This window comes from Ruminococcus sp. (assembly GCF_016287535.1).
Lineage (GTDB): Bacteria > Bacillota > Clostridia > Oscillospirales > Ruminococcaceae > Ruminococcus.
Genome location: NZ_JAEFAJ010000003.1, coordinates 1 through 57671 on the forward strand (window position 1 = coordinate 1; position 57671 = coordinate 57671).

The following is a 57671-nucleotide window of genomic DNA, read 5'->3' on the forward strand; positions in this document are numbered from 1 at the left end:
ATTGACATTAATTCTCTTTAAAACGCTGAGTATTAAAAATACTTGATTGACACACAACACGATTTGATATGCTTTCAGCGCTGAATTTACTATTCTACCGGTAAATCTTTTAATGTAGGCTCGTGATGACCCTCACTAACCTATCTGAGCATATCACCACAGAGCAGGCGTACTGTTATGTGTTGATGACAGGAGATGTATATTTGGTTTATCGTAAAAAGACCAGCTCCCTTGCGGGAGCTGATTACTTCTATACCGTTGTATCAACATTAATGGTTATTTTGTTCTTTCATTCACCTGAAGCTGTTGATCCATGCGAACATAAATAACAGCAATAACACTCACTGTTTTGTTTTCATCATCAGTTACATAGTAAACATAATGATTTTTTACTTTAACTTTTCTAACACCTAACGCGCCCCATGGCTGTTCGTCAACAACCTTATACCTTGAGGGCATTGTCTCAAGCGATGTGATTTCCTTACGGAATTCATTCTGTAAAGCTATTGCGGCCTGAGGGTTAGCAAGTTCGTGGGCAATATACATTACACTATTACGAATATCATCCTGAGCTTCAGGAGTGATAATAACTTTAAACTTTTCAGACATAGGTTACAGGAGTTCCTCCTTTAAGGAATCAAAGAACTCATTAGCTTCAACGCCTTCACCGTTTTTAGCCTGAGCCAAACCTCTTGCAAGCTTAGCGTCAAATTCTTCCTTTGTCATTTCATCTAATGATTTTAGCGTTGTCGGAGGAATAGAAGGCCTGAACGGCAGACCGTTCCACAGGATTATCTGCCTATAGAACATATTGATCCCGTTTGAAGCAGATATTCCAAGACTTGAGAGGATAGCTTCAGCCTTTTCCTTGATCTCGGGCTCTACTCGTGCCGCAACATTTGAACTTTTGATTGCCATATCAGCACCACCTTTCTGATTCTATTATATCACTTTGTATGTCGGATTGCAATACCTTTTATACTTTTTTATCTTGTAAAGTGAATTTGTATGAAAGGATGGTGCGACATGTGAATTAGAAATAAAGCCAGCTCTCATCACAAGAACTGGCTTATTTTGTATCGTTATACTGTCTTTCGTTGTGTGCATTTCATGTGCATAATACTTGTTTTACCTATTAGACTAGAGGGGGCAGATTAGAAAGAAGCGCCGGACAACCGGCGCTTCTTTCATATATGATTCTTCTATTTGTGACAAAGTCACAGAACATTTCTTTCTGATAGTGTATAATACAATCGGAGGCGATAATATGAAACGAAAAGCAAAAGTAAATATCGATATATGCGTTGCCTGCGGCTGTTGCGTAAAAGTATGTCCGCGAGCTGCGATAAGCGTTCCGAAAGGCGTAAACGCAGTAATAGACGAAACACTCTGTATAGGCTGCGGAAAGTGTGCTACAGAATGTCCTGCAAGTATTATCACACTGGAGGAGATAAGCCATGAAAGCTAAAAAGAAATGGTATGACTACCTGTGGATATTTTCCCTGACTTACCTCATACTCGGATTTGTGAACATACTCTTTGCATGGCTGGGACTTATATGCTTTGCGCTCCCCCTTATAATATCAATAGGATGTGGCAATAAAGCATACTGCAACAAGTTCTGCGGACGCGGACAGCTTTTCTCTATGCTTGGCGGTCATTTCGGACTCTCACGCAAAAAGGATATGCCGAAATGGATGAAGTCGAAATATTTCCGCTACGGATTTCTCATATTCTTCTTTGCTATGTTTTTCCTGATGCTCTGGAATACTTATCTTGTATTTGCAGGTGAACGTCCACTTGGACAGAAGGTGAAGCTGCTGTGGACCTTCAAGGTTACGTGGCACTGGGCATATCACGGAACAATATTCTCTGACGGAGTCGCACAGTTCGCGTTCGGATTCTACAGCGTAATGCTTACATCCACTATACTCGGCTTTGTTAGAATAATACTCTTCAAGCCACGATCATGGTGCGTATACTGTCCCATGGGAACAACGACACAGCTTATATGCAAAGCGAAAAACGTGACAAAGTCACAGAACTCTGAAGAATAATAGTGTATAATAAAGGAACAATAAACAGAAAGGAAGTATTGATATGGCAGTTTTAAAGGTAACTAAAGATAATTTTGCAGAGGTAAGTTCAAGTAAGAAGCCCGTTCTTCTGGACTTCTACGCAGACTGGTGTGGTCCGTGCAGGATGGTCTCCCCCCTCGTGGACGAGATAGCCGAGGAGCACAGCGAGTACATTGTCGGCAAGATAAACGTAGACCGGCAAACGGAGCTTGCCGAAGCATTCGGAGTTTCAAGCATCCCTATGCTGGTCGTAATGAAAAACGGACAAGTCACTGCACACGCTATCGGCGCACGTCCGAAATCGGCTATACTTGATATGTTAAAGGGTTAATTCCCTCAGACGCTTTCTGTCAAGTATCCTTACGCCCCCACGCGAGACCTCAACTATACCCTCGTTAGCGAAGTACTTCAGCATCCTGGAAACTACCTCCCTTGCCGAGCCGATGTACTTCGCTATCTGCTCCTGTGAGAGCCGGATATTGTCAGACTCTATGCGAACAGCTTCATCATTAAGAAAAATAGCAAGCCGCTTGTCCATGCTCATGAAAAGTATCTGCTGCATTACCCACATAACGTCCGAAAAGCGAGAAACAGCCGTTTCAAGAGAGAATATCCTTATCTCGGGATTGCGCTCCGAGACCTGCTTGAATGCAGGTCCGCTTATGATACAGCACTCGCTTTCCTCCTCTGCGTCAATGATGACTTCAAAGGTTATGGACTTAAGTACACACGACGCCGAAAGCATACACATATCGCCGTTATGAAGGCGATAGAGAGTAGTATCCTTTCCGTCCTCGGACATTATATATACACGGAGACTTCCTCTGCGGACAAATATCACTCCGGAGCATTCATTTCCGTTATGGAGATTTGTCCCCTTCTCAAAGGTTCGGATACCGGAGTTTTCGCAAATATACTCACGATCGGCAGCTGATATTTTGTCCCAGAACGGAAATAAACCACTATATATTTCTTCAAACATAAATCTTTCCTTTCGGAGGTAATTCTTATGAAAACTTTGATTATAGGCGGTGTGGCAGGCGGAGCTTCCGCTGCTGCAAGACTTCGCCGCCTTAACGAAAACGATGAAATCATAATACTTGAACGCGGAGACTACGTCTCCTTTGCAAACTGCGGTCTGCCGTACTTTATAGGCGGTGACATAACCGACAGGAATATGCTGACATTACAGACTCCTGAGAGCTTCCGCAAACGCTTCAATATAGAGGTGCGTGTACGCAATGAAGCTTTAAGGATATCTCCCGATACTCATATAGTTACTGTTCGCAGACTTGATACAGGAGAAGAATACACCGAGACTTATGACAAGTTGATACTCTCCCCCGGTGCTGAACCAATTTGTCCTGATATAAAAGGAATAGACAGTTCTCACGTGTTCACACTGAGGAATATCCCCGATACCATGAAGATAAAGGGTTATATAGAGAAATCCAAGCCAAAGAAGGCAGTAGTTGTGGGAGGCGGATACATCGGCGTAGAAATGGCTGAAAACCTTGCAAAGACAGGACTTGAAGTTTCAATAGTCGAACTTGCAGATCATCTTATAGCACCTCTTGATGCCGATATGGCTGCCGATGTTCACAGATATATAAGAAGTCGCGGTATAAAGCTGTATCTCGGCAACGGAGTTACGGAAATAGCCGATAATAAGGTCATTCTGCAAAATGGAGCAATAGAAGCCGATATGGTAATAATGTCAGTAGGTGTACGTCCCGAAACTTCACTTGCAAAAGACTGCGGTATCACTCTTAACTGTCGCGGAAGCATCATTGTGAACAGCCATATGCAGACCAATTTACCCGATATTTACGCAGTCGGCGATGCTGTTGAAGTAAAAGATTACATTACAGGCTCACCCGCATTCATACCGCTTGCCGGTCCTGCCAACAAGCAGGGACGTATAGCCGCAGACAATATAGCGAGTATACCGTCAGAGTACAAAGGTACTCAGGGCTCAGCCGTACTGAAGCTGTTTGATATGACAGTTGCTACAACAGGACTAAGCGAAAAGCGTGCAGCAGCCGAAGGTATAGACTACGACAAAACATATACCTATTCTGCTTCCCATGCTTCATATTATCCTGACGCGACTAATATGTCTGTAAAGGTGCTGTGGGACAAGCAGACTTACAAGCTCATCGGCGCTCAGATAGTCGGCTTTGACGGCGTGGACAAGCGCATGGACGTACTTGCAGCGGCAATTCGCTTCGGCGCAAAAGTCACTGACCTGAAAGAGCTGGAGCTCTGCTATGCTCCGCCATTCGCAAGCGCAAAAGATCCTGTCAATATGGTCGGATTTGTAGCCGAAAATACAATAAACAGCACAGTTAAGCAGTTTTTCTGGCACGACGTTGAAAAACTCCCGCGTGACGGAAGTGTTACTCTCCTTGACGTAAGAACAAAAACAGAGATATCAAGAGGAATAATAGACGGATTTATCAATATCCCTCTTGATACTCTCCGCGATAACCTTGATAAACTGCCCAGGGACAAGCCCGTATATGTGCACTGTCACAGCGGTCTGCGCAGTTATATCGCCTGTCGTATCCTGACAGGAAACGGTTACGATTGCTATAACCTTGCAGGCGGCTGGAGGTTATATGAGACCGTTATAAATGACCGTACTGTACCTGAATATATCTGTACCGAATGTAAATAATTGATATGTCACAGTTTGTCCCTTAATGGGGCAGGCTGTGATTTTTTGTGGTAAAACAAATCTTCTTTTGTAAATGTGCTAATTCAGAATTATTCATGCAGAAAGAAAGCAACGATTCTGTTTACAACACGACTTACTATTCTTTCTTCAAAATAAGCCAATCCTATAACAGCTGCGATGGAGAGTACATTTGAAAGAATCCAACGTGATATAAAATAAACTATCAACGTAATAGCGATCGCACACAGTATGATCCATGTAAACATGTTCGCCGCTACATATACATTTGCTTTATTATCAGGCTTCATTTCAATCACCTCGGGCACTACGTTACTACTTGATTCAGAAAACGCACGCCCTTTTCCTCTATACAGAATTATAACATATATAGGTACAACAGTCAATAAAAGCCTCCAGAGGGAGGCTGTAACTATCATTCTGTCGTCAAATCTATAAATGTAGGTTCATGCTTAGCTTCACGAACATATCTGAGCATATCATCTCGAAGCAATCGTACTGTTGATGTGTTGATACCGGGATGTCCGCAAATATACTCATCCTTCATCAGCTCATTATCTATGACAAGCTGAATGTTGTTATCAGTGTCGAATATAAGCTCCAACGCTGATACAGAACCAGGGATAGTATGAAGATACTCCTGCATCTTGTCAGCTTCTGCAAACGAAAGACGAGCACAATTCAGCTGCGATGTAAGGAACTTAGTCTTGAAAGGCTTATCTCCCGGCATAAGCAGCATATAAAAACTGGTCTTCTGACGGTTGCAAAGAAACAGGTTCTTGCATATCTTAGCACTGAGTACCTTCTCAATAGCCAGACAATCTTCCATAGTATCGGCGTGGTCATGGTCAGCACGCTTATATTCTATGCCGAGAGCATCAAGCTTATCGTATATAGCCATTTCTATGTCAGAACGCTGCTCGGTTGGTCTTCCTGTATAAAGTGTGTTATCAATATTCATTTAAAAGCTCCTTTACTAGTTGTCACGCATAAGTAAAACTGTGATAATAATAATTACTATTTTACTAATTTCATTATAACATACGCTCATAATTTGGTCAATAGTTTAAACAAAAAGGCAGCCGCAAGGCTGCCAAATAATCACCATTCATATATTCTTATCCTTATCTGATCCTTCAATCAGCCTGTTAAAGTAGTCGTCTATCTTTTTATCGACCTGCTTACGCTCCTCCGAGAACGTATGCTGATATACAGATTTAAGCGTAGAATTCGTCGACCACCCTCCCCTCTCCATCGCATACTTGTCAGGAATGTTAAGCATAAGCATAACACTCGCTGACAAGTGTCTGAACCCTCCGTTTGCACACTACTCAGAGATTATCTCACATTTTTCCACAGTTACGCCACAACAAATCTGCCCAGAAATAAAAACATAGGATTACTGCAGCTATTATAATTCCTGCAACAACTAGTTTTTCAACTGTATTCTCATCATTAACCAGTCTTTTCCTTTTTTTCATTTTTTTACATCCTTTTTAGTTTTTTTCTGATTATGTTAATGCAATACATCGATGTCAGGTATCAAATATCGAAAAGTATTAATTAAACTGAGAGCTGTTCAAGAAAGATGATGTTGTCACGCTTGGCTATGTTGTTTTCTGCGAGTACAGCCACTTTTGCGGCTGTACTGCCGAATGACTTTTCTACAAGAGCATTAAGCGCCTTAAATGACTCACCTGTACTGACTATATCATCTACTATCAGGACACGTTTGTCTCTGATGAGATTTGTATCATCAGCGTCAAGATAGAATTCCTTCGCCATTTCACGCACGGAAGCAGTCTGATTTACTGACTTTCGTGCAACTATATATACTTTTCCGCTCTGTCTTGACATTTCATAAGCCAAAGGAATACCTTTTGATTCTGCTGTCAGAATAATATCGAAATCCGGAGACTTTTCAAGAAGCCGTTTTGAATTCTCCACAGTAATATCCACGCTTCCGAACATAATACTGTCTGCGATACTGATTTTATCGCTGCTTGGACATTTCTTCAGCTTTCTATTAAGTTCTTCTACCTTCCTATCATATTTTTCAGATGTTTCAGCAGCTTTCATAGCAAAATATCTGTTTCTAACAGCTCTTGTTTCCTGCATCGGCTCAGGTTCCTGTACAAGAAAGGTATATCCGTTTTCCTCTACTATCCTTTTTATGTCATATTCCATTTTGACAGGAATATCGAGTTCAATACACTTGTCGATAATATCCTTTATCCAGGCAAATTCCAGTGGTACAGCGTTCTCGCCTATTTCACTTCCGATTACTACCCAACTATTCCCCTTGCCGAAAGCCTTCACAAATTCCTCAAGGTGAACGGGCTCGATATATTCAAGCACAGGTTGATATACGACGCATGCTGTAACACGGCGGCTTTTTATCTTTCCGATAAGCTCAGAAATACGGTCGGTAACACTGTTTTTATCCACTGTACATGATATGACCACGTTTCTGATATCTGTATCTTCAGGTACAGAGCTAAGATCGATGCCCTTGGGACATTTCGTTACAAGCTGAAAGGTATCAGGGCACTTCCCTTTCCTGCGTTTCATCTCATTCGCAGCAATTATCTGTTCAAGTACATTTTCCTGCCATTCAGGAGCCCAGCAGCCGAAGTCTGACATATAAGTCAGGAACCAGTCTATAGGTGTTTCACTCTCAATATTGAAAAGCTCGGGAATATCATTTCCATCAGCGTCCTTGAAAAGCTTATAAGGGCCGCGGAACTCGGGCTTTCTTAATCTGTCAGTGACTCCGAAATGGTCGAAGACCTTTTTGCTGAAGCAATAACGACAGTTTATACTACATCCTACAACAGGGCTGTATACCTTTGTGTTAAGATGTGTGTCATGATTAATATCATTAAGGATACGTTTCAGAGCCAACTGTTGATCATCATAGTAAACACGAACCCTGCGTATCTGATCAAGCAGAGTAGGACTCAAGTTTTTGTATTCTTCAAGTTCTTCTCTAACGCTATAAACTTCGATTTTCATACGGTTATAGTCATATCCTTTGAAATTCATGTAGAATATGTTCATAAGCCTGTTTACAATCTCAGGTTTGTCAAGAAACGTAGTTATACCCGCGGACGGGGCATTTGTATAGTAGTCTTCAATTCTCAGCATTTAACATCGTGCCTTTCATAATTATATTTCTGTCTTTTTCATTATATGTCTAAAGACGGCTTATGAAATACAAGTTTTTCTAATTGCAGCAATGTCATTTATTGTTGAAAATTGCACTTTAAGCCCCCCAATTATTTTATTTTTGGTTTCTCAACTCCTTCTTGTACTTGTAATAAGTATTATTTGACAATCCGATAAGTTTCATGCACTCCTTATCGGAAAGCGTACCCTCAAAATCCTTGCAATAGCGGATAATAAGAGGTTTGACGGTTTTGCTTTTCTTAGTTTCGTGAACAGAACCCTTAACAGTACCTATCTGCTTGCCGTTGCTGCGAGCAGCCTCCATACCCTCACGAGTACGGCGGCTCATGTACATTATTGTTTTTTCGGACTGTTCAAATGCTTTGTAAATGTCCTGCTCGATCTTATTCATAATGAAGTGATCTATAGCTAACATAACGTCTTTTGAAGGTTTGTTAGCTGTTTGTTCTTCTGACAGGAACGAAAGCGGAATAACGCCATTAAGAGCTTCCCAGTATGCTTCGGTATCTATATGTCTTTCTCTGAGAAAGATTATCTTGATATTCCTGTAAACAAGTTCTTTATAAAGAGAAAAAGCCTCCGCAGCATTTCTGCTCATTCTGCTAACACTGTCAAAGATAATAACGTCTTTTTTTCCGAGTTTACTGAACAGCTTATTCCATTCACTATAGGCAGATAACGATTCCGTATTATCTTCGCTGACGATTACAGCATCTGGGAAAGATTCCTTCATATTTTTTATCTGTCGTTCCATCGACTGTTTTCTTGTGTTAATACTACAGTAACCATATATCATATTTCTCACCTTTCTTTAATTCGTGAGATCTGCAATTTTTCACGAACTTCTTAAGTATTCAGAATTGTTTAAAGTAATTTATCATTAATAAGTATCCCATATATTGGTGACGGATACAAAAGTAACATTGGTATTATGCTCACGTTATATCAAATATAACGTATCTTATAATTGATATTGACATTATATCATACGCTTTTTTGATTGTCAATGATTTTTGATAGAAAAAAAGAAAAACGTTATTTTTAATAGAATCGAATGATTATTTAACTCTGATTTCTACTCATTTGCTTAGTTATTCACATATTATTTAAATCAAGTGAAAAATAGATAATTATGATAACATGAATAAAATAAAAATACCAATCACCAAGTAGATACATAACTTCTTGTCTGGTAAATGAGATCATATTCTCTATTCATTTCCGATGATAATTGTTCAAGTCGGCGAAAGCTCAGAATCCGAACGCGAAGTGGGGTGGCGTCTTCGATGTGTTCATCCCGAAGGACGATGGCACAGAGTACGACGGCTATACCAAGCAGGCATTCAAGAGGTTCATCACCAGCGTTGAGCGCTCGAATCAGGGTTATCAGTGGGACTGGAACGAGAACTCCCTCAACGGCAAGACCTTCGGCGGAGTCTTCGGCAAGGAACAGTTCGAGACGAAGGACGGCTCCCTCAAGTTCACAGTGAAGTGCCGCTTCCCGAGAAGCGTTGAATCAATCCGTTCCGGTAATTACTCGATACCGGAAGACAAGCTCTACAACAAGCCGGTAACGGCGTCGACAGCTGACATGGGTTCAGCATACAACGACCTGAGCGGCTTCGAGACGATAAGTACTGACGGTCTTGTTCCCTTCTAAGAAGGGGGCAGGCTCCAGTGAATATATCATTATACTCAGACGAATTAATTCGATATCAGAACTTCATCTCGAAGTTCAAGATAATCAAGGAATCACGCGAGGAGCTCTTATAACTTTGCCTAAACCGCAAGGGCTTGTTATATGGGGTGCATCTTCTTCACTTTGGGGAACACAAACGCCTTATAAATCTTGGGAAATATCTGATACTAATAATATGACCGCTATACAGTTGCCAACTTCAACACAACCAAGATGTTTAACAGCTCTTGACCAAAGCAATAATGCAAGTGAAACATTTAGATATTCGCCTGATATGTCAGGAGATGCTGGTCTTGCCGCCGCTTCACTTACAATAACAGGAATTGATAATTTCTGGTATTATGATAATCCGTGAATAGTTAAAATGAGAGTTTTATCGTTCAGAAGAAAGGAGCTGAGAGTATATGCAGTATGTTATTATGCTGGTCATAGTCGCATGGCTCGCCATTGCTGACTTCATCACCGGTATGATCAAGGCTTACGTCACAGGAACGCTGAGCTCCTCCAAGATGCGGAAGGGCGGCGTCAACAAGGTCGGCGAGTTGGTGGTCATGACTACCGGCTGCGGACTGGAAGCAGGTATCAAGGCTCTCGGCAAGTATTACGACACATCAACACAACTCGCTTCATTCGCAGGAACAGCCATAGCCTTACTTGTCTTCAGCTACATACTTGTTATGGAGGTTATCTCTATTCTTGAGAACTACGCAGAGATCAATCCGGACGCTGCCGGGTGGATCACCAAGCTGCTGAAAAAGCTCAAGAGAAATACCGACAAGGAGGACTAAGTATGAATTCACCTTATGAAGGTCGCTTCAAGATCACTCAGACGTTCAAGCAGGCTGCGCATGACGGTCTCGATCTGGTAGGACTTGACTCGAAGGAGATCCACGCCACAGCAGCCGGAAAGATAGTGTTCGCAGGTTGGGAAAATGCTCAGAATCATAATCAGGGCTTCGGTCAGTACGTTGTTATTCTTGCAGGTGGTTGGTACTATCATTATGGTCACCTGTCTGAGATCAGGTGCAAGGTCGGACAGGAAGTGAAGGTCACTGACGTCATCGGCATCGAGGGCTACACAGGCTACGTTATACCATCAGGACCGGGTGGAAGTCACTGCCACTACTGCATCAGGAAGTCAATGTCCCCGGGCACGTTCCTTGATGTGTGCTCTATCAGTGGCATACCGAACGTCGAGAACGGTGTCTATGACGACGGCTGGCGCTCAGGTCAGAAGCCGACAGAGAAGAAGAAGTCCGTCAAGGTCACGGTCGAGTATGACGATCATACCTTCAGCGGATTACTCGAAGAAATCTAGATACGCAATAGCTATCCTTTCATAACGGAAAAGCCCTTCCATCAGGAAGGGTTTTTTCGGTCAAGTGTCGCACAAGTGTCGTCAGAAGTGTCGCAGTCGTCATTATGTAGCAAAAAAGCCGCCTGTGAGGAAGTCTCACAAGCGGCTATTTTAAGCGGACAGAGAGGGATTCGAACCCTCGTAACGCTATTAACGTTAACACGAGTTCCAGTCGTGCGCCTTAGACCAGCTCAGCCATCTGTCCATCATGGTGCGAGTAATGGGACTTGAACCCATACGTCTGTCGACACACGCCCCTCAAACGTGCCTGTCTGCCAATTCCAGCACACTCGCAAAGTACTATAATATTATACAACAAACCGAACTAAAAGTCAAGCAAAAAATAATAAAAAAGTATTTTTACTATAATACAACTAAAATATAACAAAATCTTCTTTTAGCAACTATAGCATACAGTAAACAGTAAATAATTACATTAAATCCTTATTTTCGACAATTTACGCTAAAACACCCCCTTGAAAAGCAATAATTACTGATGTAAAATATAAAGCGTAGAATACATGAAAGGAGAATCCAATATGGAAAACGAATCTATCAAAGTGCTGATTGGAGACAATTCAGCAGCAAACGGAGTAAAAGCAGCAGCAAAATTAAGAGAGAACGGCATGATCGCCTACACACGCAAAATGGATGGTCAGGTAATTTTCGACTCAATACTGAAAGAAAGACCTGATGTCGTAATTACAGCTCTCACAATGCAGGACACAGATGCAATTGCACTGATGAACCGTGTAAAGGAGAAGCTTGTAAATGCGCCGGCTTTCATTGTAGCATCAGATATCATAAACAGCTTCATTGAAAGACAAGTTATGGAAAGCGGTGCGTCATATTTTCTCTCTGCACCTTTTGATCTTGATGCACTTCCGGCTGTCATCAAATCAGTCTGTAAAAAACCGGTCACAAACGGATGTACTGATACGGAAATAATAGTGACTGATGTAATACAGAAACTCGGAGTTCCGGCGCATATAAAGGGCTATCATTACCTCAGGACAGCAATAATAAGCGCAATCGACAACTGCAAGCTTATGGAAAGTGTAACAAAGCAGTTATATCCATGTGTTGCGCAGAAATATGCAACTACCTCATCACGGGTGGAAAGGGCGATACGTCACGCGATAGAAATAGCGTGGGACCGAGGCAATACAGAGGTAATAAACAGTTTTTTCGGCTACTCTGTGGACAGTTACCGCGGAAGGCCGACCAATTCTGAATTTATCGCTCTCGTTACAGACAAGATCCGGCTTAAACTGAAGATTTCCCGAACTTGAATATTTAGAATAAAAGTGATATTTTATACTGATATAATTTCAAAGTGCCGTCAGCGGCACTTTTCTTTTTTTGGAAGAAACAACTAATGAATTACTGACATTTGCTTTTTACGGCTCCATATGCTATAATAATCCTGACAGAAAAATACTGTATGATCAGTGGATACTCAATAACCGCCATAAGGAGTAATTACAATGTCTGAACTTATCTCAAACAAGTTTAAGGAATGGGAAAAAATCTGCAATGAACGCTTTGAAAAGCTAAGGGAAAACGAAGAGAAGCTGAACTGTTTCTTTATTGATCTTTACGGAATAGGCAATGAGATATCTCCGGAGGTGGACGACCGTGACATTACAGTGCGCAGGGCAGAGCTTCAGCGCGAGATAAAAAGTCTGATAAGCTATGCTGTTGGCTGTTTTTTCGGACGTTATTCACTTGATACTGAAGGTCTGTGTTTTGCAGGCGGCGATTGGGACGCTTCTTTATACTCAACCATTATCCCCTGCTCTGACAATATCCTTGAGATAAACAGCGCAGAAAGCGGTCTTGCAGCCGAACTGACACGCTTCATCGGCACTGTATACGGAGACGACACGCTGGAAGAGAATCTGAGCTTCATCTCAGAAGCTCTTGGCGGCAGCGGAGATCCGAGAAGCACTGTTTTCCGCTATCTGCAGAAGGGCTTCTTCGCCGATCATACAAGAATATACAAGAAGCGGCCTATATACTGGCAGTTCAGCTCCGGCAGCAAAGGCGCATTCAGGGCACTGATGTATATACACCGCTATGACAGCGATCAGCTCACAAGACTTGAAAATGATCATGCTCTGCCGCATTATGAGCAGTTAAAAAATGAGCTCCGCACACTCAATGAAAGCTACCGTAACGCCTCCGGAACAGAACGTGCCTCCCTGCGCCGCAGCATAAGCCGTATGCAGGCTGTAATAACGGAAATGGACGGTTTTCTTTACAGACTTCATGAACTTGCCGGACAGAATATATCCCTTGACCTTGATGACGGAGTAAAAGCAAATTATGAAAAACTGAGAGATATACTCGAATAAAGACAAAAGCTGTATTCGCCTATGAATACAGCTTTTTCTGATTTGTCCCTTTTCTGCAAAGGAAAAACCTCGGTACAGCAAATGTACAGACGCCGACCTCGGTCCCGCTCAAATAATAACCCAATTATTTTCGCATTTACATTATATCATTTACAGTCACTCTTGTCAATAAGAATGAGCAGTATTTATACAACCCATACAAATACAACAGTGTATTTTTTAACAGCCGTTTTTTTCCTTTAAAAGCTTGTCGGTTTTAACTACTATAATATCGTTTTTCTTGATCTTTAAAGTCTCATTCGGAACTATCGTCAGCTCACCGCGAAGCAGCACGAGGATACGTATATTGTATTTTAAATTTGCTTCGGCGACAGACAGTCCCCTGAAAGGACTCTTTTCATCCACAAGCAACTCTCCCACGTCGCTTATATCACTGAATCTGACGTCGGAATACTGCTTTTTAGTGTACTGCTCAACAAATCCGGCGCTTATGATACCGGTAGGTATAGCAACTACTCCTACGCCGAGAAAGGCTATAAGTATCGCCATGATCTTTCCTATGACAGTTATCGGATAGATATCGCCGTAGCCAACCGTAAGAAGCGTAGAAACGCTCCACCATATCCCTGAAAAGGCATTGCTGAAGGCTTCAGGCTGAGCTTCATGCTCTGCACTGTAAATACCGAGTGAAGAAGCCAGCATCAGCACGATAATAATGAACACAGACGAAAATATCTGATTCTTTTTTTCAACAAGTACCGATGTGATAACATGAAAGGAATCATAATGTACATTTACCCTGAAAAGATGCAGTATCCTTATAACTCTAAGCATTCTGAAAACTATAAAGCCGTCAAGGAAAAAGAATGGCAGTATCGTAAGCAGGTCTACTACTCCGTCAAAGGAATGCAGGAACCTGAGCTGTGCGCGTATCCCTTTTTTCGCGGGATAGAGCATATCCGCAGTCCATATTCTCAGAATATACTCAACGCAGAACACAGCCACCGTAACGGCTTCAATAAACCTGAACAGCGCCTTGAAGCGTGTGAGCTCGTCGAAGGTGTCAAGGAAGACTGTAAGTATATTCAGGATAATGATCGTTACAATAAACCAGTCGAAGGACCGGCTGATAAAATCGTCCTTGTTGCCGATCTGGATTATATCGAATATTCGCCTTTTCAGTGTTTTTTTCTTAACCTCAGCCAATTCCGTTCAACTCCGTATAAAGTTTTTTCGCATAGCCGTCAGTCATGCCGCAGATAAAATCAGTAACGAGCATAAGCCTCAGATAGAGCTTTTCAGCATCGCTCCTGCCCTCTGAACTTATTCTGTAAGCCCTTATATAGTTTTCCGACACAAGCCGCATAACACGCTGATCTATCGCTGAACTTCCGCTTTCCGTATCAAATTTCACAGCTGCATTTGTGAGCTTGCCGAGCAGGAATTCATATATCTCTCCCGCCGCAATTTCAAGAGTGTATATCTCCTTTGAGCAGAATACGAAACGACAGGACATATCACTGAGTGCGGAAGCTAAAACACGGCTCTCCGAAGCAGCAAGCAGCTCCTCAGGGAATACCCCCTCCATAATATCGTTGTAATTCTCAATGAACGCTGAAGCCGCACATCTCAGCAGAACACCCTGCACATAGATTATCCAGCGCTGCACCGCGTTCTGTTCAGGCGACGACAAGCCCTTTTCCAAGGCCTGTCTGTAATAGTATTCCAGTCTGCTCACCGCTTTTTCAAGAACGGCACGTTCCGTATCGTCCCTGCATTTTTCAGTATATGTGCCTTTCAGTTCGGAAACGAGCATATTGAAGCTTATGAAGCCCTTTTTCACAGCGTCCTCGATATCAGCGGTCTTATAAGCTATATCGTCGGCGGATTCAAGTATGAAGGCCAGCGGATGGCGGCAGTTCACCGCACCTGTACTGCTGACGATATCCTCGAATATCTCCCTGTCAGCGTAATAGTAGCCCATTTTCTTGTCCTTTATGTTTCCGCTTTTTTTATTTATGGCAGTTGAAGGGACCGGATACTTGATTATTGTATTCAGCAGAGCATATGTAAGGTTCATGCCGTTCTCATCAACGAGGAAATGCAGCTTTGTAAGCAGACGCAGCGCCTGGGCGTTGCCCTCGAAGTGATACAGATCCTCCCTCATCTGCGGACTGAGGATATCCGACAGCTTTTTTCCGTTCAGCTCCATAACAGGAAGATTGCGCCTGAACCAGTCACGGACGTAATTCTCGCCGAAGTGACCAAAGGGCGGATTGCCGATATCATGTATAAGTCCCGCACATTCAAGGATACTGCATATCTTTTCAATATCCTGCCACTCAAGCTCACTGTCCGCGCCAGAAGCCGCTATCTTCCGGAAGATCATCTGTCCGAGAGACTTGGCAAATGAAGATACCTCCAGCGAATGAGTAAGGCGAGTACGAACAAAGTCGCCCCTGTCAAGAGGGAATACCTGAGTTTTGTCCTGAAGCCGCCTGAAAGAAGCACTGCCGATTATACGGTGATAATCACGCTGAAACTCATTTCTCGGATCGTCACTGACAGAAGTTGTGGAATAACCTCTGCGTCTTTTTTCACATAATAATTTTTTCCAGTTCATTATATTGCTCCGTATTGATTTTGATAGGTCTGTCCAAAGCTATACTGTCGGGAGCAACTGCACAGTCATACGCCAGCAGTCTTACTCCCTCTGCCTCCGCTCTCCTGAGAGCGTCTCCGAAAGCCTTATGGGTAATGTCATTCGGTCTGAACTCATATATGTCCTTCATTTGTATAACAAAGAGTATGTAAGCCCCGAAGCCCTCATTTCTGGCTTTTATGAGCTCGTTTATATGCTTCAGTCCACGCTCGGTAGGCGCGTCCGGGAACAGCGCGATACCGTCATATTCAAGAGTGACCCCCTTGACCTCAAGGAATGAGGCCGTGCCCTTATCCTCTATGCAGAAATCAAATCTTGAAGAGCCGTAGGTATACTCACGCTTAATCACTGCATCTGCGGAAAAAAGCTCTCCCTGTCTCAGCCATTCCTCTGCTGCGGCATTGGGTATCTGCGAATCCATATTCACAAGAAGAGGCGCTTTTCCGCTGCGTACCTTTTCCACAGCCACAAGGTCATATCCTGTCCTGCGTGCAGGATTATCCGATTTTTCAAGGTATACAGTACATCCACAGGTAAGGAGCTCCCTGCACCTTCCTGTGTTCTTGACATGGACCTCCTCTGTCCTGCCGTCAATGCGAACTCTCGCTATAAACCTGTTCGGACGCTCTATAAACTCAGCTTTCCTTATATGATGGTATAACATAGTCTTTTCCGTAAAGCTCCCTGTAGGTATCCTGTGTACAGTATACCCATACGTCACACATTTCTTCTTTATCTTTGAAAATGCGGCCTGCCTTGCCGTAGTACGCTTCGGCAATGTATTTTTCATCAAATCCGCCGATCCTGCATATCTCTATGGTCTCTCTCGGCGTATCGCATATGATAAAGTCAGGCGGTCCGCCGGCTCTTATCATATCCTCATATTCTCCGATCTCCTGCTTGTCCGGAACGATATGGGATATATAGCTCTTGCCGTTATAGACATTATAGTAGATGTTTTTGTCAAAATAAGCCTCGGAAGCAACAGCAGAAGCCGAGTACATATGGGTGTCAGTCAGCACCCATGTCGTCATTATCTTTCTGTCTTCAAGACCGTTATCCTTTATCCATTCGGCAAGTCCCACAGAAGCGTCATAGTCACCTTTTATCTCATGATAGTAGCTGCAGCCGTCCCAGTAAAGATTTATACCGACAAAAGCAGCCGCTACTATAACGGCTGTCTTTTTTGCAAGCTTTTCCGAAATACCTGCATTTACCAGCGGTCCGGTGAACTCGCTCAGCCTTATCGGCTCGATATCTGACGCGGTCCAGAGAATGAACAGCAGATACATTATAAATATACCGAAATGATGCGGATACGAATAAGAAGTCAGCAGCAGCGAAATGAACAGGTACGGTATCAGCATTTCCGGTATCATTCTGCGCCTGAAGCATATCCTCAGAAGCAAAGCCCATATGATTACCGAAACGACAGCGGCTCCGAAAACATCCTGAAATGGGTTCACCTCCACCTGCATACTCATCACCGGTGATGAAAAAGACGTAATAAGTGCCTCTGACGGCAGATAGAACCAGCTAAGCAGGAATATGACAGCTACATTGTGATTTCTTGTCCTTACTACCGAAGAACCAAAGGTATCCGAATATGGCATTATATCGGCGATCACAAGAAGAGCTCCTGCGAGGAGAGCGATATAGCATATAAGCAGTTTCCTGTTTTTCAGTACGTCAAGGACACTTTTTACCGCACTCCTCTGCCTTACGGCTTCACCGACAAGATCAGCAACAACGATACCGCCTGCCATAGCGATACCGTATGAATGGCAAAGGCACATCCCCATCAGGGCAATAACATAGCGTACAGGCTTTGTTTTGCGTTCCTTGTAGAACATAGCTGTAACGAGTACCGCAAATGCCAGCATTATATAAGGTCTTGATATTACCGCATACTGATAAATGAGGAAAAAGCTCGCCGGTATGACTGCTTTGAAGAGCCTGCTGAAAGGCGAAAAGAATTCGATCATTACAAGAAATGCTTCAAAGAATATGAACTGCACCAATTTCAGCGCAAACGGGAACGGTATCCCGACAGTTACAGCTCCTTTAAGAATAAGGTGCCATAAAGGCGGATGTCCCTCATAATGCGTCAGATAAAACATTATATCATGCAGCGAAGCGTCTCTTGCGATAAGGTAAGCCTGTACCTCGTCATACCATGTTTCATGGGAAATAAGCCCTATGACAACGATAACGGAAACCGCTGCCGTAATGATACAGCTTACCGCAAAGTCCTTCTTCCGTGTTTCTGTATTCATTTCTGCCCCTTTCTTCTGTTTTCCTTTTCATCGAGCACCCTTAGGTAATACTGCTCCCTGTATTTTTTCGGTGTCATTCCCTTTTCCTTTCTGAAAACGCTTATAAAAGCGCTCTGAGACGAAAAACCCAGCGCAAGAGAGATATCAAGGCAGGAAAACTCGGAATCCGTAAGCAGGTTTTCAGCGGTCGAAATCTTCGCCCTGATAATGAACGATTTCACGCTCATTCCCGTTTCTCTTGAAAACAGCTTCGACAGGTAAGACGAATTAAGCCCCGTCTGCTCCGAAAGCACCTTCAGTGTAAGCTCCTCGTGAAGATGCTCATATATATAGTCTATACATTTTCTGACATGAAGGGAAATGACATTTTCCTTTTTGAGCGTTTTCATGCGCTCCGCAAAATCGAGCTGCATCTCAAGAAACAGGTCTACTATCTTTTCCACGTCGTTCAGCTTGTCCGCACGCTGAATGTAGATATCGCTGAGAGTGTAAGCCGTATCGTGACCGAGCCCGCCCTCCACGCAGAAACGGGAGACCAGAGCAACTGATGTAACGAAATGGTACATTATGTTCCTGACAGGGTCGTCGGAAAGAGTACCCTTTCCTACAAAGAAAGTCGGTCTCAGTCTTTCAAACTGTGCCCTTACAGCATCAGAGTCTCCTGATCTTATAAGCCTGTAAACATTCAGTTCACGCTCAAACGGACTTCTTGTGAACCCGTCGTTGCGCTGTATATAGAGCCTGTAATTCAGATCGCGGTCAGTTTTCATGCTATCCCCCCAGTTTTACGTAATTTACCAAAAATTGTGGTATTTTTATTATATCTCATTTTTGATACAAATGCAATATTTATGATATATTTTCTTCATGCCTTTGATTATAATAATCACAGTGAAAAACACAAAGTTAACAGGCACTTTCTTGGAGGCGATTAGATGGCAAAGGCAAATGATCTTACAAACGGAAGTGTCACATCACTTATACTCAGATTCTACTTCCCTATGCTGCTGACAAATATGCTCCAGCAGATGTACAATATCGCGGATACGGCAATTGTAGGCAAGGGTATCGGAGATACCGCACTTGCTGCTGTTGGAAATATAGGTCCTCTTACATTTCTTGTATTCGGTTTCTCAATGGGACTTGCCAATGGTTTCTCAGTCATCACGGCTCAGAGCTTCGGTGCAAGAAACTATTCAAGGCTCCGCCGCTCAGTGGCTTCTTCGTTTTTGCTGTGCATTATAATAGCGGCAGTCCTTACGGCGCTGAGCATATCATTCCTCAGACCTGTCCTTCACCTTATGCGTACTGATGCTGCTATAATCCATGACAGTCTTGTCTACGGGTACTGTATATTCGGAGGACTTATTGCGACCATAACCTATAACCTCTGTTCCTGCATACTCAGAGCCCTCGGCGACAGCAAAACGCCGTTCATAGCTATAATAATATCCACAGTAGTAAATATAATCCTTGATACCTTCTGTATCTTTGTACTCAGAACAGGTGTTGAGGGCGCTGCGGCTGCAACTATAATCTCGCAGCTTGTATCCTCATTCATATGCTGGCAGAAAATACGCAGGATCGATGTCCTTGATATAAGCAGAGACGATTTTCGAGGAAACGGCAGGTTATATATTGAGCTTTTCAAAAACGGTCTGCCTATGGCGCTGATGAATTCCATAACAGCAGTAGGCTGTATGGTGATACAATACTTCGTCAACGGTCTCGGAGTCGCCTACACTACAGCGTATTCAGCCTGCAGCAAGTTCATAAATCTTTTCATGCAGCCGTCTTGTACAGCCGGCTTTGCGATGTCAGCCTTCACAAGCCAGAATTACGGTGCAGGAAAGTATAAGCGTATCCGTGACGGCCTGCGTGTATGTCTTGCGATCGCAACTATTTCCTATGTTACCCTCGGTTCTCTGATGGTATTCTTCCCCACCAAGCTCGCCGGAATAATGGTGAGCGGCTCTGAACCGATAAGTATAGCCAAAACTTATCTGCCGATATGCGGAATATGCCTCATAGGGGTTGATTATCTCTTTGTATTCCGCAACGGCTGTCAGGGCTTTGGCAAACCTCTTGTCCCAATGATATCAGGAGTTCTTGAAATGGCTCTCAGAGTGGGAGTTATCGCTGCATTCATCCCGGTAATAGGCTTCAGGGCAACTGCCTACGCAGAGGCTTCAGCCTGGATAGGAGCAATGGTGCTCAACATGACGGCTTTTGAGTATTACCTCAGAAAAAGCCTTGGCCGTCATGCTGTAAAGCACGAAAAAATCAGCTCCGCAGCCTGATACACGACTGATTCGCAGTCGGTTCACATATCACTCCTCACCTCCGCTGTCTGCTTTCTCTCGCAGGCAGCATTTTTTTGCCTTTTGCATTATAAATACTGCCCTTTTTTCCACACATTTCACTGATAAAGGATTTGCAGTTCACAGATATTCATATCCGGCTCACATTGCCGGCACTGTTAACTGCGGTTAACGATCTTACTGAATATGTTTTTCTGTTATTTATGAAATTATATGATATAACTGCAGTAATCGCAGCTTTGTCCCCTGAACATTTCCTCTTTATACATTAAATAAGCTGTAAACTATTGACAAATACTGATCTTTGTGATATATTAAACATATGAACAAGTATTCATATATGAAAGGACAGTGATCCTATGGAAAAGGATTTTTCTGTAATCAATCTGGACTGCGCACACTGCGGCGCTAAAATAGAAGCTGCAATAAATAAGATAGAGGGCGTTGAATTGGCAATACTTAACTATCCTCTGAAAAAAATCAGGATCAGAGGCGATATAACCGATGAACTCGTCGAAAAGATAAATACAGTCGCTAATTCAATAGAAGCGGGAGTGGTCATCTCTCCTGCCGGGCATGAACATCATCATCATCATGAGCATTCACATCATCATGGTCACGGTGAAGAATGCTGCTGTGGTCACGACCACGAACATGAGCACCATGAACATGAGCATATTGAAAATAATTCTCTTCCTGCCGGTGAGATTTTCACGCTTGCAGCAGGGATATTATTATTCGCAGCTGCTGTCATATCCGGCAGAGTTACTGATATAAAGCCTCTTGCCATCGCTCTGTATGCCGCTGCATACCTCGTACTCGGATACAGCATAATCATTGCAACTATCAGGAATATCAGAGCAAAGAACTTCTTTGATGAGAATTTTCTCATGTTCATTGCTACGGTAGGAGCCTTTGCTCTCGGAGAGTACGCCGAAGCAGTCGGAGTCGTCCTGTTTTTCAGGATAGGCGAATTATTCGAGGATTATGCCGTTTCAAGAAGCCGCAGGGCTATTACTGATGTCGCCGCTCTTAAAGTGGAAGAAGCGGAAGTTATGCGCAACGGTGAATTCGTGCATATCAGCTCAGACGACATTCAGGTCGGAGACATACTCAGGATAAAGGCAGGAGAACGTATCGCTGCAGACGGTATTATAGAATCGGGAGAGTCAAGGATAGACACCTCAGCTGTAAACGGAGAGCCGGTACCGTTGTCTGTCCGCACCGGTGACAGCGTACTTTCAGGCTGTATAAACCTCTCGGAGACATTAACGCTGCGTACTACTGCCGCCGCCGCTGACTCAATGATATCCAGGATAGCGGAAGCGGTCGAGAATGCGTCAGCCTCCAAGCCTCATATCGACCGTTTTATTACCCGTTTCGCAAAGATATATACTCCTATCGTCATAACAGCAGCTCTTCTTACGGCGATAATCCCATCACTTGTTACAGGAGAATGGAGCAAGTGGATATATTCCGCTCTTACCTTCCTTGTAATCAGCTGCCCCTGCGCACTTGTACTCAGCGTACCGCTTGCATATTTCTCAGGCATAGGCGCTGCTTCCAAGCTTGGTATACTCTTCAAGGGCGGAAGCGCCATCGAAGCTCTCGGCAAAATTAAAGCCGTTGCATTTGACAAGACAGGAACCCTTACAAACGGCAGCTTCGATGTTACTGATATAAAATCCTACGGCAATATGAGCGGAAATGAACTTCTCATGCTGAGCGGCAGCTGTGAACAGTGTTCGACACACCCTGTTGCCGAAAGTATAGTAAGCCACTGCCACAGCAATGGTATTGAGCTCATCGCTCCGGAAAAATCAGCAGAAAAAGCCGGACAGGGAGTTACAGCCGTAATAAACGGCAGAAGCGTGCTCTGCGGAAATCACCGTCTTATGGCAGAAAACGGCATAGCTCTTCCCGCTGATGATATACCTTCCGGCAGCGTCGTATATGTAACAGTCGACGGTAAAGCTGAGGGCAGGATAGTTGTTTCCGATACGATAAAGAAAACCTCCGCATCAGCTGTTTCAAGACTTAAAGGAATGGGCATAAAGACATTTATGCTCACCGGCGACAAGACCGAAAACGCTTCGGCAGCAGCAAAGGATATCGGCATAGATTCTGTCAAGGGAGACCTTCTCCCCGACGGTAAGCTCGCTGAGATAGAGCGTATACGCAAAGAGACCGGACCTGTGATGTTTGTGGGCGACGGCTTCAACGACGGACCTGTACTTGCAGGAGCAGATGTAGGCGGAGCAATGCAGAATGGCTCAGACCTCGCACTTGAAGCGGCAGACGCTGTATTCATGAATCCGGAGCCGGAATCAGTCGTAATAGCCAAAAATATCGCTGACAAAACGATGCGCATAGCTTACGAGAACATTATATTCGCACTGACTGTAAAGGCGATAGTCCTGATACTCGGACTTATCGGACATCCCAATATGTGGTTTGCTGTTTTTGCAGATTCCGGAGCGGCAATGCTGTGTATACTAAACTCAGTCAGGATCCTCAGCACAAAAAAGTATTGACATAATACCTGCCTGATATGTTATAATAGAACAGATCACCGAGCTCATATTTCGGGCTCGGTGTTTTTTTATAAAATCATGTAACGCTTTTATTCCTCAGGGTACTAATATACAGAAGCTTCTGAAATCAATGAAAGGAGGACGGCGGATGAATAAGGAGATCGAAGACTATTATCAGAAATACGGTCAGAAGGTCTATGCATATCTTATCAGTATATGCCGTGAACCTGACACAGCACAGGATCTGACGCAGGAAACATTTCTTCAGGCTCTGCGCTCCCTTAACAAGTTCGACAACAAATGCTCAGTCTGTACATGGCTCTGCCAGATCGCAAAATTCCTCTGGCTCAAGGAGCTGAAAAGGCGCAGATATCATCCGTCCGTATCCAAAGAGCCTGATATCGCGGAACTTGATATCAGTATCATTCCCCCTGACGACCAGATAGAGAGCGCCGACACAAAGATGTACGTACTCAGACAGATACACGAACTGCCCGAACGTGAAAAAGAGATACTGCTTCTCAGAGCAACAGAAGCTATGTCATTTGAAGAGATCGGGCAGCTTTTCGGCAAGAACGCAAGCTGGGCAAGAGTAACGTATTATCGTGCAAAGCAAAAGCTCAGAAAGGAGTAACATTATGAGGTGTGAGATAATAAAAGACCTGCTTCCTTTATACTGTGACGACGCACTCTCTGAAGTCAGCAAAGAAGAGGTTGAAAAACACATTGCTGAATGCAGTGAATGCAGAAAGGAGTATGAAGATATGAAAAACGGCGATATAAAGATCAATACATCAGCCAAAAATATCGAACCAATGAAAAAAGTAAAGAAAAAAATGCGGCTCACAAAAATACTGTTCGGACTTATACTGGCTGTCACAGTTCTTCTCGGAACAGCCTATGAGCTTCTCTGCGCACATCCGAGACTTGCAAAGTCCGACCAGATATCATTTATACCTGAGGTAACGAATTACGGAATAAAATATGAATATCCCAATCCAGATGAAGACGAATTTCACCCGTTTGTTGTTGCGGTGCGCAATAAGGAAGAAAAAGATGTCAGAATAGACAGAGTAAACAACTGTGTATACGTAGGCGATAAAAAGCTCCTTGACGATGACGGCAAGCCCGTTCCCGCAAACGGAAAAGTTGTCCCATGGGGCAAAATACGTGTCGGAGTCCATGTTAATACCGGGTTCCAAGTTGCAAAAGAAAAAATAGAAGAAACATCACATAATAAGAACAACATACCAAATTTTATAGTGGAATTAAGACCCTGCCTTCCGTTCAGACAGGATATGCATAATTGCATCTACGACCCTGTCACTGCGTATTTTGATTATCCGCTTGAATACCTGACATTAGATACAACACTTACAATTCGCTGCCGTGATAGAGATATACCGTTCAGACCTTATGCGTTCAGCGGTCTGATAATCGAAGATTAAAGTCGCCCACCTTTATCAACAGCTGATATAAGCAATTTAAACATAATGATTCAAAATATGTAATATTATTTCAACGCATTGTTGAAATAGATGTTAAAAGTAATGCTCCCTTGAAAAAGGGAGCATTTTTTTAATAAAACGTAGCTACAGGCTGTTCGGGAGCAACTGCCTTTTCAACAGAGCTTACAAGCAGCAGCGGACCTTTTCCGCGGTAGAGCTTGTGCTTCTGCACGCTTATCCTGCCTGAAACATTTATCCAAGTCTTGTTTGCAGGCTCATTTCCGTCATCCACCTGAGCTGCAAGCCAGCAGTACTGTATATCCTCGACACAGCAGGTCATTATATGACGTCCTACTGCAAAGGTATTTTCCGGGAACTTGTCATTTTTAGCGGTAAGAGCCTTGAAATGCATGATCTTTCCGTCATACTTTGCAGGCTCTTCCATGATATCCCTGTACCAGAGGGCGAAATCCTTGTCCTCTATGGTTATTTCATCGGCTTCCACATCAAAGGGCAGCGGATCCTCTATATCGTCGTAGGCAACTCTGCCGTCGGTATACTCATATACTATCTCAGCACGTCTGCTTACGCCTCTTACTATCTTGTGATACTCGTTAGGATCGAACTTCTCGCTGAAGCGGTTGAAGATCACCATTTCAGCCACATTGAGCTTATCCACTACAAGACTTCTCATATTTGCATTGTAATTGCTGAATGTCGTTGCGTCAACAAAATACATGACCTGAGCGATAGTTGTCTCGTCGGGCATTGCCTTGTAGAAGTCGTCCATGAGCCACATTCCGTTGTATTCCACAACGATGCGCTCTGCACCGCTCTCTTTGAGGAGCTTTGTAAAGTTCTCCATTGTGAACTCTGATTTGTCATCAATAACATGAGTTATAATGTTTTTCTTTGGCATACGGGAGATATCATACTCCTCCACGCCTTCCTCGCATATAAGCAAAAGCGTCTTTTCACCCTTATTGAAGCGCTTGTCCTCAAGAGTCTCCTGTATAAACTTTGTCTTTCCGGCTTCAAGGAAACCTAAAAAGAGGTATATCGGTATTACATCATTCTGATCCGGCACGTTGAACGCTCCTTTCGGTCAGGCCTTGAAAAGCTCTGATATAGCTTCCTCGTTTATCTTTGAACCGATAACGCAAAGCCTTCCGATAGTACCTGCGCTTCCGGTACGTACATCGGGTATTCCCGGTACATAGTCATAGTGTATCCACTTACCGTCAGTACCTGCAACGATACCCTTTGCACGGAGTATCATTCCGTACTTTTCCTCATCGCCGAGAGCTTCGAGAGCGGACTGTATCTCCTCAGGAGTATAAGTCCTTGTAGTTTCCCTGCCCCAGCTTGTGAAAACTTCGTCAGCATGGTGATGGTGATGTTCGTGATCGTGGTCATGGTCATGGCAGCCGCAGGTGCAGTCAGGACCGTGATCGTGATGATGTTCGTGTTCATCATCATGGTGGTGGTGATGATGCTCATGCTCTTCATCGTGGTCGTGATGATGATGCTCATGCTCTTCATCGTGGTCGTGGTGATGATGCTCGTGTTCATCATCATGGTGGTGATGGTGATGATCGTGATGCGCAGCCTCTTCAAGAAGCTCCTTGAGTTCATCATCAAGTGTATTCTTCTGAGTCATTGCGTCAACGAGCTGCTTGCCTGTGAGCTCGTCCCACTCTGTAGTAACGATAGGAGCGGAAGGATTCTTCTCGCGGAGGCTCTTTACACAGTCGTCAAGCTTATCCTGCGAAAGACCGGTTGTGTGGCTGAGTATGAGACAGCTTGCGTAAGTGATCTGGTTATCGAAGAATTCGCCGAAGTTCTTCATGTACATCTTGTACTTCTTGGCGTCAACAACTGTGGTAAAACCGTCAAGCTCAACATCATGAGCGTTGATGTTCTGAACCGCGCGGATAACATCACTGAGCTTTCCTACGCCTGAGGGCTCAATAAGGATACGGTCGGGAGCATAGTCCGCAAGCACCTTTTCAAGAGCTTTGCCGAAGTCGCCCACGAGACTGCAGCAGATACAGCCTGAGTTCATTTCGGTTATCTCAACGCCTGCGTCCTGTAAAAAGCCGCCGTCAATGCCTATCTGTCCGAATTCGTTCTCGATAAGCACGAGCTTTTCGCCCTTGTAGCCCTCCTGTATGAGCTTCTTTATGAGAGTGGTCTTTCCCGCACCTAGAAAGCCTGAGAAGATCGTGATTTTTGTCATTTGAACAACACTTCTTTCATTTTTTAGATTCAAAGAATATTATATCACACTGACAAAAATAAATCAAGCCCCGAAAGGACATAAAAACGGCTGCCATTAATGGCAGCCGTAATATTATTTATTCAACAGCTCCAACAGAAGAAATAACTTCTGTAAGAAGGTTTGCAGGGAGCTGCTCATATCTTACGAAATCAAAGGTGAAGCTTCCGAGACCTCTTGTGGTCTGACGGAGATACATAGCAAAGTCGTGCATCTCACGCATGGGAACTTCTGCCTGGATAACGGTATTTCCGCTGCCCACGGGCTCCATTCCGAGAACTCTGCCTCTGCGCTTATTGAGCTCTCCCATGATATCGCCTGTATTGTCATCGGGAGCAGTTACCTTGAGCTCTCCGATAGGCTCAAGCATAACCGGATCAGCCTGCCTGAGACCTTCCTTGTAAGCTATGGAAGCAGCGGTCTTGAACGCCATTTCCGAAGAATCTACAGGGTGGTACGAACCGTCAACGAGTATGGCTTTGAGTCCCACAACAGGGCAGCCTGCAAGAACGCCCTTCCTTACACTTTCTTCGAGGCCTTTCTGTACAGCCGGGAAGTAGTTCTTAGGTACGGCACCGCCGAATATCTTTTCCTCGAATACGAGGGTATCGCTTACACATGGCTCAAACTCTATCCATACGTCACCGAACTGTCCGTGACCGCCTGACTGCTTCTTGTGTCTTCCCTGGACCTTTACCTTCTTGCGGATAGTTTCCTTATATGCAATCTTGGGAACAGTGAGGTTTACGTCAACACCGAATTTGCTCTTGAGCTTGGCAGCCGCAACTTCGATATGCTGCTCACCGAGACCGCTGAGTATCTGCTCCTTGGTAGTATCGTCCTGAACATATGTCAGGGTAGGATCCTCCTCAATAAGACGCTGGATACTTGTTGATATCTTAGCCTCGTCGCCCTGAGCCTTTGCCTTTACTGCCATTGAGTAGCAGGGCTTGGGGAATTCCATACCGCCGAACTCGATTATTCTCGAACTGTCGGACAGTGAATCGCCTGTATTGGCTGAGATCTTTGAAGCTACGACGATGTCGCCCGCATAGGCAGCAGGTACCTCTGTCTGCTTCTTTCCGCAGAGTGTATAGAGCTTGCCTATCTTTTCGCTTGAACCTGATGTTGAATTCACAACGTCACTGTTTGATGACAGCTTGCCCGACATTACTTTTATGAAAGACATCTTGCCTACAAACGGGTCGGCAACAGTCTTGAAAACAAATGCTGAGAGAGGTGCATTTACATCGCATTCCACCTCTGCCACATCTTTTGTAGCGGTATATGCTTCAGCGGCATATACCTCGTTGGGAGACGGAAGAAGAAGCTCTATCTCCTTGAGGAGCATATCTATACCTGCAAGATCAACAGCAGATGTACAAACTACAGGAGTTATGATACCTCTGTTCATACCGTCATGTATACCGTCTATGAGCTCCTTCTGTGTAAAGGGCTCACCCTCGAAGAACTTCTCCATGAGCTCCTCTGAGGTCTCTGCGACAGCCTCGGAAACAGCAGCAACAAGTCCTTCTACACGGTACTCGAACTTATCTGATATTTCGGCTGTAGGCATTTCCGTCTCAATAGGATTGCCCTTCGCGTCATACTTATAACATTTCATCTCTATGAGATTTACATATTCAACGATAGCGCCGTGGCTTACTACAGGAACTACAACAGGGCATACCGTAGGACCGAAAACTGTTTTCAGCTCTGTGAGTACATTGAAGAAATTAGCGTCCTTGTCGTCGATCTTGGTAACTACGAACATCTTGGACTTGCCCTGCTTTACAGCTTCCTCGTAAGCCTTTCTTGCGCCGACCTTAACGCCTGACTTTGCTGATACGGTTATCATTACCGTATCAGCAGCTCTTATACCCTCGATCATTTCAGCAGCAAAGTCGAATAATCCCGGTGTATCAAGGATATTTACCTTGAGGTCGTTATATTCAAAGGAAGCAAGAGACGTACCTATCGAGATCTGTCTCTTGATCTCCTCAGGATCATAATCACAAACTGTTGTGCCGTCAGCAGTCTTGCCGAGACGGTCGGAAGCTCCTGCTTTATAGAGAATCGCTTCAGCAAGAGAAGTTTTTCCCGAGCCGTTATGACCAGCAAATGCTATGTTTTTTACCTTGTTTACATCATACTCTTTCATGACATAGTTTCTCCTCTTATTTGGTTTATCCGTCTTATATCCACGGCATACAAATATTATAATTCATTAATAAAAAAATTGCAATACTAACATAAAATTTTCTACATTTCATAACATACCGCTAACATTTTGTTGTGAACAATCACTAAAAAAATCTACTCCGCATTTACTAAAAAGCTTTACTTTTCCTAATGCGGAGAAAATACCAAAATATGCTCCTCCCCAGATAAGCCCGTAAAACAGCATATTCAAAGGGCTGCATTTTTCAGTTCCTGTTAACACGAAAAACATTTCTCCGGCATACATCGTTACAAACGCCAGTATTACGGGGTAAACCAGTGTTCCACAAAGTACCCTCCCCGCTCCGGTAACTTTTGTGACCTTGATGAAACGGTTGCAGTTCCCGAAAATGTTGCTAACATAATATGAAACAACTATACCGTAAAAACCTATCCGCGGTACAAGAACAAGTACGGCAGCAATTCGTATAATGTATTCTGCAAGGTAATTTCCCGATGAAAAGCTCTGCATCCCAAGTCCTTTTATAAGTGCTTCAAGGACGATCTCCATATATATGAAAGGCACAATAGGAGCAATTATTGTTATCATCCTGCCTGCAAGCTCACCGCCGCCGAGGATATCACCTATCTCCACACCGAATCTCATAAGAACAGCAGCAGAAAATACCGAAAACATCAGAGTCCATGCCTTCAGCCTCTCCGTGAAGCATCTGATCCTTTTACTGTTCTCAGCAGCACGTGCCCTTGCAGCCTCGCTTATTATTATGCCCGACATCGAGCATAATACAACTGACGGGAAGAAAAGAGTCGGCAGAACAATACCTTCAAATATACCGAACTTGCTTATAGCGTCTCCTGCCGAATCTCCGTACTGTCTCAGACATACCGGTATGAGAGCGTCATTTGTGCTGCTAAGGACAGCTGTGAGGATACTTCCTCCCATTATCGGAAAGGAATAACCTGTATACTGCCTGAAGCTCAGGCTGCACTTTCCGCTCCGCTTTTCTCGCAGTATAAAATACGCAATACTGAGCAGCAGCAGAGACGTGCAGTTGCCTGCGATAATACTGCCTATCAGTATACCGCACACCGTTCCCTCCGTTATATTGCCCGTGACAGCTGTCGTTATTACTATTACAGAAGCCTTTACAGCAAACTCGGTTATATCACTTGCAGCTGTTACAGCAGCTCTCCGGCAGGCATTAAAATATCCCTTCAGGCAGGCAGAGACAGCACCTGTAACAAGTGCGGCAGGCATAAAACGCAGTGCTGCGGTCATTCCGGCACCACTGAAAAACCTTATGCTTATTGGCTCGGCAAGCAGAAATACAGTCACAGATACAGCGGTGCTCATTATAATGCACAACCTGACTCCATATCCGAGTATCCCTTCAGGATCACCGTTCTTTTTGCCGAGTTCCTCTGAAACAAGGCGGCTTATGCAGAGAAATGCGTTGCCGTTTGAAAGGATACCCGCAAGGCCTAAAAATGAACCGGTCAGACTGAGTATGCCAATAGCAGACGCGCCCATCTGCTTTGTTATGAAAACATTCAGCAGAAGAGCCGCTGAGTCGAGAAAGAGCTGCATAGCGGTAAGCAGTACCGTATCACGAACTATCTTGCTTTTTATTATCATAGCTTCCTCCAGAATCTGTTTCTACATTCTATGGGGAAAAAGCTCCGAAAATGACAAGACGGACAGTATAAGCTGTCCGTCTGACGTGATATATCATCTTTTTTTATAAAGCAGCAGTTCAGGCTCCGCACCGTCTTTTCCGTAAGAAGCCACGAGCAGGAAGTCCGCATTTGCGAGTAAGCCGAAGCAGCGTCCGTCTCCCAGCTCACTTTCAAGCTGATTTCCGAGATAAGTCGCGCTGTCATCGAGAAGCTTCACTGCATTGCCGCCCGGCATAGGATAAGGAATATTGACATAGCAGCCCACAAGAGCGTTAAGCTTTTCGACCTTTGGCATACCCTTGACATTAAGAGCATTGAATTCGTCGATCAGCTGCTTCTTGAATCTCTCAAACTCACCGCTGTCCTCAAGCTCCTTGTGATTTTTCCAGTAGTTCAGCTTAGGCAGCATATCCTTCATGTATTCACGGGCCTGCTCCTCGGTGAAGCCCTGTCCTGCCATATGCTTTACACATACATCAATAAGGTCGTCCATATTATGGTAGGTGTACTGACCGTCAGCGTAACACCATTTGCAGTAATCCTCGTTGAAGGAACCGTCCTTTTCCCTGCTTATCAGCGAATTATCAAGCGGCATTCCGCAGCACTGGCATACAAGCTTTCTCGGTGAGCCCAGAAGCTCGTTGATTGAAACATCAAAAAGTGACGAAAGCTGCTTCAGTGTTTCCGTATTCGGAACAGTATCACCTGTTTCCCAGCGCGACACAGCCTGACGTGTAACAAAAACCTTTTCCGCAAGCTCGTCCTGAGACATTCCGTGCTTTGTCCTGAGTTCAAATATAATATTTTTAGTATCCATTATCATCACCTCTGATGATATTATAACACAGTCCCTGCAAAAAGCAAGCAACTGTCTGTTGCCCTTATAAGACGTTAGCAGCTATTGTATCATTACAGGACGTCGAGGACGCCGTCCCCTACACTACTCTCTACTCACTATTTTCTGAGCAGCCTGTCCAGCATTACCTGTCTGCATTCCTTTTCAAGAGTATCATCAAGAGCTTCAATAGCGATATGCTCCTTTTCTCCCCTGTTTATACAGTACTCTATCATGTAGTCCGAAATCTCAGGATTTTTTGACAGACAGGGACCGTGAAGATAAGTTGCGATGACATTTTTCTCGAAGTATCCCTCAGCCTCGCTCTTTGAGCAGTTTCCGTTTCCGTACAGCACCTTTCCGAAGGGAGTTTTCACTCCCTGTGTCTGACCGCCGTGGTTTTCAAAGCCCAGCACCTTCACGTGCTTTCCTGCGATAGATGTCTCGATAACGATATTACCGATACAGCGCTTTCTGCGGCTGTTCGGAGCAACAGTGAAGTAATCGAAAAGTCCGAGTCCCTTTATCTCGTTGCCGTCAGCGTCCCGGTAATATTTTCCCATGAGCTGATATCCGCCGCATATAAGAAACAGGAAAGTACCCTTTTTATATGCGTCGGTTATCCCCTCCCTGCATTTAAGCAGGTCAGCGGAGATATGCTGCTGTTCAAGGTCGGCGCCGCCGCCGATATATATCAGATCGTAGGAGCTGAAATCAGGCATTTCCGAATCAATGGAATACTTGTCTATCCGGCAGTCTATCCCTCTCTTTTTGCAGCGGAAGGATAATACCTCCATATTTCCGCTGTCGCCGTAGAGGTCAAGCATATCGGCATACATATGAAGTATCTTTATCGTTTTCATTGTTTACCTCCATGCTTTGCGATATAGCGTTTCAGAGCGCTTCGTGTGGGCTGAACTGCGGTATAGTTCGCAATAACGAACTTTCTTCCCTCGGTGCTTGCAAGCTCTTCAACAGCCTTGTCAAGATCGGGACGGACTACTATCTTAGCCGGGTCGTAGCCTGCCGTCTTTATGCGCACAGCTATATCGTAGGCTCTTGTACCGGAGGTAACGACACGTGTAACACGCTCGAAGATACTGAAATTGATATCGTATATCCACGATACGTCCAGACCGTCGGCAATATTGTCGTTGAGCACGAAAAGCAGCTCCTTCTCACCCTGCATCTCGTTCATGACGCGGAGAGTCATATTCGCTCCCACGGGATTCTTGGCAAGATTCAGAGTAGCCTTGCTCTTTCCAAGCATGAAGTTCTCCATGCGTCCGTTTTTCACGGTATAGCTGTTTATAACGCTGTCAGTCACCTTCTGGTCGATATTGTAAAGCTTAGCCGCAGCCGCGACAGCCGTCATATTGTAAACATTATAGATACTGTTGAGCTTTGGCGAATAGGTATGACCGTCCGCTGTGAATACAGGCTTTTCAAGGTCGATATCCTTTGCGGTGATATAGGGCTCATGGCTGCCGAAGCCGCACTTTTTACAGATAAACTTTCCGATGTGGGAATACTGATAGTAGTCATATTCAAGAGGCTCGCCGCAGAAGGGACAGAAGCGCCCCTCGGAAGCCTCAAATATCTTCTTTGTGGCAAAGGCATATGGCTCCGCATGGAAGTACCTGACGTTCTTATTACCGGGATTAGCCCTGCCGAGACGTGCGGTATTGGGGTCGTCACCGTTGAGGATAAGATTTCCCTCAAAGGTCTTGCAGAAACCGTTTATCTTCTGTATCAGGGTCTCCATTTCGCCGTTTCTGTCAAGCTGGTCGCGGAAGAAGTTCAGTACCACAAGAGTATCCAGCTTCAGCTGCGAATATACCACAGGAACGTGGGATTCGTCGGTTTCGAGTATCAGCATATCAGCTTTTACTCTTCCCGACATATCACAGTATTTCAACAGCATGGAGCATATGCCCGTATCCAGGTTGTTGCCCTCCTTGTTGATGATGATCTTCTTTCCGCTGCGCTCAAAGAGCTGAGCGATACAGTTTGTGACGGAGGTCTTTCCGTTTGTTCCTGTTACCGCTATTATAGGACAGTCCATCCTGAACATGGATACCGCCTTATGCCCCGAAAGATGCCACAGGACGATACCGGGAAGGTTTCCGGCATTCCTGTGCATCAGTTTCAGGAGCTTAACAATGATCTTTCCTATTATTATCAAAAGTCGTTTCAATTTAAATCTCCATTGATTCATTTTTCCGTGCAGGTCACTCTTCCGTCCTCGGAGAAGCCTACCCAGCCGCGGTTTTTAGCCGCCTTTATACCAAGAGACACAGAGGTCTCAAGTGAAGGAGTTATCCTTGTGAAGCCGAAGAGATGAGCCACCTCCCGGAGAAGGTCCTCACGTGCCATAGCCACCTGACGGGTCATTATCTCCCTTATTCCCACAGCTATCTCCTCAGGCGCAACATCGTCAATATCACGCTTTTCGTCGTTCTTATATACTGTCCTGCACCTGTCGTACTCCTCAGGCGTCTGAGAAGCGAGCCATACATACTCGTTTTCGCCTGCCGTTGTTACTTTTTTATCTGCTTTTTCAAATGCTGACTCGAAAAGTGCCTTCATATTTGCGCCGGGACGTGAAATTCCCCAGCATGAGAAGGTCTTTTTCGCAAGGCTCTTCTTGTTCATGGGAGCTTCAGCAGAAAGGATATCGTTTATGCACTTGGTTATCTTTGCGGAAGCAGCCTCAGTGAAGCTCTCTGAGGTACCCAGAGCCTTTATCTTGAAGGATCTGAACTCGTCAAAGCTATCGGCAAAGCTGCTTAACTCTTCGGTCTCGAAGACTATCTCCTGCTTTTTCTTTTCCTCTGCCGCAGGTGCAGCTGAAGGATTCCTGTAACGCTCAACCGCAGCGTCTATCTCAGCCTTTATCTTAGCAAGTACCTTTTCCTTGTTGTCGAGCCAGTCGATGATATAAACGCTCATGACGTTCCAGCCAAGTCCCCTGAGTACAGCGGGCTGCGAGAGACTTCTGTCGCTGGCTGTGCCGTTGTGGAAATAAGCCTCATTGCCGCAGTTTATACCCATGATATAGGTATCTGTCTTGTCGGGATTGACAACTGCCACATCGACCTTGTAATCTGAGCAGCCCACACTGCACTTGCAGTCGTAGCCAAGCTTTCTGAGTTCTGCAGCTACTACGGTCTCAAAGCCCTCGGTGCCGCTCTTTGAACCGGCTCTCACAGGAAGAGCGCTCCTGCCCTTTGCGGCAAATTCAAGGAAGCCTTTGAGCCCCTCAACTCCGTCGGAGCGTGTTCTCGAAAGGTCTATCATATCCGGAGTGATGACAGAGAATACTATCATCTTGCACTTTGAACGTGAAATCGCAACATTAAGTCTTCTCCAGCCTCCGTCGCGGTTCAGCGGACCGAAGTTCATTGATACCTTGCCGTCCTTGTCGGGACCGTAGCCGATAGAGAACATGATAACGTCACGCTCGTCGCCCTGTACGTTTTCAAGATTCTTTATGAGTATGGGCTCGTACATCTCGTTTGCATACTCTTCCAGTTTAGGGTCTGCACGGTAAGCATCCATGAGCAGGTCGTCGATAAGGTTCTGCTGAGGCAGACTGAACGTAACTACGCCTATACTCAGCTTCCTCAGCTTTTCATCTCTCAGCCTGCGGCATATCTCCTCAACAACTGCCTGAGCCTCCGCCTTATTGGTACGTGTGGAGCTCTTGTCGTAGTAGCCCTCGACGTGTACCCAGCTCACCTCCGATACCTGATCGTCAGGTGAAGGGAAGGTATAGAGCTTGTTCTCGTAATACTTCGAGTTGCTGTACGCTATAAGGCTCTCATGGCGTGAGCGGTAGTGCCAGAGAAGGTGCTTCTGGGGCATAGAAAGCGCAAGACAGTCGTCCAGTACGCTTTCGAGGTCTTCCTTCTCATAGTTCTCTTCGTCCACCTGATTTGAAGCAAAGAAGCTCGTAGGCGGAAGCTGTTTCGGGTCGCCTACGACAATAACGTTCTCGCCTCTTGCGATAGCTCCCACTGCCTCGCAGGTGGGGAGCTGTGAAGCCTCGTCGAAGATAACGAGGTCAAATTTCGGATATGACGGGTCTATATACTGAGCCACGGAAATAGGGCTCATGAGCATTACAGGACACATTCTGCGCAGCAGGTTTGGTATGCTGTCAAAAAGCTTGCGTATGGACATCATTCTGCCGCCTGACTTTATTGCCTTCTGGAGTATTCCTATCTCGGAGCTGTTTGCCGAGCTGCCGGGTGTGGGTATCTTCGCTGAGAGATCAGCCGCAAGCTCCTTTATGGACAGAGTCGAGAAGTTATCCAGTACCTCCCCGAATTTCCTGATCGTATCCTCAAACAGTGTTCCCTGGAATTTAGCAAGCTCGCTTGTACGGGAAATAGTGCTTGTGACCATTGCCTTGCTGATATCGCAGTCAAATGCGGGGATAAGCTCCTCTGTCGGGACTTCGCCGTTTATATAAGCGTCGGCAACATTTCCTATACCGTACTCTCTCAGCTTATTGCAGATTGTAACGATTCCTGTCCATTCCTTCAGCTGCGGAAGCGCCTCAACAACAGCGTCTGCCTTCATCTGAGCGTCGCTGCCCCAGTTCTCGCCGGTTATGAGCTTGTCCGTATTGATTCCGAAGCTGCTTCTCAGTTCTGATGCCACTTTTTCAAGGGCGGCATAATCAGCGGTTATCTTTGAGGTATCGCCGTTTACGCCTGTGGTAAGGCTCTCGCAGAGCTTCTGCTTTATATCAGCGCTGAATGTGGAAGCCGCAACTCTCTCCCCAAGCTCCGAGGAACGGGAAACAATACTCTCAATGCTGCTCCAGTCCGCGTTCTCATCAAGCTTCAGTGTACCGAAATACTTCACCAGCTCCGGCTGAGCCGACGCTACCTGCTCTTTCAGAGCGCTGAACTGATTTATCTTATCATAATACTGTGTGATATTATCCTTTGTTACAGTCGAAGCCGATTTAGCGTGAGCCGCAAGCTCCTTTACAAGCTTTTTGCTGCCCATGCTCTTGGCAAGGAACCATTTGCCCTGTGCTGTCTTCCACCTTACAAGGGCGTCGGAAGCGTTATAATTCAGGACTGACGGCTCAAACTGTGACAGGAGCTCGTCCTTTGCCTGTGAAAGCTCCTTACCGGTAGATATAAGTGCCTGCGCAGGCTCCTTGAAGCCGTTCCAGCGGCTGTCGGAAATTATATCCGGCAGGAGCTGCTCCCCCTTAGCGGAGGCTGTGATTATCTCCGCAGCAAGCTTGCACTCCTCAAAGGTCATTTCATCGCTTCCGGTAAACGAAGCAAGCTGCGCGGTATCGCTTTGTGCAGCAGTAAGCGCCTTTTTCAGCTCGCCGAGCTTTGCTTCCATAGCTCCTCTTGTTTCGGGAGTACAGGAGGTTAGCTCGCACACTCCGAGAGCGGTTGTTGTAACGTCGCCGAACTCCCTGCCTGCCGCGGCAAGGCTCTCCAGAGTCTCACGCCATGCGGAATAGGAAGTCTCGCTCATAGCGTCAAGCTGCTCGTTGGTGAATGTAAACTTTCCGCCGAAGCTGCTGTTCTTCTCATATCTTACAGCTGCGTCGTACATAGAGCAGCCGAAATTGCGCTTCTTGTGTATCTCCTCCATAGTGCCGTTGAGCTCTTTCCTCATTTCGGCTATCTTGTCAGCCTGTGCCTTGTACTCGGCAGGCTTCTTGATACGTCCCACATTGAGAGTTTCCTCAAGCTGCTTGAGGACCGCTCTCTTCTGCGCCTTATTGGAGTGGAGCTCTATGCAGAAGGGGCCGAGACCTACCTTGTTCAGTCGCTTTTCAACTACCGACAGAGCTGCCATCTTCTCAGCGACGAAAAGCACGGATTTGCCCTGATACAGAGCGCTTGCTATCATATTGGTTATAGTCTGTGACTTGCCGCTTCCGGGAGGTCCGTGAAGCACGAAGCTCTTGCCCTGTGAAGCTGCGTATACCGCCGCAAGCTGGGACGAATCCGCACTCAGCGGCACAACAAGATCAGTGGGAGCTACATTGTTGTCAAGGTCAAGGGGAGATATGTAGAGATCGTCCCCTGCCCATTCGGTCTTGCCGGAAATAAGACTTGCGACTACCTTGTTCTTTGCCAGCTCGTCAGCACGGTTACGTATATCGTTCCACATAATGAAACGGTTGAAAGAGAAATGTCCTATAAAGGCATAGTCCACTATATCCCAGCGGGGCTGAGACATGATATTCTGTCTTACAGTATTGAGTATGAGCTGGAGATTTACTCCGTTCTCATCCTCTGGAACAGGATCAAGTCCTTTAATATCAATACCGAAGGTCTGACGGATATACTCCAGCATGGTTATATTGACCTGAGTATCCTCGTCACGCATACGTATAACGTAAGCCTTTTCCTGTACCTTGCGGATAATATCTACAGGGACGAGGACAAGGGGAGCATACCTCGGCTTGTCGCTCTTTTCGGTCTCGTACCAGCGCAGGAAGCCAAGTGCCAGATAGATAGTGTTTACGCCGTTTTCCTCCATGCTGGTCTTTGCCTGCCTGTGAAGCTTCTTCATTATCTTTTCAAGGTCTGCTTCCTTCATAAAGGTGCGCAGACGATGACTCTTGAACTCCGACTCGGATATTGTAGCTATGATATCCTTTTCGTTTTCGATCTCGTATATCTTGCTGTCGGACATCTGAAGGGTCATATCGTTAGGCATGGGCATAACCTTGAAGTCCTCGCCCTTTGATATCTCGTCCTCCAGTACGCCGAGGTCGCTTATCATGAGCTGAACGCTCATGGCTGTAGCACGGAAGTTCAGCAGGCTGTTCCTCAGGCTCATGTCAAGGAGCTTCCTCTCCCACATTACCTGTTTTGTGACCTCTCTTGCCTCTCCGCTGACTGCCTGTGCGGAAATATCTATCTCATTGGGAGCAGAAGTTATCTCCGACTTCTTACGTGCGCCGTAGTCCACAGCCTTGAAGGTTCCGTCCTCCGATACTCTCGACGGAACGGGACGTATGCCGCTGGAACGTGTACGGCTTATATCTATGGCAAAGCAGAATTTAGACTCGTCGTCAAGGTGAGCGGCTGCATGGTTCTCAGCACTGTCAAAATCTGTATTCTTTCCTGCTACGAAGTCGGTACACTCCACCACGCTTATAGCGTCTATACCGTGGGCTATACGCTTTGTGAGAGCCGACATATCATACTGTATGCAGTCCGAGAAGGTCTCGTTTTCAAGCCAGCAGCCCGCGAAGGCGTGTCCCTGTGTCATAACTATCATGGGATTCAGTCCGGCAGCTTCAAGGCATGAGCAGTAGAGCACCGCAAGATCAAGACAGGTACCCTGTTTTCCTTCGAGGACAGCGTCGGGCATACGTATGCGCTGAGCCTCCTCAAAGCTCGCAGGCGGCATGGTATAGGCTATGTTCTGCTCCTGAAGGGCTGCGTATACTGCACCCATCTGCTGCTTAACTATATTCGGGTTCTTTGTCTGATATCCGGTAAAAGCAGGATCGCCGCACCATTTTTTCAGGTAAGCACCGGCTGCGGCAACTATCTCCTGCACCTTTGGGTGGTTTGGAGAAACAAAGGCTGCGGCAGTTTCCGGCATAAAATTGATACCTGACCACTGGTCGTAGGCAAGGAGCTCGATATTACGGCTCTCCTCGGCTATGACCTCTTCGCCCTGCAGAGCCTGTATGGTAACGCTTCCCACAAGCTTTTCAGTCAGGCTGAAAAGATAGTCCGAAAGAAGTATGATATTGACGGGAGAAATCTCCACAGGCTCTGACGGTCTGAGATCCACGGGAACAGCTTCAAAGGTCTTGGCAAATTCCGGTTCAAAGCTGATCCTGAGACGCACGTTTTTCAGTTCCTCGCCGGTATTGTTGGTCATTACCATATTTCTGAACACGGGAACATAGTTCTGCTGCATCGCAAAATTGATCTGCGCGGTCATATTGCCGCCAAAAGTTATCTTGTTTTCCATACAGTCCTCCATTCTGCCATAGGCGAAACATAATACTATTTCTATAATACCACATTTTGATTAATTTTACAATATCAAGCGCGGAAAAAGTAAACAAAAAGCTGCCCGGAGGCAGCTTCAAAGCTTACTGTTACGTTATATCCCTGCGGTCAGTTCTTGTGAACGATGACTCCGCCTGTCTTGTATATGCTGTCGGGAGGTATAACGCCCCTTACACAGCTTGTGGGATAGATATTGGAGTTGCGTCCGATAACTGTTCCCGGATTGAGAACGCTGTTGCAGCCCACCTCTACGCAGTCGCCCAGCATTGCGCCTATCTTCTTTATACCCGTCTCTATGCGCTCGTCTCCGGACTTGATGACAACATTCGTCTTGTCAGACTTTACGTTTGAGGTGATGGAGCCTGCTCCCATATGCGACTTATAGCCGAGTATGCTGTCGCCCACATAGTTGTAGTGCGGAGTCTGCACATTGTCGAAAAGTATGACGTTTTTAAGCTCCACAGAGTTGCCGACAACGCAGTTTTCACCTACAAGAGCGCTTCCTCTGATGAATGCGCCGTGACGCACCTCAGTGCCTGCGCCGATAATACAGGGAGCTCCGAGATATGCGGTGGGGAAAACCTTTGCTGTCTTATGTACCCATACGTTTTCAGACGGATTATCGTACTCGTCAGGACTGAGAGTCTTGCCTAGTTCGATTATAAAGCTGCTTATACCCTTGAGAGCCTCCCAGGGATATGTGAATTTGCTTAAATAGTCCTTTGCGGCTGTGTGAGAAAGGTCATACAAGCCGGATATTGTGATATTGTTCATTTCCATTCCACTCCTGATATTCATTATATTGCACATATAATTATACTCTCTATGCAGCATATTGTCAAGAATCTGAGAGGTATTTATTTAAGTGTGAGCTGCTTGCTTTACATTTCATGAAAAGTATGGTAAAATATCATATATGCGGATACACCGCATAAAACACAGGAAGTGCATATAAAAAATGTTCAGAAATATTCTCAAAGCAAGAATACCCGTTATTCTGCTGCTTTTTCTGCTGGCAGTCATGCTGTCCCTTGTCTTTACTTCTTCTTTTAGGAAAAACACGGACGAAAAACGTCTTGCCGGCAGCTATACAGCAGCCGCTGTAAGTGATGCGGCTGATATCATCTGTGAGGAAGTTGCCTCATACAATGCTGAAACGACTTCAGCACAGACAACAACTACAACTTCTGCTGCCACATCTGCCACATCTGCCACAACTGCCGATGACGCTCTTGCTCCCGACAGATATGTCGGTACTTCACCGAACAGTGCCTTTTACCAGGAAAGGCTCTTTACAACGGGAGATTCCATTACCCTCGGTCTCAGATACTACGGTTTTATCCCACGTGAGCACTGTATCGCAGGAGATTCGGTCTCAATGTGGAATCTCGCACATTTTACCTTCACTATGGGCGATGAAGAACTGGAACTGGTTGACGCGGTCGCCTGCTCAAAGCCAAGACTGCTTTATATGTGGTTAGGCATGAACGACGTTAATCTCAATTCTCCGAAAAAATTCGTAAAGCGCTACCGAGAGGTCATTGATGAAATAAGAGAACGTGTTCCCGGTGTCATAATAATCGTTGCAGCAATAACGCCTGTAGGTTCAGGCTGCAGAGTGGTCAAAAACAGTATCATACGTGACTACAACGCCGCTCTCATAGAAATGGTCAAGCGGACAGACTCCCCGGATGTATACTTTTTCGACGCTTATTCCGTGATATGCGACGATAAGCTTGAGCTTACAAGCGGATACAGCTCCGGTGACGGAATACACCTTTATATCCCCTGCTATACGGATATAATGACCGCGCTTTTTGATTACCTTGATACGACCGATGTAAAAACAAAACTTGAAACCAACTGAAAAAAGCTGCCTTATGGCAGCTTTTTATCATGTATTCTTGTCTACCTCGTGGAACTTTTTGAGGTTGCCGATCTTCTCGTTTCTCTCGTCAAGCACCCTCTCAACGTCGGACCAGTCAAGTCCCTGATTTGCGCAGAGCACCATTACATGGTAAAGAAGATCGTTTATCTCGTTCATGAGCTCGTTGTTGTCACCGTTTTTCGCAGCGATGACAGTCTCTGTGGCTTCCTCGCCGACCTTCTTGCAGATCTTGTCAACGCCCTTTTCAAAAAGATAGCAGGTGTAGGAATTCTCAGCAGCTGTTCCGTTCTCGAACTGCTTCTTCCTTTCCTTGATAACTTCAAATATTTCCTGATATACTGTCATTATTCATTCTCCTCCGTATTGTATATTTCATTGAAAAAGCAGCTGTAGCTTCCTGTGTGACAGGCAACTCCCGTCTGCTCCACATTTACAAGCAGTGTGTCGTTGTCGCAGTCGCCGTATATTGATACGACCTTCTGAAGATGTCCGGAAGTCGCGCCCTTGTTCCAGTACTCCTGACGTGAACGGCTCCAGAACCATGTATAGCCTGTTTCAAGAGTTTTTTTCAGGCTCTCCCTGTTCATATACGCAAGCATAAGAACTGTTTTTGTATTGACCTCGTAGCATATCGCAGGGATAAGCTCTCCCTTTACGAAAAACCTGTCGAGGTCATTGATATCTATCTTTATCATAGCTACTCCTTTTCAAACAAATGATCTATCATACGCTCAGGACTGTCCATAAAGGCTTTCATCACGCTGTATGTTTCAGTGCTTTTGTACTCCGTAATGCTGATTCCGCTTTCGGTAAGCTCATATATCACCGCACCGGGATATGCAAGCACTATAGGCGAATGAGTTGCGATAATGAACTGGCTTCCCTGTTCCGCAAGCTCATTTATCCTTACAAGCAGCGACATCTGTCTTGAAGGCGAAAGTGCCGCCTCAGGCTCGTCAAGGATATACAGCCCCCGCCCCTTAAAGCGGTTCATAACAAGTGAGAAAAAGCTCTCGCCGTGGGACTGCTCGTGAAGCGATTTGCCGCCGTAAGCAGCAAGTATTTTGCCGCTTCCGCCATCGGCTTCTTCGATATAGCTCGCAGCATTATAGAAGCTCTCAGCCCTGAGAAAAAAGCCCGTTCTCGGTCGTTCTATGCCCCGCACGAGCTTTACGGCACTGTGGAGCGGCGAATGTGTCTCTCTTGTGGCAAAGGAAAAGTTCAGCGAGCCGCCTTCTGCGTTGAAGCCGTACTTCACAGCTATCGCTTCAAGCAGAGTGGATTTGCCCGTGCCGTTCTCGCCAACAAAATATGTAACAGGGCTTTCAAATTCAAGCTCTCCCGCCGCCGCAAGGCTTTTCACAGCAGGCAGTTTCGCAGCATATCCGAGCTCCGCTGTGAGCTTTTCAAGTTTTACGCTCCTTATATACATCAGCGAACGATTACGCCCTTGCCGCGGCAGTAGTCCTTTACCTGTCCCACCGTGAGCTCCTTGAAGTGGAAGAGCGAAGCCGCAAGTGCAGCGGTAGCTCCCGTCTTTTCAAACACCTCATAGAAATCGTTTATCTTTCCGGCACCGCCGCTTGCGATAACAGGTATTGAGCAGTTATCACACACCGCCTTCAGCATGGGGATATCAAAGCCTTCCTTGGTACCGTCTGCATCTATTGAGTTAAGGCATATCTCACCTGCTCCAAGCTTTTCTATAGTGTGTACCCAGTCGATAAGGTCTATGCCCATATTCTTTCTGCCGCCGTTTATATATACCGTCCACTTGTTGTCGGCTATCTTCTTCGCGTCTATGCCTACGCATATACACTGACTGCCGAATATATCAGCTCCGTCCTTTATGAGCTGAGGATTCTGTACAGCCTGAGAGTTTACGGAGACCTTGTCCGCACCTGCTCTCAGAGCCTCGCGGATATCGTCAACCGTCTTTATTCCGCCGCCTACTGTAAGCGGTACGAATACCTTTTTCGCTGTATCTCTTACAACGTCGAGGAAAACTCCGCGCCCCTCGAATGAAGCAATTATATCATAAAATACTATCTCGTCAGCGCCCTGTTTGTTGTACTCCTCAGCGCACTCAACAGGATCGCCTACGTCACGTACTCCTTCAAAATTCACACCCTTTACTACCTTTCCGTTTCTTACGTCAAGACAAGGGATTATTCTCTTCGCGAGCATTTTCTCACTTCCTTAAAAATTATTTCTTATTATCCTTACGAATATACATACTGCGACCCAAATGATCTCAGCTATGATTATATACTTTGTCGATTTTTTCAGCCTGACTTTGCTGTCAGCTGCCAGAAAAGCACCTACTATTATCAGTAATGGCAGCGCCTGAAATTCCCTTATGGGTAAACCAAACGTGAACATTCTCGTCTGATGTATAACACAGTGTGCCCATATGGTGTAGAACACTGCCCAGAACAGCTTCATAGCGTCAAGAGCTGCAATAAAAGTCATTCTGATGAACCTGTCATCTTCTTCGCTCAGCTTTTTTCCGATATTCTTGACTTTTTTTGCAGCAACACCTGCTAAAGTGAATATTCCCACAAGTCCGAAGCCTGCCATAAACGGGAAAAAAGCCAGCCATTTTGAAGCGTAAACATCAAATTCATTATCATCGCCGTAATGTATGCCTATCTGTTCGGGGAAATCCCTGTAAACCGCGATCATATACAAGAAATATACAGTCAGCATACCGAATGAAATGATATTTACGGCAGTATGAAGCTTTTTAAAAGCCCTTTCATTCATGTGAATACTCAATTGCTTCTTTAAGATCCAGTGTGCCCTTATATATGGACTTTCCGCAGATAGTACCGTAAAGTCCCATTTCCTTGCAGGCGATTATGTCGTCCATTGTGTGTACTCCGCCGCTTGCTACGATATTGGCTCTGCCCTCCGTAGCGTCAGCAAGCTTTTTGAGTTGTTCGCGGTTAACTCCCGAAAGAGTTCCGTCCTTGGAAATATCGGTGAATATAAAATATTTCACGCCTGCATCTATCATCTTATCTGCAAGGTCTATGTAATGTACATCAGAGCTTTCAAGCCAGCCCTCTGTAGCAACCATTTCGTGCATTGCGTCTATCCCAACGACTATCTTTTCGCTGCCGAACTTCTCAACAGCTTCGCAGACGAGCTTGGGATCTTTCAGTGCCACCGAGCCGAGGATAACCCTTGTGATGCCCATATCAAGATATTCCTGTATGGTCATTATACTGCGGATACCGCCGCCCAGCTCGACCTTTAAGTTGGTTTTTTCGGCAACATCTGTGTATATCTTTGTGTTGACAGGTCTGCCCTCCTTGGCACCGTCAAGGTCTACCATGTGTATCCACTCTGCTCCTGATTTCTCGAAGCTCTTTGCTGTTTCGAGGTAATCGGAAGCCACCTTTTCAACTGTTGAAAAGTCGCCCTTGAACAAGCGGACGCAGTTGCCGTCCTTTATATCTATTGCGGGGAAAATTATCATATTTTATTCTCCTTGGATAATTTTATTTCGTATCATTTCAGCGTATCCGGTCCATGCTGCAATAGCTTCAACAGTGCCGAAACGCCAGCAAGTATGATAATTTAAAGTATTATTATCACTTTTTTATACTGCTTTTTGTGTATCATTATTTTTCAGCTTATTATGCTGGCGGATATTGTACATTATCATACACAGTATCACTATCACGCATACCGCTGCGAATACACAAGCTACCAAAAACGTAAATCCATTGTCATATTCTTCACAGAAACACAGCCATGCCGATAATCCGCCGCATATCAGTGTGTTCAGAACTATGCAGATATTGTATATCTTCGGTCTGTATGTTTTTTTGAATATAAGCTTGTCTATGGTGTAAAATATTAGCTGTACTGTGATCGGGAATAATGCAAATAAAACAAAAGCGCCTAAAAATCGTGCAATAGTTATAATATAGTCCATTATTTAAGCTCCGCAAATCTTTTCAGTATTTTCAGTCCTGTCTCACCGCTCTTTTCGGGGTGGAACTGCGCTCCGTAGACGAATTTTCTGTCATAAACAAGCGCAGGAACTCTTCCGCCGTACTCCACATATGCTGCTATATTCTTATCCTCGCAGTGTGCCTTGTAGGAGTGAACGAAGTAAACGTACTCGTTATCGCCAACGTCTTTAAGTATGGGGCAGTCGTTGAGCTTTTCAAGCTTGTTCCAGCCCATGTGAGGAATTATGAGCTCAGGCTCTTCCATTTTGCGGACGCTTCCGCCGATAAGTCCGAGACCGTCACACTCCTCGAACTCATAGCCCTTGTCGAATATAAGCTGCATACCGAGGCAGATACCGAGGAAGGGCTTTTTTGCAGCCTCCTCCTTGATAGTGTCAACAAGTCCTGTGGCTTCAAGCTTTTTCATAGCCGCAGGGAAAGCGCCAACACCGGGAAGTATAACCGCATCGGCAGACTTTACTGACTCCTTGTCGCTGACAAGGCTGCTTTCAAATCCGAGGTAGTCAAGAGCGTTTTTCACGCTGAATATATTTCCTGCGCCGTAATCAATTATCGCGATCATCAGAGAACTCCTTTCGTGGACAGCGTAGAACCGTCCTTGTTCTCAGCAACGGCAGTTTTAAGCGCGTGAGCGACAGCCTTGTACACAGCCTCTGCCTTGTGGTGATCGTTGCTGCCATAAAGAAGATTGATATGCAGAGTCATTCCGGAATTGAAAGCAAAGGCACGGAAGAACTCCTCGGTCATGCAAAGATCGTATTCGCCGCAGCTCTGATTTGTAAATTCACAGTTGAAAACAAGGAAGGGTCTATTGCTCAGGTCAAGACTTGCCATTGCAAGAGACTCGTCCATAGGGATATAAGCCGTTCCGTAACGAACTATACCGGACTTTGCGCCGAGAGCTTTTCCCAGTGCCTGTCCGACAGCTATACCCGTATCCTCAATGGTGTGATGACAGTCAACGTGCAGATCGCCGCTTACCTTGACGCTCATACTTATACCGCTGTGTACGGAAAGAGCAGTCAGCATATGATCGAAAAAGCCTATTCCTGTGTCTATTTCAGCTTTTCCCTTATCATCAAGCTGTACCTTTACCTTAATCTGAGTTTCCTTTGTTACTCTTTCAATTTCAGCCTTTCGCATATTTACCCTCCTTTTACTTTGAACAATACTTTTCGAGCAATTCGATGAAGCGTGAATTTTCCGCTTCGCTTCCTGCAGTAACTCTTATATATCCATTGAATTTCCTTACCGCTATTGAATTGTCCAGCATGAACCTGTATATTTTCTCGAAATCGTCTGTTTTCACTAACACAAAGTTCGTGCACGGCTCATATATCTTCTCAAAGCAGTCGTACTTTTCGTTTATTGCAGATATATCCTTGAAGAGCTGCTTTGTGTTCCTGATAATGATGTCCCTGCACTCTCTGAGATACTTCTTTTCGCTGAGTATATCCGTAACAATGGTCTGAGCCACTGTATCGTTGTTGTAGGGTGACTTGGCAGCTCTTATTGCGTTGGTTATCGTTCTGTTCGCAATTGCAAATCCGAATCTTACAGCTGCAAGTCCTATCGCCTTTGAACAGGTCTTGAGAATGAGAAGATTATCATACTTGTCAACATCTGCAAGCAAAGACTGATCCCAGAAGTCCATATATGCCTCGTCAAGTATAACAAGACAGCCGTCAAGAGCTTCGATGATCTTCTTTACGGAAGCTCTGTCAAGTCCGAGAGAAGTTGGGTTGCAGGGGTTTGAGAAGATAAGTCCCTTTGCGCCGTTTTCCTTGCAGAAGGCTATGAGCTTATCCGGGTCTATAGTAAGGTCGGCTTCCTTCTGATAGGTCTTTACATTGACCTCGTAAAGCTGTGCATAGAACTCATACATGGAAAAGTCGTGAGATACATTTACTATCGTATCCCCTGCCTCAAAGAAGCAGCCCTCGATAATGCTGATAAGCTCGTCGGAGCCGTTGCCTGCGCTGATAAACTCCTCAGGTACATTATAAAGTTCGGAAAAAGCCTTTGTCGGAGCCTTTGCAAGACAGTCCGGATAACGGTTGAAGTCGATCCGCGATATGCTTCTGCCTATCTTTTCCTTTAAGCTGTCAGAGAGATTGAAGCAGCTCTCGTTTGCGTCAAGTCTGATATCATAGTGACCTGTTATCGGGTCGTAGGGCACTAAATTTATCAGCTTCTTATTAAGTCTGTAACTCATATTCTATCCTTTCTTAAAACACCTATAGGGCAGCTCTTTTTCAAGCCGCCCCATTGCGTGATTCAGTCTTCAAATCTGACCTTTATGGCATTTGCGTGAGCTGTAAGTCCCTCGCGCTCTGCGATAAGGACGATATCGTCCTTTGCCTGCCTGAGAGCTTCCTCGGTGTAGTAGGTATAAGCTGTACGCTTTGTGAAGCTTGCTACGCCGAGAGGCGAGAAGAAACGGGCAGTACCGCTTGTAGGCAGGACATGGTTGGGTCCTGCGTAGTAGTCACCGAGAGGCTCCGAAGCGTAATTTCCAAGGAAAATGGAGCCTGCATTGTCAAGGCTTCCGAGGAGCTCGAAGGGATTCTCCATGAGCACTTCAAGGTGCTCAGGAGCTATCTCGTTTGCAAGCTCGACGCATTTTTCACGGCTGTCTGCAATGATTATTGCGCCGTAGTCCTCAAGGGACTTGGTGATGATATCCTTCCTTGAAAGATATTCCTTCTGACGCTCTATCTCCTTTATAGTGCCGTCTGCAAGCTTCTCGCTTGTAGTTACCATTATAGCCGAGGCAAGCACGTCATGCTCTGCCTGTGACATAAGGTCGGCTGCCGCGAACCTGGGGTCTGCGGTATCGTCAGCGATAACAAGTATCTCACTGGGGCCTGCTATCATATCTATGTCAACAACACCGTAAAGCAGCTTCTTTGCAGTAGCTACATATATATTTCCGGGACCTACTATCTTGTCGCACTTTGGTATCTCCTCAGTACCGTAAGCAAGAGCTGCGATAGCCTGTGCGCCGCCTGAAAGGAATACTCTGTCAACTCCGCAGATAGCAGCCGCAACAAGAATATCCTTATTGGGAGTACCGTCCTTCAGAGGAGGAGTTACCATGATTATCTCCTCTACGCCTGCTATTTTGGCAGGTATAGCGTTCATGAGAACACTTGAAGGATAAGCTGCTGTACCACCGGGCACATAGAGTCCTACCCTGTGGAGACCGCGGATACGCTGTCCCATGATAACGCCGTTTTTCTTCGCAGAGATAAAGCTCTGCTCCACCTGTCTGTTGTGGAAGTCAGCTATATTCTCCTGAGCATTGAGAAGTGCGTCAACGAAGTCCTGGTCTGCCTCTGTGAGTGCGTCATTGATCACTTCACGTGGAACTTCGTAATACTCCGGCAGATTTCCGTCGAATTTCAGCGTGTAGTTCTTAACGGCTTCATCGCCGTTGTTCTTTACATTTTCTATTATCTCCGATACGACCTCTGTGACCTTTTTACCGGTCTCGCCGCTCCTCTTTTTCAGGTCATTGAGAAAAGCGACCTCGTCCGTACCGTTTGCGAATATTTTCTTCATCAAAGATTCTCCTCTATAAGTGTGATAAGCCTGTCAATCTCGGCGTGCCTCATTTTCAGACTTACTGTATTTGCTATAAGTCTTGCGGAAACAGGTGCTACATCTTCAATTACCTCAAGTCCGTTCTCTCTGAGAGTAGTACCTGTCTCAACGATATCAACGATACCGTCGGCAAGTTCAAGAAGAGGAGCAAGCTCAACAGAGCCTTCTATCTTGATTATCTCGGTGTCCATGCCCTTTTTCTCAAAGAACTTTCTTGCAACATTAGGATACTTTGTAGCTATTGTCTTTATACCGTAGCCGCTGTAGAAGTCATAGCCCTTCTTTGCCGCAAGAGCAAATTTGCATTTTCCGAAGCCGAGATCAACAAGCTCGTAGAACTTTCCTCTCATTTCCATTATGGTGTCCTTGCCAACAACGCCCATATCGCAGACGCCGTGCTCGACGTAGGTTATAACGTCGTTTGCCTTTGCCAGCACTACTTCAAGATTCGCATCAGGTACAGGAAGTATGAGCTTTCTGCCCTTTTCACGTACTGATGTACAGTCGAAGCCAAGCTTTTCAAGAAGCTCTATTGTATCCTTTTCAAGTCTGCCCTTTGTAAGAGCCATTCTTATAGGCTTGTTCATATTCAGACCTCCTTGCTGTCGCCGTCGATGACTACGACCTTTGCTATCTTTCTTTCAATAGCATATTCACGAACGCTCTCAATGTCATCGAACAGCGCGTTCTCTACAATGAGTCCCTGCTCCCGGAGCTCACGTGCAGCCTTTATAGCTGCAACCTCGCAGCCAGCCTCGGCAAAGACGATAACGTCCGGTTTGAGCTCGGCAGGAAGAACATCGCTCTTCTCCATGAGCTTGGCAACCGCATTTATATTTACAGCGAAACCAACAGCAGGTACATCATATCCGAACTCCGATATGAGCTTGTCATACCTTCCGCCGGAGAGCACCTCTTCGCCGTGCCCCTGCAAATAACCCTTTATAATAAGACCTGTATAGTAATCGGTCTTGTTTACCAGTCCGAGGTCAACAGTTATCGAACCGTCTCCTTCACAAAGCTCGGAAGCGTCTGTATATATATCTCTCAGTTCGTCAAGGATACGCTTGATATTATCGTCAGGCATGAGCTCCTCAGCCTTATCAAATACCTCTTCCCCTCCGAAAAGCGCGGGAAGCTTTTTAAGCGCATTGGTAACAGGAGAATTTCCGAAGCTGTCAAGCATATCATTAAGTGCGGGGAAATTCTTGTTCTCAATGAGTTTTCTGATGCTCTCCTTGTCATGCTCTGAGGCGTCCAGCCTGCCGACAAGCTCCTTGAAAATACCGATATGTCCAAGTTCAAGGGAGAATTCCATGCCGAAGGAATTGAGTGAATCAACTGCCGTTGATATTACTTCAAGATCCGCCATTTTCAGCTGCGAACCTATAAGCTCTATACCTGCCTGCACTACCTCGTCGCTCCTGCCCTTCAGTGAGGGTTCCGTGGTATATACTGCCTGCGCATAGCACAGCTTCAGCGGAAGATCCGCGTCCCTCAGACGGGTGGCAACTATACGTGCGATAGGCATTGTAGTGTCCGGACGCATTACAAGGAGCCTTCCCTTGCTGTCTGTGAGCTTGTACAGGTTCTCCTGCGGAAAATAGCGCGAGTTAAGGTTGAATACGTCATAGAATTCAAGACCGGGAGTGATAGTCTCATTGTATCCGCGGCTCTTGAAAAGATTCATAAGTGTATTCTCTATATTTCTTCTTATGATGCACTCACCGAAAAGCAGGTCCTTTGTACCCTCAGGAGTGATAAGATCATAGTTTTTCATAAAATACCTCCTCTTCAAATCACTTTAGTCTGCTAACATGATAATATGATAGCATATTACTAAAAGAAAGTCAAGTTAAAAAAATGACATCTGTGTCGATTCGGGTAAATCACCAAAGGCTCCTATACTTTTCAACATATCAATTGTTGTTTTTGACGCTCCGCTTTCGGTCTGGAACTCTTCTACAGACATAAAGCCGCCCTTCTGAACAGCCTCGTATATCCCCTTTGCTGCGCTGTCTCCGACGCCGCTCATCGCCGAGAAAGGTATTCTCAGCTTTCCGTCCTCAACAAGATAGTCAGTGGCGTGAGACTTGAAAAGATCTATCGGCAGAAACTCGTAGCCTCTCGACATCATCTCGTTTGTAATGAGAAGTATATCGTACAGAGCACTGTCCTTGTTGGTCCTGTCGTTACCGAGAGCCTTGATCTCTTCTATCTTTGCCCTTACAGCTGATCTGCCCTTTATGGCGAGCTCCGCGTCGAAGTCTTCACCGCGGACTGAGAAATAGGTCGCGTAATATTCCAGCGGCATTCTGAGCTTGAACCAGCCCAGCTTTATGGCTGCGATAACGTAAGCTGCTGCGTGAGCCTTAGGGAACATATACTTTATTTTAAGGCAGCTCTCTATGTACCACTCAGGAACATTATGATCCCGGAGCATCTGGATTATCTCCGGCGTGAACTGCTTGGGAGCCTTGCCCTTACGTGTCCACTCCATTATCTGGAACGCCATCTTAGGCTCGACACCCTTGTATAAAAGATATGTCATGATAGAGTCACGGGTACCGATAACGTCAGAAATCGTACATACGCCGTTATCTATAAGATCCTTCGCGTTTCCCAGCCATACGTCCGTACCGTGTGAAAGTCCCGATATCTGTAAGAAGTCGCTGAACTTCGTTGGCTTCGCGTCAAGGAGCATCTGTATCGTGAAGCCGGTGCCCATTTCAGGTATGCCGAGGCTTCCGGTCTTGCAGTAGATATCCTCAGGTGTAACTCCCAGCACGTCGCAGTTGGTACACATACGTATGACATCAGGATCCGAAGTCGGAACGTCCTTTATCTTAATACCGGTAAGGTCTTCAAGATGCTTGTAGAGAGTGGGAACAACGTGTCCGAGCTCATCAAGCTTGAGTATGGTATCATGCAGGGAGTTGAATGTGAAGTGAGTGGTGATTATCTCGGAATCGGCAGTATCAGCAGGATGCTGAACCGGAGTGAAGTCGTATACATCATAATCCGACGGCACAACGACCATTCCGCCAGGGTGCTGACCCGTTGTCCTCTTGATGCCGGTACAGCCGATAGCAAGTCTGCTCAGCTCCGCATTATTGAGGGTTATACCGTTCTCCTCACAGTATTTCTTGACATAGCCGTATGCTGTCTTTTCGGCTACAACGGATATGGTCCCTGCCTTGAACACGTTGGACTTTCCGAAGAGCTTTTCCGTATAGCGATGAGCCCAGAACTGATATTCATCGGAAAAGTTCAGGTCGATATCAGGCGCTTTATCGCCGTCGAAGCCAAGGAAGGTCTCGAATGGGATATCGTGACCGTCACGGTTCATATCCGTTCCGCAGTCGGGACACTTCTTCGGGGGCAAGTCAAATCCGGAGCCGTAAACACCGTCGAGAAGGAACTCGCTGTGCTTGCAGTTGGGACACACATAGTGGGGCGGAAGCGGATTTACTTCCGAAATTCCAGCCATTGAAGCTACGAACGACGAACCGACGGAACCACGGGAGCCTACAAGATAACCATTCTCAACCGAGTTCCATACGAGCTTCTGCGCGATGATATAAAGCACTGAGAAGCCGTGCTTTATAATTGAAGAAAGCTCACGGTCAAGACGCTTGTCAACAAGCTCCGGAAGAGGATCACCGTATATCTCATGTGCTTTGTCATGGGTTATCCTGACAAGCTCTTCCTCTGCGCCCTCGATAGTCGGTGTAAAGGTACCCTTTGGTATCGGACGCACCTTTTCTATCTGGTCTGCTATATCATTTGTATTTTTGATAACGACTTCCCTTGCCTTGTCCTCGCCGAGATACTCAAACTCCGCCATCATTTCCTCTGTAGTCCTCAGATAGAGGGGAGCCTGCTCCTCAGCATCATTGAAGCCCATGCTCGCAAGTATTATCTTGCGGTATATCGCGTCCTTCTGGTCTATAAAATGTACGTCACAGGTAGCGCAGGTGGGTATGCCGAGCCTGTCGCCCAGAGCGACCACCTCACGGTTGAAGTCGCGGAGCTCATCGTCGTCACGGGCAACGCCCTTTCTCACCATGAACCTGTTGTTGCATATGGGCTGTATCTCAAGGTAATCGTAGAACCTCGCAAGATTGTCGATATAGTCCTGATCGCGCATATCCAGTATCGCCTGGAACAGTTCTCCTGATTCGCAGGCGCTTCCGAATATAAGTCCCTCGCGGTGCTCTATAAGACGCGACTTGGGGATAAGCGGTCTTTTATAGAAAAATTCAAGGTTACTCAGTGAAACGAGCCTGTAGAGATTCTTCAGTCCAGCCTGATTGCGGACAAGAATGATATGGTGATAGCTTTTCAGCTTCTTTGTCTCTATCTCATCAACAAGCACATTGAGCTGCTGTACAGACTTAAAGCCGCGGTCAGTCCTAAGCCTTCCAACAAGAGCTATATATATCTTCGCAAGCATGAGCGCGTCATCGGAAGCACGGTGATGATCGAACTTTCCGAGCTTCAGCTGTTTTGCCACAAGATTCAGCTTGTGACGTCCCATTTCCGGGAGCATGGACTGACACATAACAAGGGTGTCAACCCATGTATACTCAAAAATCATGCCCTGACGCTTCAGCGCCTGATTTATCATTGTTGTATCATATCTTGCATTATGTGCCACGAGAACAGGCTTGTCCCCGCAGAACTCCATGAACATCTTCAGAGCTTCTCCTTCATCCGGTGCATTGGCTACATCGGCGTCGCTTATGCCTGTCAGCTCCGTAATATGTTCGGGAATATGGAAGCCGGGATTTACCTTGGTGTTGAAATCGTCAACTACCTGCATATTTTTCAGCTTGACAGCACCTATCTCCGTAAGGCGGTCATTTCTGAAACTCAGACCTGTGGTCTCAACGTCGAAAATGATTATCTCATTATCGAAGGAACGGTCATCATCGCCGTATACGACCATATCACGTTCTATATCATTTACCACATATGCTTCCATGCCGTATATGACCTTAAAATCCTTCGGCATATTATACATACAGTCAGGGAATGCCTGAACATTACCGTGGTCTGTTATAGCCATTGCCTGATGTCCCCATGCTGCCGCTCTGCTTATAAGAGTAACGGGATCGGTAACAGCGTCCATAGCTGACATATTGCTGTGGCAGTGGAGCTCCACACGCTTTTCGGGATAATTGTCAGTTTTCGGTATGCGCTTTACTTTTATAAGGGAATTTACGGATATAACGATATCTCTTGCAAAGGAGTCATAGTCCAGCTTTCCCGCTACCAGCAGGGCTGCACCGCTCTTTATGGAGCCCAGCTTCAGCTCCTCAACCTCTTCGTTCTTTGCGAATATCTTTAGCTTCAGCGAACCGCTGTAATCGGTTATATCATAGGTAACTACCGTCTTTTCCCCACGGACTTCCTTCATTTCCGAAGCAAAAACGTCTCCGACAACGACTACCCTTTCTCCGAGATGCTGTACCGCCTCACAGATCGGTATGGGCTTTTCGCGTATAGCCTTTCCCTTTACTATCTCAGCGGATTCCGCGTCAAAATCCTTGTTAAGTGCGCCGATATCTATAGTTACTGTCGGTATCACCGACTTTGCCTCCTCGGCTCTTATCTCCTCCGCTGATTTCTCAGGTGCGAGCTGGGCGCTGTAGTCAGGCATATCCGCTTCGATGCGCTCTATCATCTCGTCGAACTGTTCCCTGCTAACGGAGCTGTCTCCTTCGAGGAAAACCTTTATACGTACTCCGAACTGGTTGTATATCAGCTGTGAAAAATAACGGCAGAAGCTATACCTGTCAAGTATCTCCCTTCCGCCGTGAACTATCCTTATGCGCAGCTCGTTTTCAGCAAGGGAAACGTCTGCGTCGTCAAGGAAGCCGTTGACTACAGGTATATCACGCTTCAGGAGCTTCAGCAGTTCGGGATAGCAATCAATTCCGAACTTTCCGGAAGGATAGCGGCAGGCAAGTCTCACCTGCTCCACCTTTATGGCAGCCTCCACCGCTTTTTCAAAAGCAATGATATCATCGCTTGGAACAAGCTCCTCAAAATGCGCATGAAAGCGGATATTTTCAAGATTTTCGCTGTAAGTCAGCTTGAATATCTCACCGCCGAGTACGCTCTCTGGCAGCTCCAAGGAATAATCCTTCAAGAATTCGGAAATTTTAACCTGCATTTTACGACTCCCTGTTTACTAATAACTTATCATCAAATGCTCTGTCAGAGCCTTTCTATCTCAGCAAGAAGCTCCGGAACAATATCCGCTTCGCTCACCTTTCTCTGAGTACCGTCCTTTTTGAAGATAACCGCACATCCGTCACCGCCGGCTATACCTACGTCAGCTTCACGGGCTTCTCCCGGACCGTTTACTATACATCCCATGACAGCGACAGTTATATCCTTGTCCATGTCCTTTACGGCTTCCTCAACCATTTTTGCAGCCTTTACAAGATCTATCCTTGTTCTGCCGCAGGTGGGACATGAGACCAGTCTTACACCGCCGCGCTTTCCGATACTTTTGAGTATATCCTTAGCGGCTTCTATCTCACGTACCGGGTCATCTGTAAGGGATACGCGGATAGTCTCGCCTATACCATCGCATAGCAGCGAACCGATACCGACCGCAGACTTGATAAGTCCCATGCGCTCTGTACCTGCTTCGGTAACTCCGAGATGAAGAGGATAATCACATTTTTCAGCTGCAAGCCTGTATGAAGCTATCATTCTCTGTACGTCAGAGGACTTTATGGATATAACTATATCATTGAAGTCGAAATGCTCAAGCATAGCCGCGTGAGTAAGAGCGCTCTCAACAAGGGCTTCCGGTGTGGGAGAACCATATTTTGCAAGTATCTCCTTTTCGAGCGAGCCCGAATTAACGCCGATACGGATAGGTATATTCCTTGAACGGCAGGCATCAACCACTGCTTTTACCCTGTCCATTCCTCCGATATTTCCCGGATTGATACGTATCTTGTCAACACCTGCCGCGGCAGCTTCAAGAGCGAGCCTGTAATCAAAGTGTATATCTGCTACCAGCGGTATACTTACTGCTTCCTTGATGGCAGGTATGAGTGCAACAGCTTCCTTGTTCGGGATAGCCGCACGGATTATCTCACAGCCTGCCTTTTCAAGACTGACTGCCTGTTTTACGCTGCCGGCGATGTCGTCCGAACGAATATTCAGCATCGACTGTATATATATATGCTTTCCGTCGAGGACGCAGTCCCCTACCTTTACAGGTCTAACATTTCTCATAGCTTTTCTCCTATCATCATTTTTTGAACTGTCACCGCTGACAGATCATATCAGAGAGTAATGCTGATACCGTCATCTGACACGACTGTTTCCGGAAATATCTCCCTGAGTTCATCTTCGTACACATGAGGCTCCTTTTCAGCAGGACTGTAATGAGTGAGCCACAGCTTTTTTGCGTCTGCCAGCTTTGCTATATTGCAGGCGTCCTGCATGAGCATATGGCATTTTTCGTTCATTGAAGCCTTTTTGTCCGACAGTCCGTACATTCCCTCACATACGAACAGATCCGCGTCCATCGCAAAGAGCTCAAGCTCCGGAACAGGAAGCGTATCCGTAACATAGGTGATTTTCAGAGGCGGTTTCTTTTCACCGGTAACAGCTTCCGGAGGTATCCTCAGACCGCCCTCAAGAGTGACTGTCTCGCCGTTATGCAGCCTTTTCCAGAACTCTACAGGTATATTCATCGCCTTCGCATTCTGAGGCAGGAATACAGGCTTTTTCCTCAGGACAAGACTGTAGCCGAGACAGCTTACCCTGTGTGAAAGGGGCATTGTCTTTACAGTGAGCATTGGGTCTATCATATCAGCTGTAAACTCAGATTGCCTGTCATCGGAAAGCGCTCTGAGCTTTACCTCATAAGGCAGACCTCCGCATACGCTCATAAGATTTTCAATAACTGGTATGCAGCTTTCCGGAGCCGCTATCTCTAACGGTGCCGTCCTTGAACTGTTGCCGGCGGAGAGGAGCAGTCCCGGAAGTCCCGTAACATGATCCGCGTGGCAGTGAGTTATAAGTATGAGCTCTATCCTGCTCATTTTCAATCCGTGTTTCGCAACGGCGACCTGTGTTCCCTCGCCGCAGTCGATAAGAACCGCCTTGCCGTTATACTCGGCATATAAGCTTGTGAGAAAACGGTCAGGCAGGGGAAGCATACCTCCCGTACCGAGAAGACATATTTCTGCCATTTTATCCTCCCGTGACCAGTTTTACGATGTCGTTATAGGTTGCGAATATCATTATTCCGAACAGAAGGACCATTCCTGCAAGATGTACATAGCCTTCATGCTCAGGCTTGACAGGCTTGCGGCGGACAAGCTCTATCAGACAGAACATCAGTCTGCCGCCGTCAAGTCCAGGTATCGGGAGCAGATTGAATATTCCTACATTTATGGTTATCAGAGCCATTAAGTAAAGGATATTTTCTATTGCCTCGCTGACGCTGCGGCTCTGCTCGGCTGTCTCGCTTATAACACTTACAACCCCGACAGGTCCGGAAACATCGTCCTTTTTCATCTTTCCCGTAAACAGCTG

General features: G+C 45.6%; 53 protein-coding genes, 2 tRNA genes and 1 pseudogene (1 of these 56 running past the window's edge). 15 read left to right on the plus strand and 41 right to left on the minus strand.

The window, feature by feature from the left end; genetic code table 11:
• Window positions 1–276 precede the first annotated feature (276 nt).
• Together QZZ36_RS02380 and QZZ36_RS02385 are read right to left on the minus strand one after the other, a co-directional pair.
• On the minus strand, window positions 277–609 hold the full coding sequence (locus tag QZZ36_RS02380; RefSeq protein WP_295076145.1) for a type II toxin-antitoxin system RelE/ParE family toxin: 333 nt from the start codon (window positions 607–609) through the stop codon (window positions 277–279).
• A gap of 3 nt (window positions 610–612) precedes the next feature.
• Window positions 613–918 (minus strand): type II toxin-antitoxin system RelB/DinJ family antitoxin, encoded by a 306-nt coding sequence (locus tag QZZ36_RS02385; protein ID WP_173564027.1) that lies wholly within the window; start codon window positions 916–918, stop codon window positions 613–615.
• 349 nt (window positions 919–1267) lie between these two features.
• Between QZZ36_RS02385 and QZZ36_RS02390 the strand changes: the two genes are divergently transcribed.
• From QZZ36_RS02390 to trxA, 3 genes are read left to right on the plus strand one after another with little or no spacing between them, the layout of a single operon-like run.
• Entirely contained in the window at window positions 1268–1468 is a 201-nt protein-coding gene (locus tag QZZ36_RS02390; RefSeq protein WP_295076151.1) for a 4Fe-4S binding protein, read from the plus strand.
• On the plus strand, window positions 1458–2057 hold the full coding sequence (locus tag QZZ36_RS02395; RefSeq protein ID WP_295076156.1) for a 4Fe-4S binding protein: 600 nt from the start codon (window positions 1458–1460) through the stop codon (window positions 2055–2057). The genes QZZ36_RS02390 and QZZ36_RS02395 overlap by 11 nt, the downstream gene beginning before the upstream one ends.
• A 43-nt stretch (window positions 2058–2100) precedes the next feature.
• On the plus strand, window positions 2101–2409 hold the full coding sequence (gene trxA / locus QZZ36_RS02400; RefSeq protein ID WP_295076159.1) for a thioredoxin: 309 nt from the start codon (window positions 2101–2103) through the stop codon (window positions 2407–2409).
• Here trxA and QZZ36_RS02405 read toward each other — a convergent pair.
• Complete coding sequence (locus QZZ36_RS02405) at window positions 2398–3060, minus strand: Crp/Fnr family transcriptional regulator (protein ID WP_295076163.1); 663 nt, start codon at window positions 3058–3060, stop codon at window positions 2398–2400. The two genes, trxA and QZZ36_RS02405, sit on opposite strands and share 12 nt — an antisense overlap.
• A 27-nt stretch (window positions 3061–3087) precedes the next feature.
• On the opposite strand from QZZ36_RS02405, the gene QZZ36_RS02410 reads away from it, so the two are divergent.
• Window positions 3088–4758 carry an FAD-dependent oxidoreductase gene (locus QZZ36_RS02410; RefSeq protein ID WP_295076166.1) on the plus strand — a complete coding sequence of 557 codons (1671 nt, stop codon included), beginning with the start codon at window positions 3088–3090 and terminating at the stop codon, window positions 4756–4758.
• A gap of 433 nt (window positions 4759–5191) precedes the next feature.
• Here QZZ36_RS02410 and QZZ36_RS02415 read toward each other — a convergent pair whose 3' ends face one another.
• The 5 genes from QZZ36_RS02415 to QZZ36_RS02435 all read right to left on the minus strand — a co-directional run bounded on the left by QZZ36_RS02415 (window position 5192) and on the right by QZZ36_RS02435 (window position 8761).
• Window positions 5192–5737 carry a prolyl-tRNA synthetase associated domain-containing protein gene (locus QZZ36_RS02415; RefSeq protein ID WP_295076169.1) on the minus strand — a complete coding sequence of 182 codons (546 nt, stop codon included), beginning with the start codon at window positions 5735–5737 and terminating at the stop codon, window positions 5192–5194.
• 147 nt (window positions 5738–5884) lie between these two features.
• Window positions 5885–6079 (minus strand): hypothetical protein, encoded by a 195-nt coding sequence (locus tag QZZ36_RS02420; RefSeq protein WP_295076172.1) that lies wholly within the window; start codon window positions 6077–6079, stop codon window positions 5885–5887.
• Between the two features lie 40 nt (window positions 6080–6119).
• The gene (locus tag QZZ36_RS02425) at window positions 6120–6257 is read right to left on the minus strand and encodes a hypothetical protein (protein ID WP_295076175.1); all 138 of its coding nucleotides are present in this window, start codon (window positions 6255–6257) and stop codon (window positions 6120–6122) included.
• A gap of 82 nt (window positions 6258–6339) precedes the next feature.
• The gene (locus QZZ36_RS02430; protein ID WP_295076179.1) at window positions 6340–7923 is read right to left on the minus strand and encodes a DUF5131 family protein; all 1584 of its coding nucleotides are present in this window, start codon (window positions 7921–7923) and stop codon (window positions 6340–6342) included.
• A gap of 136 nt (window positions 7924–8059) precedes the next feature.
• On the minus strand, window positions 8060–8761 hold the full coding sequence (locus QZZ36_RS02435) for a recombinase family protein (protein ID WP_295076182.1): 702 nt from the start codon (window positions 8759–8761) through the stop codon (window positions 8060–8062).
• Between the two features lie 492 nt (window positions 8762–9253).
• Between QZZ36_RS02435 and QZZ36_RS02440 the strand changes: the two genes are divergently transcribed.
• From QZZ36_RS02440 to QZZ36_RS02455, 4 genes are all read left to right on the plus strand, one after another.
• The gene (locus tag QZZ36_RS02440; protein ID WP_295076185.1) at window positions 9254–9625 is read left to right on the plus strand and encodes a hypothetical protein; all 372 of its coding nucleotides are present in this window, start codon (window positions 9254–9256) and stop codon (window positions 9623–9625) included.
• Between the two features lie 115 nt (window positions 9626–9740).
• A complete protein-coding gene (locus QZZ36_RS02445; protein WP_295076188.1) occupies window positions 9741–10019 on the plus strand; it encodes a hypothetical protein in 279 nt (92 codons plus the stop codon).
• A 49-nt stretch (window positions 10020–10068) separates the two neighbouring features.
• Window positions 10069–10452, plus strand: a complete 384-nt coding sequence (locus tag QZZ36_RS02450) for a phage holin family protein (protein ID WP_295076191.1) — start codon at window positions 10069–10071, stop codon at window positions 10450–10452.
• Between the two features lie 2 nt (window positions 10453–10454).
• A complete protein-coding gene (locus QZZ36_RS02455; protein WP_295076194.1) occupies window positions 10455–10982 on the plus strand; it encodes a M23 family metallopeptidase in 528 nt (175 codons plus the stop codon).
• Between the two features lie 155 nt (window positions 10983–11137).
• Here QZZ36_RS02455 and QZZ36_RS02460 read toward each other — a convergent pair.
• Window positions 11138–11226 (minus strand) — tRNA-Ser (locus tag QZZ36_RS02460).
• 4 nt (window positions 11227–11230) lie between these two features.
• Window positions 11231–11315, minus strand: a tRNA-Leu gene (locus tag QZZ36_RS02465).
• Window positions 11316–11560: 245 nt separating this feature from the next.
• Here QZZ36_RS02465 and spo0A point away from each other — a divergent pair.
• Window positions 11561–12313 (plus strand): sporulation transcription factor Spo0A, encoded by a 753-nt coding sequence (gene spo0A / locus QZZ36_RS02470; protein ID WP_295076197.1) that lies wholly within the window; start codon window positions 11561–11563, stop codon window positions 12311–12313.
• A 195-nt stretch (window positions 12314–12508) separates the two neighbouring features.
• Window positions 12509–13378: a hypothetical protein gene (locus QZZ36_RS02475; RefSeq protein WP_295076202.1), complete on the plus strand. Its 870-nt coding sequence runs from the start codon at window positions 12509–12511 to the stop codon at window positions 13376–13378.
• Between the two features lie 219 nt (window positions 13379–13597).
• On the opposite strand, the gene QZZ36_RS02480 is transcribed toward QZZ36_RS02475, so the two are convergent.
• Genes QZZ36_RS02480 through QZZ36_RS02500 form a run of 5 tightly spaced genes read right to left on the minus strand, consistent with a single transcriptional unit; the run spans window position 13598 to window position 19086 of the window.
• Window positions 13598–14584: an ion transporter gene (locus QZZ36_RS02480; protein ID WP_295076204.1), complete on the minus strand. Its 987-nt coding sequence runs from the start codon at window positions 14582–14584 to the stop codon at window positions 13598–13600.
• Window positions 14577–16001 carry a deoxyguanosinetriphosphate triphosphohydrolase gene (locus tag QZZ36_RS02485; protein ID WP_295076207.1) on the minus strand — a complete coding sequence of 475 codons (1425 nt, stop codon included), beginning with the start codon at window positions 15999–16001 and terminating at the stop codon, window positions 14577–14579. The genes QZZ36_RS02480 and QZZ36_RS02485 overlap by 8 nt, the downstream gene beginning before the upstream one ends.
• The gene (gene sfsA / locus QZZ36_RS02490; protein WP_295076210.1) at window positions 15976–16704 is read right to left on the minus strand and encodes a DNA/RNA nuclease SfsA; all 729 of its coding nucleotides are present in this window, start codon (window positions 16702–16704) and stop codon (window positions 15976–15978) included. Before sfsA ends, QZZ36_RS02485 begins: the two co-directional genes overlap by 26 nt.
• The gene (locus tag QZZ36_RS02495; protein ID WP_295076213.1) at window positions 16676–18316 is read right to left on the minus strand and encodes a hypothetical protein; all 1641 of its coding nucleotides are present in this window, start codon (window positions 18314–18316) and stop codon (window positions 16676–16678) included. Before QZZ36_RS02495 ends, sfsA begins: the two co-directional genes overlap by 29 nt.
• The gene (locus QZZ36_RS02500; RefSeq protein ID WP_295076216.1) at window positions 18313–19086 is read right to left on the minus strand and encodes an AraC family transcriptional regulator; all 774 of its coding nucleotides are present in this window, start codon (window positions 19084–19086) and stop codon (window positions 18313–18315) included. The genes QZZ36_RS02495 and QZZ36_RS02500 overlap by 4 nt, the downstream gene beginning before the upstream one ends.
• Window positions 19087–19251: 165 nt before the next feature.
• On the opposite strand from QZZ36_RS02500, the gene QZZ36_RS02505 reads away from it, so the two are divergent.
• The 4 genes from QZZ36_RS02505 to QZZ36_RS02520 all read left to right on the plus strand — a co-directional run bounded on the left by QZZ36_RS02505 (window position 19252) and on the right by QZZ36_RS02520 (window position 24619).
• Window positions 19252–20616: an MATE family efflux transporter gene (locus tag QZZ36_RS02505; protein WP_295076219.1), complete on the plus strand. Its 1365-nt coding sequence runs from the start codon at window positions 19252–19254 to the stop codon at window positions 20614–20616.
• A gap of 380 nt (window positions 20617–20996) precedes the next feature.
• Window positions 20997–23171, plus strand: coding sequence for a heavy metal translocating P-type ATPase (locus tag QZZ36_RS02510; RefSeq protein WP_295076222.1), 2175 nt, complete (start codon window positions 20997–20999; stop codon window positions 23169–23171).
• Between the two features lie 148 nt (window positions 23172–23319).
• Window positions 23320–23805, plus strand: a complete 486-nt coding sequence (locus QZZ36_RS02515; RefSeq protein ID WP_295076225.1) for a sigma-70 family RNA polymerase sigma factor — start codon at window positions 23320–23322, stop codon at window positions 23803–23805.
• Window positions 23806–23809: 4 nt separating this feature from the next.
• Window positions 23810–24619 (plus strand): zf-HC2 domain-containing protein, encoded by an 810-nt coding sequence (locus tag QZZ36_RS02520; protein ID WP_295076228.1) that lies wholly within the window; start codon window positions 23810–23812, stop codon window positions 24617–24619.
• Between the two features lie 130 nt (window positions 24620–24749).
• On the opposite strand, the gene QZZ36_RS02525 is transcribed toward QZZ36_RS02520, so the two are convergent.
• From QZZ36_RS02525 to QZZ36_RS02565, 9 genes are all read right to left on the minus strand, one after another.
• Window positions 24750–25706 (minus strand): GTP-binding protein, encoded by a 957-nt coding sequence (locus tag QZZ36_RS02525; protein ID WP_295076231.1) that lies wholly within the window; start codon window positions 25704–25706, stop codon window positions 24750–24752.
• A gap of 18 nt (window positions 25707–25724) precedes the next feature.
• Complete coding sequence (locus tag QZZ36_RS02530; protein WP_295076235.1) at window positions 25725–26858, minus strand: GTP-binding protein; 1134 nt, start codon at window positions 26856–26858, stop codon at window positions 25725–25727.
• A gap of 118 nt (window positions 26859–26976) precedes the next feature.
• Entirely contained in the window at window positions 26977–29058 is a 2082-nt protein-coding gene (locus tag QZZ36_RS02535; RefSeq protein WP_295076238.1) for an elongation factor G, read from the minus strand.
• Window positions 29059–29166: 108 nt separating this feature from the next.
• On the minus strand, window positions 29167–30714 hold the full coding sequence (locus QZZ36_RS02540; RefSeq protein ID WP_295076241.1) for an oligosaccharide flippase family protein: 1548 nt from the start codon (window positions 30712–30714) through the stop codon (window positions 29167–29169).
• A 93-nt stretch (window positions 30715–30807) separates the two neighbouring features.
• Window positions 30808–31572: a zinc ribbon domain-containing protein gene (locus QZZ36_RS02545; RefSeq protein WP_295076243.1), complete on the minus strand. Its 765-nt coding sequence runs from the start codon at window positions 31570–31572 to the stop codon at window positions 30808–30810.
• A gap of 137 nt (window positions 31573–31709) precedes the next feature.
• The gene (locus tag QZZ36_RS02550) at window positions 31710–32453 is read right to left on the minus strand and encodes a glutamine amidotransferase (protein ID WP_295076246.1); all 744 of its coding nucleotides are present in this window, start codon (window positions 32451–32453) and stop codon (window positions 31710–31712) included.
• Window positions 32450–33787, minus strand: a complete 1338-nt coding sequence (locus QZZ36_RS02555; RefSeq protein ID WP_295076249.1) for a Mur ligase family protein — start codon at window positions 33785–33787, stop codon at window positions 32450–32452. The genes QZZ36_RS02550 and QZZ36_RS02555 overlap by 4 nt, the downstream gene beginning before the upstream one ends.
• Before the next feature lie 17 nt (window positions 33788–33804).
• Entirely contained in the window at window positions 33805–39576 is a 5772-nt protein-coding gene (locus tag QZZ36_RS02560) for a DUF4011 domain-containing protein (RefSeq protein ID WP_295076252.1), read from the minus strand.
• Between the two features lie 149 nt (window positions 39577–39725).
• Window positions 39726–40391 carry a UDP-N-acetylglucosamine pyrophosphorylase gene (locus tag QZZ36_RS02565; protein ID WP_295076255.1) on the minus strand — a complete coding sequence of 222 codons (666 nt, stop codon included), beginning with the start codon at window positions 40389–40391 and terminating at the stop codon, window positions 39726–39728.
• 184 nt (window positions 40392–40575) lie between these two features.
• Between QZZ36_RS02565 and QZZ36_RS02570 the strand changes: the two genes are divergently transcribed.
• Window positions 40576–41484, plus strand: a complete 909-nt coding sequence (locus QZZ36_RS02570) for an SGNH/GDSL hydrolase family protein (RefSeq protein WP_295076258.1) — start codon at window positions 40576–40578, stop codon at window positions 41482–41484.
• A 27-nt stretch (window positions 41485–41511) separates the two neighbouring features.
• Here QZZ36_RS02570 and hisE read toward each other — a convergent pair whose 3' ends face one another.
• The 17 genes and pseudogenes from hisE to QZZ36_RS02655 form a co-directional block, all read right to left on the minus strand.
• Entirely contained in the window at window positions 41512–41850 is a 339-nt protein-coding gene (gene hisE, locus QZZ36_RS02575; RefSeq protein ID WP_072300180.1) for a phosphoribosyl-ATP diphosphatase, read from the minus strand.
• On the minus strand, window positions 41850–42200 hold the full coding sequence (hisI, locus tag QZZ36_RS02580) for a phosphoribosyl-AMP cyclohydrolase (protein WP_295076262.1): 351 nt from the start codon (window positions 42198–42200) through the stop codon (window positions 41850–41852). The genes hisE and hisI overlap by 1 nt, the downstream gene beginning before the upstream one ends.
• Before the next feature lie 2 nt (window positions 42201–42202).
• On the minus strand, window positions 42203–42937 hold the full coding sequence (locus tag QZZ36_RS02585) for an AAA family ATPase (protein ID WP_295076265.1): 735 nt from the start codon (window positions 42935–42937) through the stop codon (window positions 42203–42205).
• Window positions 42937–43692, minus strand: coding sequence for an imidazole glycerol phosphate synthase subunit HisF (gene hisF / locus QZZ36_RS02590; protein WP_295076268.1), 756 nt, complete (start codon window positions 43690–43692; stop codon window positions 42937–42939). Before hisF ends, QZZ36_RS02585 begins: the two co-directional genes overlap by 1 nt.
• A gap of 12 nt (window positions 43693–43704) precedes the next feature.
• Entirely contained in the window at window positions 43705–44271 is a 567-nt protein-coding gene (locus tag QZZ36_RS02595; protein ID WP_295076271.1) for a hypothetical protein, read from the minus strand.
• On the minus strand, window positions 44264–44989 hold the full coding sequence (hisA, locus tag QZZ36_RS02600; RefSeq protein WP_295076275.1) for a 1-(5-phosphoribosyl)-5-[(5-phosphoribosylamino)methylideneamino]imidazole-4-carboxamide isomerase: 726 nt from the start codon (window positions 44987–44989) through the stop codon (window positions 44264–44266). Before hisA ends, QZZ36_RS02595 begins: the two co-directional genes overlap by 8 nt.
• Before the next feature lie 123 nt (window positions 44990–45112).
• The gene (locus QZZ36_RS02605; RefSeq protein ID WP_295076278.1) at window positions 45113–45451 is read right to left on the minus strand and encodes a hypothetical protein; all 339 of its coding nucleotides are present in this window, start codon (window positions 45449–45451) and stop codon (window positions 45113–45115) included.
• On the minus strand, window positions 45451–46053 hold the full coding sequence (hisH, locus tag QZZ36_RS02610) for an imidazole glycerol phosphate synthase subunit HisH (protein ID WP_295076281.1): 603 nt from the start codon (window positions 46051–46053) through the stop codon (window positions 45451–45453). The genes QZZ36_RS02605 and hisH overlap by 1 nt, the downstream gene beginning before the upstream one ends.
• On the minus strand, window positions 46053–46634 hold the full coding sequence (gene hisB / locus QZZ36_RS02615; protein WP_295076284.1) for an imidazoleglycerol-phosphate dehydratase HisB: 582 nt from the start codon (window positions 46632–46634) through the stop codon (window positions 46053–46055). The genes hisH and hisB overlap by 1 nt, the downstream gene beginning before the upstream one ends.
• A gap of 13 nt (window positions 46635–46647) precedes the next feature.
• Window positions 46648–47706 (minus strand): histidinol-phosphate transaminase, encoded by a 1059-nt coding sequence (locus QZZ36_RS02620; protein WP_295076287.1) that lies wholly within the window; start codon window positions 47704–47706, stop codon window positions 46648–46650.
• A gap of 62 nt (window positions 47707–47768) precedes the next feature.
• Window positions 47769–49055, minus strand: a complete 1287-nt coding sequence (gene hisD / locus QZZ36_RS02625) for a histidinol dehydrogenase (protein ID WP_295076290.1) — start codon at window positions 49053–49055, stop codon at window positions 47769–47771.
• Window positions 49055–49684 carry an ATP phosphoribosyltransferase gene (gene hisG, locus QZZ36_RS02630; RefSeq protein ID WP_295076293.1) on the minus strand — a complete coding sequence of 210 codons (630 nt, stop codon included), beginning with the start codon at window positions 49682–49684 and terminating at the stop codon, window positions 49055–49057. The genes hisD and hisG overlap by 1 nt, the downstream gene beginning before the upstream one ends.
• Before the next feature lie 2 nt (window positions 49685–49686).
• Entirely contained in the window at window positions 49687–50877 is a 1191-nt protein-coding gene (gene hisZ / locus QZZ36_RS02635) for an ATP phosphoribosyltransferase regulatory subunit (RefSeq protein ID WP_295076296.1), read from the minus strand.
• A 75-nt stretch (window positions 50878–50952) separates the two neighbouring features.
• A complete protein-coding gene (locus QZZ36_RS02640; RefSeq protein ID WP_295076299.1) occupies window positions 50953–55278 on the minus strand; it encodes a PolC-type DNA polymerase III in 4326 nt (1441 codons plus the stop codon).
• 44 nt (window positions 55279–55322) lie between these two features.
• Window positions 55323–56363, minus strand: a pseudogene (gene ispG / locus QZZ36_RS02645) (flavodoxin-dependent (E)-4-hydroxy-3-methylbut-2-enyl-diphosphate synthase); the annotation flags it as partial.
• A 47-nt stretch (window positions 56364–56410) separates the two neighbouring features.
• Window positions 56411–57325, minus strand: coding sequence for a ribonuclease Z (locus tag QZZ36_RS02650; RefSeq protein ID WP_295076302.1), 915 nt, complete (start codon window positions 57323–57325; stop codon window positions 56411–56413).
• Between the two features lies 1 nt (window position 57326).
• A protein-coding gene (locus QZZ36_RS02655; RefSeq protein ID WP_295076305.1) for a site-2 protease family protein crosses the window boundary here: on the minus strand, window positions 57327–57671 show its 3' end. 720 nt of this gene lie beyond the right edge of the window; 345 of the gene's 1065 nt are visible here — the last part of the coding sequence; its start codon lies off the right edge, out of view — the gene reads right to left on this strand; it ends in the stop codon at window positions 57327–57329.

Bases quoted from the DNA above. Each gene is read 5' to 3' on its own strand.
- QZZ36_RS02380 (WP_295076145.1), bottom strand. From the start codon at position 609: ATGTCTGAAAAGTTTAAAGTTATTATCACTCCTGAAGCTCAGGATGAT.
- QZZ36_RS02385 (WP_173564027.1), bottom strand. From the start codon at position 918: ATGGCAATCAAAAGTTCAAATGTTGCGGCACGAGTAGAGCCCGAGATC.
- QZZ36_RS02390 (WP_295076151.1), top strand. From the start codon at position 1,268: ATGAAACGAAAAGCAAAAGTAAATATCGATATATGCGTTGCCTGCGGC.
- QZZ36_RS02395 (WP_295076156.1), top strand. From the start codon at position 1,458: ATGAAAGCTAAAAAGAAATGGTATGACTACCTGTGGATATTTTCCCTG.
- trxA (WP_295076159.1), top strand. From the start codon at position 2,101: ATGGCAGTTTTAAAGGTAACTAAAGATAATTTTGCAGAGGTAAGTTCA.
- QZZ36_RS02405 (WP_295076163.1), bottom strand. From the start codon at position 3,060: ATGTTTGAAGAAATATATAGTGGTTTATTTCCGTTCTGGGACAAAATA.
- QZZ36_RS02410 (WP_295076166.1), top strand. From the start codon at position 3,088: ATGAAAACTTTGATTATAGGCGGTGTGGCAGGCGGAGCTTCCGCTGCT.
- QZZ36_RS02415 (WP_295076169.1), bottom strand. From the start codon at position 5,737: ATGAATATTGATAACACACTTTATACAGGAAGACCAACCGAGCAGCGT.
- QZZ36_RS02425 (WP_295076175.1), bottom strand. From the start codon at position 6,257: ATGAAAAAAAGGAAAAGACTGGTTAATGATGAGAATACAGTTGAAAAA.
- QZZ36_RS02430 (WP_295076179.1), bottom strand. From the start codon at position 7,923: ATGCTGAGAATTGAAGACTACTATACAAATGCCCCGTCCGCGGGTATA.
- QZZ36_RS02435 (WP_295076182.1), bottom strand. From the start codon at position 8,761: ATGATATATGGTTACTGTAGTATTAACACAAGAAAACAGTCGATGGAA.
- QZZ36_RS02450 (WP_295076191.1), top strand. From the start codon at position 10,069: ATGCAGTATGTTATTATGCTGGTCATAGTCGCATGGCTCGCCATTGCT.
- QZZ36_RS02455 (WP_295076194.1), top strand. From the start codon at position 10,455: ATGAATTCACCTTATGAAGGTCGCTTCAAGATCACTCAGACGTTCAAG.
- spo0A (WP_295076197.1), top strand. From the start codon at position 11,561: ATGGAAAACGAATCTATCAAAGTGCTGATTGGAGACAATTCAGCAGCA.
- QZZ36_RS02475 (WP_295076202.1), top strand. From the start codon at position 12,509: ATGTCTGAACTTATCTCAAACAAGTTTAAGGAATGGGAAAAAATCTGC.
- QZZ36_RS02485 (WP_295076207.1), bottom strand. From the start codon at position 16,001: ATGAACTGGAAAAAATTATTATGTGAAAAAAGACGCAGAGGTTATTCC.
- sfsA (WP_295076210.1), bottom strand. From the start codon at position 16,704: ATGTTATACCATCATATAAGGAAAGCTGAGTTTATAGAGCGTCCGAAC.
- QZZ36_RS02495 (WP_295076213.1), bottom strand. From the start codon at position 18,316: ATGAATACAGAAACACGGAAGAAGGACTTTGCGGTAAGCTGTATCATT.
- QZZ36_RS02500 (WP_295076216.1), bottom strand. From the start codon at position 19,086: ATGAAAACTGACCGCGATCTGAATTACAGGCTCTATATACAGCGCAAC.
- QZZ36_RS02505 (WP_295076219.1), top strand. From the start codon at position 19,252: ATGGCAAAGGCAAATGATCTTACAAACGGAAGTGTCACATCACTTATA.
- QZZ36_RS02510 (WP_295076222.1), top strand. From the start codon at position 20,997: ATGGAAAAGGATTTTTCTGTAATCAATCTGGACTGCGCACACTGCGGC.
- QZZ36_RS02515 (WP_295076225.1), top strand. From the start codon at position 23,320: ATGAATAAGGAGATCGAAGACTATTATCAGAAATACGGTCAGAAGGTC.
- QZZ36_RS02520 (WP_295076228.1), top strand. From the start codon at position 23,810: ATGAGGTGTGAGATAATAAAAGACCTGCTTCCTTTATACTGTGACGAC.
- QZZ36_RS02530 (WP_295076235.1), bottom strand. From the start codon at position 26,858: ATGACAAAAATCACGATCTTCTCAGGCTTTCTAGGTGCGGGAAAGACC.
- QZZ36_RS02535 (WP_295076238.1), bottom strand. From the start codon at position 29,058: ATGAAAGAGTATGATGTAAACAAGGTAAAAAACATAGCATTTGCTGGT.
- QZZ36_RS02540 (WP_295076241.1), bottom strand. From the start codon at position 30,714: ATGATAATAAAAAGCAAGATAGTTCGTGATACGGTACTGCTTACCGCT.
- QZZ36_RS02545 (WP_295076243.1), bottom strand. From the start codon at position 31,572: ATGGATACTAAAAATATTATATTTGAACTCAGGACAAAGCACGGAATG.
- QZZ36_RS02550 (WP_295076246.1), bottom strand. From the start codon at position 32,453: ATGAAAACGATAAAGATACTTCATATGTATGCCGATATGCTTGACCTC.
- QZZ36_RS02560 (WP_295076252.1), bottom strand. From the start codon at position 39,576: ATGGAAAACAAGATAACTTTTGGCGGCAATATGACCGCGCAGATCAAT.
- QZZ36_RS02565 (WP_295076255.1), bottom strand. From the start codon at position 40,391: ATGAACAATATCACAATATCCGGCTTGTATGACCTTTCTCACACAGCC.
- QZZ36_RS02570 (WP_295076258.1), top strand. From the start codon at position 40,576: ATGTTCAGAAATATTCTCAAAGCAAGAATACCCGTTATTCTGCTGCTT.
- hisE (WP_072300180.1), bottom strand. From the start codon at position 41,850: ATGACAGTATATCAGGAAATATTTGAAGTTATCAAGGAAAGGAAGAAG.
- hisI (WP_295076262.1), bottom strand. From the start codon at position 42,200: ATGATAAAGATAGATATCAATGACCTCGACAGGTTTTTCGTAAAGGGA.
- QZZ36_RS02585 (WP_295076265.1), bottom strand. From the start codon at position 42,937: ATGTATATAAGGAGCGTAAAACTTGAAAAGCTCACAGCGGAGCTCGGA.
- hisF (WP_295076268.1), bottom strand. From the start codon at position 43,692: ATGCTCGCGAAGAGAATAATCCCTTGTCTTGACGTAAGAAACGGAAAG.
- QZZ36_RS02595 (WP_295076271.1), bottom strand. From the start codon at position 44,271: ATGAATGAAAGGGCTTTTAAAAAGCTTCATACTGCCGTAAATATCATT.
- hisA (WP_295076275.1), bottom strand. From the start codon at position 44,989: ATGATAATTTTCCCCGCAATAGATATAAAGGACGGCAACTGCGTCCGC.
- QZZ36_RS02605 (WP_295076278.1), bottom strand. From the start codon at position 45,451: ATGGACTATATTATAACTATTGCACGATTTTTAGGCGCTTTTGTTTTA.
- hisH (WP_295076281.1), bottom strand. From the start codon at position 46,053: ATGATCGCGATAATTGATTACGGCGCAGGAAATATATTCAGCGTGAAA.
- hisB (WP_295076284.1), bottom strand. From the start codon at position 46,634: ATGCGAAAGGCTGAAATTGAAAGAGTAACAAAGGAAACTCAGATTAAG.
- QZZ36_RS02620 (WP_295076287.1), bottom strand. From the start codon at position 47,706: ATGAGTTACAGACTTAATAAGAAGCTGATAAATTTAGTGCCCTACGAC.
- hisD (WP_295076290.1), bottom strand. From the start codon at position 49,055: ATGAAGAAAATATTCGCAAACGGTACGGACGAGGTCGCTTTTCTCAAT.
- hisG (WP_295076293.1), bottom strand. From the start codon at position 49,684: ATGAACAAGCCTATAAGAATGGCTCTTACAAAGGGCAGACTTGAAAAG.
- hisZ (WP_295076296.1), bottom strand. From the start codon at position 50,877: ATGAAAAACTATGATCTTATCACTCCTGAGGGTACAAAGGACCTGCTT.
- QZZ36_RS02640 (WP_295076299.1), bottom strand. From the start codon at position 55,278: ATGCAGGTTAAAATTTCCGAATTCTTGAAGGATTATTCCTTGGAGCTG.
- QZZ36_RS02650 (WP_295076302.1), bottom strand. From the start codon at position 57,325: ATGGCAGAAATATGTCTTCTCGGTACGGGAGGTATGCTTCCCCTGCCT.